The 44,352-nt window shown below is 64.3% G+C and carries 14 protein-coding genes; 9 read left to right on the top strand and 5 right to left on the bottom strand.

Going from position 1 to position 44,352, the window contains the following annotated elements; translation table 11 throughout:
- The first annotated feature begins 90 nt into the window (after nucleotides 1-90).
- Both VFZ66_24330 and VFZ66_24325 read left to right on the top strand, forming a co-directional pair.
- On the top strand, nucleotides 91-1,320 hold the full coding sequence (locus VFZ66_24330) for a thioesterase domain-containing protein (GenBank protein HEX6292337.1): 1,230 nt from the start codon (nucleotides 91-93) through the stop codon (nucleotides 1,318-1,320).
- A 305-nt stretch (nucleotides 1,321-1,625) separates the two neighbouring features.
- Nucleotides 1,626-2,945, top strand: a complete 1,320-nt coding sequence (locus tag VFZ66_24325) for a hypothetical protein (protein HEX6292336.1) — start codon at nucleotides 1,626-1,628, stop codon at nucleotides 2,943-2,945.
- A 91-nt stretch (nucleotides 2,946-3,036) separates the two neighbouring features.
- Here VFZ66_24325 and VFZ66_24320 read toward each other — a convergent pair whose 3' ends face one another.
- The 5 genes from VFZ66_24320 to VFZ66_24300 form a co-directional block, all read right to left on the bottom strand.
- A complete protein-coding gene (locus VFZ66_24320; protein HEX6292335.1) occupies nucleotides 3,037-4,125 on the bottom strand; it encodes a hypothetical protein in 1,089 nt (362 codons plus the stop codon).
- Nucleotides 4,126-4,156: 31 nt separating this feature from the next.
- The gene (locus VFZ66_24315) at nucleotides 4,157-4,993 is read right to left on the bottom strand and encodes a carbohydrate ABC transporter permease (protein HEX6292334.1); all 837 of its coding nucleotides are present in this window, start codon (nucleotides 4,991-4,993) and stop codon (nucleotides 4,157-4,159) included.
- Between the two features lie 65 nt (nucleotides 4,994-5,058).
- The gene (locus VFZ66_24310) at nucleotides 5,059-6,051 is read right to left on the bottom strand and encodes a sugar ABC transporter permease (protein HEX6292333.1); all 993 of its coding nucleotides are present in this window, start codon (nucleotides 6,049-6,051) and stop codon (nucleotides 5,059-5,061) included.
- A gap of 95 nt (nucleotides 6,052-6,146) precedes the next feature.
- Nucleotides 6,147-7,496, bottom strand: a complete 1,350-nt coding sequence (locus VFZ66_24305; protein ID HEX6292332.1) for a sugar ABC transporter substrate-binding protein — start codon at nucleotides 7,494-7,496, stop codon at nucleotides 6,147-6,149.
- A 36-nt stretch (nucleotides 7,497-7,532) separates the two neighbouring features.
- Nucleotides 7,533-8,615: a LacI family DNA-binding transcriptional regulator gene (locus tag VFZ66_24300; protein HEX6292331.1), complete on the bottom strand. Its 1,083-nt coding sequence runs from the start codon at nucleotides 8,613-8,615 to the stop codon at nucleotides 7,533-7,535.
- Nucleotides 8,616-9,329: 714 nt separating this feature from the next.
- Between VFZ66_24300 and VFZ66_24295 the strand changes: the two genes are divergently transcribed.
- The 7 genes from VFZ66_24295 to VFZ66_24265 form a co-directional block, all read left to right on the top strand.
- Complete coding sequence (locus tag VFZ66_24295; protein ID HEX6292330.1) at nucleotides 9,330-12,023, top strand: condensation domain-containing protein; 2,694 nt, start codon at nucleotides 9,330-9,332, stop codon at nucleotides 12,021-12,023.
- Nucleotides 12,020-23,215 carry an amino acid adenylation domain-containing protein gene (locus VFZ66_24290; protein HEX6292329.1) on the top strand — a complete coding sequence of 3,732 codons (11,196 nt, stop codon included), beginning with the start codon at nucleotides 12,020-12,022 and terminating at the stop codon, nucleotides 23,213-23,215. The genes VFZ66_24295 and VFZ66_24290 overlap by 4 nt, the downstream gene beginning before the upstream one ends.
- Nucleotides 23,216-23,248: 33 nt before the next feature.
- Nucleotides 23,249-29,266, top strand: coding sequence for an amino acid adenylation domain-containing protein (locus VFZ66_24285; GenBank protein ID HEX6292328.1), 6,018 nt, complete (start codon nucleotides 23,249-23,251; stop codon nucleotides 29,264-29,266).
- Nucleotides 29,267-29,352: 86 nt separating this feature from the next.
- The gene (locus VFZ66_24280; protein HEX6292327.1) at nucleotides 29,353-32,766 is read left to right on the top strand and encodes an amino acid adenylation domain-containing protein; all 3,414 of its coding nucleotides are present in this window, start codon (nucleotides 29,353-29,355) and stop codon (nucleotides 32,764-32,766) included.
- Between the two features lie 93 nt (nucleotides 32,767-32,859).
- Complete coding sequence (locus tag VFZ66_24275; GenBank protein ID HEX6292326.1) at nucleotides 32,860-33,909, top strand: TauD/TfdA family dioxygenase; 1,050 nt, start codon at nucleotides 32,860-32,862, stop codon at nucleotides 33,907-33,909.
- Between the two features lie 18 nt (nucleotides 33,910-33,927).
- Nucleotides 33,928-38,028 (top strand): amino acid adenylation domain-containing protein, encoded by a 4,101-nt coding sequence (locus tag VFZ66_24270; protein HEX6292325.1) that lies wholly within the window; start codon nucleotides 33,928-33,930, stop codon nucleotides 38,026-38,028.
- On the top strand, nucleotides 38,025-44,352 hold a 6,328-nt coding region (locus VFZ66_24265), incomplete at its 3' end, for an amino acid adenylation domain-containing protein (protein ID HEX6292324.1). The genes VFZ66_24270 and VFZ66_24265, both read left to right, overlap by 4 nt.

Genomic DNA, 44,352 nt, shown 5'->3' with positions numbered 1-44,352 from the left:
AGAACAACAGAACAACGGAACAAAAAAGCGGACCACGAGAGCAAGCAAACACGGTGCTCCCCCGCTCCTATGCAATGGGAGCGGGGGCGGGTGCCCTCTGGGTGTGGTGAGGGCCTCCACTCCGAACTCCGTGCATTCCTGGGGCAGCGCCTGCCCGACTACATGGTGCCGAGCGCGTTTGTACTGCTGGATGCGTGGCCGCTCACGCCCAACGGCAAGCTCGATCACACCGCGCTGCCGCAGCCACATGCTTCGGATGGCGCGCGGGAGCCTCTGGTCGCTCCTCGTGATCACGCAGAGCGCTGGCTGGCGCAGATCTGGGCCGATCTGCTGCATACGCCCGTCGTCGACATCCACGCGAACTTCTTCGCACTCGGCGGCCACTCGCTGCTCGCCGTGCGGATGATGGCCCAGATTCAGCAGCGCCTTGGCTGGTCGCCGCCGCTCACAACGTTGCTGCAAGCCCCCACGATCGCGCAACTTGCCGCCCACCTGCGCCAGCAGCGCGTGGCGGATACGTGGTCGCCGCTGGTGGCGCTCCAGGCGCAGGGCCGTCGGCGTCCGCTCTTTCTGATCCATCCGATCGGCGGGACCGTGCTCTGCTACGCGGATCTGGCGCGGCAGATGGGGCCGGATCAGCCGGTCTATGGCCTTCAGGCACGCGGCGTCGAGCACGGCCAAACGCCACATCGCTCGGTGGCGGCGCTGGCTGAAGAGTATCTCGCCGCGATCCGCAGCGTGCAGCCCGGCGGCCCATACCGACTCGGCGGCTGGTCGTTTGGCGGCGTGGTGGCGTTTGCAATCGCCAGCCAGTTCCAGCGGCAGGGCGAGACGATCGAGCTGCTCGCGCTGATCGACAGCGCGCCGCCCATGCCTGAGGTGCCGCTCCCCGATGATACGGCGATGCTGCATGCGTTCCTTCAGGATCTCGGCGGTATGCTCGGCACATCGCTGGGGATCACGGTGACGGATCTCGCGCCGCTCGCGGCGGATGAGCGGCTGGCGTATGTGCTGGCACAGGCGCAGCGGCAGGAGGCGCTGCTGCCCGGCATGGATCTCGATCGGCTCAAGCGGCTCGCTGCGGTCTTCTCCGCCAACCTGTCCATGCTGGCGGCCTACCCGGCAGCGCCCGCGCCCCTGCCGGTGGCGCTGCTGGTGGCGGAGGTCACGGCGCAGCGCCGGGATCTGGCGGGCGCGTGGCGCGCGCTCGCGACCGTGGTGCAGGATCGGGTGGTGCCCGGAACGCACTACACGCTGCTGCGGTCGCCCCATGTGCAGGCGGTTGCAGACTGGCTCGGCACGCTGCTTGTCGCGGCCTAGCTCATCCCGTGAGGCGCGCGGGCGCTTGTGATCGAGGAGTTCCAGCGGTTGGGCTGTCGCGTCGAAGGTGGGGAGCGGCCCATCGGCAGCGATGCCAACCACCATGATCGAATCATCTATTGGGGAGAATCACGATGTTGCACCTACGATACTCACCGACGAGGACTTTGCTGACATCTCGGACACGGATGGTTGCGATAACAGCGCTCGTTGTACTCATGTCGAGCGTCCTTGGGACGGATTTTGGAGCACGTCACGCGGAGGCCCAGGCCTGGAGTCTGACGACCGCGCAGCGCCAGGCGTACTTGCAGTACTACGCGCCGGTGATCCTCAAGCGCGGCGATGAAAATGACGGCAAAGCGGGCCGCGACTGGCTGACCAACTTTGACTTTGATCAGGACGGCGATTTTTCCAATAATCGCGTGAATTGGCGCACCATCAATCAGTATGTCGCCGCATCAGGCAGCGGATCAGGCAGCTACAGCCACTGGCGCATTCGTCCGACGCTCTACACCAGCCTGATCGAATACATGAACGGCGGCAGCAAATCGCTGGTGCTGCTCTATCACGTCTACAACGCTGCCGATAAGGACGGCAGCGAGATCCACGACTGGGAACGAGTGGAAATCGTGGTGCATGGGATCAGCGGCACGCCCGGTGGTGGCGGCGAGTATGTGAATCATGTCACGGTCACGCTCCACAAGGAACACCACATGCGCCGCTCCTACGATTCGGCCCTGAATTTTATGCAGACGGCGACCGGCAAGCATGTGCTGCTGTGGCAGGCCGACGAAAGCAATGTCGATGATTGGTCGCAGCCACATGCTCATGAGATCCGCTTTGTCACCAATCCTTATAGCTGGATTGCCAGCCAGGTGAATACCGCTACCGCCCAGGCGGAGGTGAACATTACCAATAAGGATGACAAGCGGAATGTCCATTACGTATTCGTGCCGGAAGGATCGGCGGCGGCGGTCAGCACTTGGGGCGCGCGATCCTTGAGCTACTCCAACGCCAGCACGCTTGCCAGCCGTGTCGATAATGGCAACACCGTGCGCTGGTATCAGGTAAAACGCCTGACCTATGAGCTTCAGGATCTCGCCGATATTTTCCCGACCCACTGGCAGAACAATCCCTGGTACATTCATTGGCTGTCGAGCGATCTGGAAGACGTGTACCTGGAAAGCCCAATTCTGAATGAGGCGGGACAGGCTGAAGTCAGCACGGGGCTGCAACGCTTTTACACCAAATCGCGGGACATCGGTAAGTCTGACCTGACCGATGGGCGCGAGGGCGTGCTTGATAAAGACTGGCTCTACGGGGCCTACTCAGCCGAGCTTAACCCGGAATTTCCTTCGGGATCGGACGACTTCAAAGGGTATGAGGGGCAGGGTCTTGACAGCTACGGACGCAGCCGAGGGGCGGCCAGCGGCTACTACAACTCCCATAACGCCTTCTGGTGGCAACACGATTTCTTCGTGCATTCAGGCGTCATTAATGATGCTGACACACGCGAAGAGGGCATGTGGCTCTCCAGTGCCTGGTATACCGCAGCCAACGGCGGCTTCGATGGGCGCTGGGTACAGCTCTTCGACGATCGGCCCGGCTATGAGCCTGCCCCGTGATTGTTCGGTCGGTCGATCAGCCGGTGAGATGTCAGCGCCTACGGGAGCGCCGCTGGCTGGTGCATACGTTGAGCGCGTGCCGTGGTAGATGCTACGCCTGCGGCAGCGCCGCGGGCACATGCAGCCTGGCAACACCAATCCGCGCGTCGGCCATGCCATAGAACACATCGATCTGACCGTTTGCGCGCAGGTCAACTGCTGTTGGAAAGACAACGTTATCGACGACGCCGCGCTGCTCTTCGGCAGTGTCGGGCGCGAGGATCGGAGTCGATGAGCGGTAGCGTACGTTGCGCGGATCGTCGCGATCGAGAACCAGCACGCCGGCGGTATACCGCACGCGCGGCTGGTGATCAACGCCAGCCATCATCTGGCCGTCCACCCCGTGAATGATGGTGATCCAACCAAGGGGCGTGAGCACCGGCGGTGTGCCGCCGCCAATCTTGAGCGATTCCCAGGCGTACCTCGGTGTTGCAAGGAGCTGGTGATCGTGCCAGAAACACAGATTGCGCGGATCGGTCTGCACGACGTCGAGCGGCACGTATGAGATCCACATCGACGGGCGAGTTTCCGCGATGCCGGACGGCTGTACATGAAAGCCACCCTCGCGCCACCAGTTGACGTTGTAGTCCGGGCGATGAATCATGGCGAGCGCGGGCCGACCCTGGGGATCGTGCACGGGATCGGGGAAAAGGTATGCGTCCTTGTTGACATAAAGATCGAAGTCGGTGCGGTACTCCGCCGCGTGCGCGAACTTCGCCAGTCCAAGCCGCTGCCAGGCATAGGCATCCTTGGAGATAGCCAGCGCCACGCGCGGGCCGAGCGGCCCGTACGCTGCATATGCCATGACGTAGGAGTCGATCGCCGGAACGAACGTAACGCGCGGATCTTCGACGCCCGCCGTGTGTGCATTCCGCTCGTAGCCGGTTTCGGGCTCCAGCGCATAGCCCTGCCGCTCGACGCCGACCGGCGTTCCGTCCGCGTCGCACACGACGCGGGCGATGCCGATTCGGGAGTAGTTGCCAGCCGCGACGATGCGCGGAAACAGGAGCAGGTCGCCGTTTCGATCGCGACAGCAGCCGGGGTTAAGCACGCCCAGCGCCTCATCGGGGTTGGAAGGATCGCCTTCCATGATCATACCCAGGCGCTCCATCTGGAACGGCGGATTGGTCGTCTCGCTCACCAGTGTACTCCTTGATACGGCTTTCAAACACCTAGCCTTTGACCGCGCCAACGGTGATGCCCTCGATAAAATATTTCTGGGCGCGCACATACAGCAGCACGATCGGGATCGTCATCAGCACCGTCATCGCCATCATCATGTTCCATTTGGGCGCTTCGCCGCCGCCGGAGAGCGCCGAGTTGAACTGGTACAGGCCAAGCGGCAGGCCGAATTTTTCGGGCGTGCTCAGATAGATCAACTGGCTAAAGAAATTATTCCAGTTGCCGTTGAAGCTCAGCACCGCGACCGCCAGCAGGGCAGGCTTGACCAGCGGCAGCATCACCTGGAAGAAGGTCTGCATCAGATTCGCGCCGTCGATAGTCGCCGCATCCTCGATCTCACGAGGGATCGTGAGAAAGAACTGACGCAGCAGGAAGATGTACGACGGCCCCCAGGCGAAGAGTGCGCCGACCGTGAGCGGCGAAAACGTGTCGTAGCGATCGAGCACGCGCGCCCAGATGATGAACGACGGAATCAGCGTAATCACGCCCGGCAGCATCATCGTGCCCAGCATGATGCCGAAGAGGATGGTGCGGCCCGGAAAGTTGAACCGTGCAAAGCCGTAGGCTACAAGCGAGCAAGTCAGGATCTCGCCGAACATCGCCAGCATGGTGATAAAGATGCTGTTGGCGAAGTAGCGTGCCAGCGGGACAAGCTGCCAGACCTCGACGTAGTTCTGCCAGCGTATCGGCTCTGGGATAATCTGCGGCGGCAGCAGAAACAAGGCGCTGCTCGTCTTGAGCGATGTCGCGATCATCCAGTAGAGCGGGATCACCACGAACAACAGTCCGATGAGCAGCCCGACATAGGTCAGGATCGTTCCAACCATGTTTCGCCGCGCTCTCGCCTGGGCTGGCCGACTCTCAGCTCGTGGAGCGGTTGTTACAGCCATGATTAGCCTCGCTTCTCGCCTTCATAGAACACCCACAGCGCGGAGGTACGAAAGACAATCGCGGTGAGAACGGCGATGATCAGCAGCATGAGCCAGCTCAGCGCGGAGGCATAGCCCATCAGCGAGCGGGTGCCGAAGGCATATTGGTACACGAGCACGCCGAGAAAGGTGCCGGACTCGCGCGGCAACCGGACAAACAGCCCAACATCCAGAATTTTAACGGCGGCGATCACGCCCAGCACCAGCGTGTAGAACAGGGACGGGCTGACCATCGGCAGCGTGACGTTCCAGAACTTGGCCCACGCGCCCGCGCCGTCGATGTCTGCGGCCTCGTACAGATGCTTGGGAATGTTCTTGAGCCCGGCAAGCAAGATCACCGTATTGGCCCCGAACGCGCCCCAGATGCTCATGATCAGCAGGCCCGGAAGCGCGAAGCGCGGATCGGTAAACCAGCTTGGATTCCCGATGCCGATCAGACGGTAGAGCGGGCTGAAGATCTGATTGAAGAGGCCATTGGTCGAGAGCAGCCAGAGCCAGAGGATAAATGTCGCCACCGACGGGATGACTGCCGGGAGGTAGAACATAGTGCGCCAGAAGCCGATGCCTTTGACGTCCCGCGCCAGAAGCATGGCAATCGCCAGCGAGAGCGCCAGGCCAAACGGCAGACTCAGCACGCCATAGAGCATTGTGAGCCGAAGCGACGGCCAGAAGAACGACGACGGCTGAAGCAGACGGCGGTAGTTGTCGAGGCCGACCCACTCCGGCGTTTGCAGGCCGTTGAAATCGGTGAAGCTGTAATAGAGCGATGCGCCGATCGGATACAGCGTCCAGAGCAAGAATCCGAGCAGCCACGGCATAATCAGCGCGACGCCCGCCGCCGTCTCCTTCTTCGCTCCGAGCCGTGGCAGCAGATAGTAGACGGCGAACATCACCGCGACGATGCCGATTCCCGCAAGAAGATAGTCGACCAGGGTCCGTATGTAGAGTTGCGTCATCGCATGCTCCTTCTCTGGTTGAACCACTGCGGTGCTCGCCGACCCGCGCTCCTCGCAAGAGCGCGGGTCGCGGCATACGCTTCTGAAGGTGACTCTTACGGACCCTGAAGGACCGCTTCCAGCGCCTCACGAGCGGGTTTGGCGAGGTCAGCCGCCGCTCCCTTATCGTGGAACAGCGGATCTTTGAACTGCTCCCAGAAGACGGTATCCCACTCCGACTGTGCCGGGACGATCCTGAACGAGCGCATATCCTTAGCCGCCTCGACGATCACGTCAGCCGAGGCTTCTTTGAGCGGCACGCTGGCAACGATCGTCTCTTTGTTGGCGAGCGACTTGCGCGGCGCGACGATCTTCCAGTGGTGAATCCCCTCGGTCAAGGCGATCAGCGCATCGCAGGCGGCCTGTTTATTTGCCGTACCTGCGTTCACGACCGTCGAGGCGGTCCAAGCGAAGGTGGTCCGGCTCTTAGGACCTTTTGGCACGAGCGCGGCCTTCAGCTCGGCGAACTTCGCGTCCTTGGTATGGGCGTAGTCTAGGTCGTCCGCCGCGCCGCCGAAGAACATGGCGACCTTGCCGTTCTTGGCAAGCTCGCCAAAGCCCTGCTCTTTGATCACATTTTCGGGTGCGGCATACGTGGGATTAAAGATAATATCGCCGTAGAACTCCGCGCCCTGGATGGCTTCCGGCGAGTCGATCGGCGATTGCATCAGATCCTCGCTCACGACCTCGCCACCCGCCTGCCAGATGAACATCTGGATCGGCGGCCAGTCATTGAACGCCGTGCCGTAGATGCCCTGATCCGGCTTGGTCAGCTTCTCGGCGGCGCTCTTGAAGTCGTCCCAGGTCCAGTCGGCGGTCGGCTCCGCGACGCCAGCATCCTGAAAGAGCTTCGGGTTGTAGTACAGGATCACCGGCTGCGAGATCCAGGGCAGGCCGTAGGTCTTGCCTTTGAACTGCGCGGTCTGGAGCACCTCCGGGAAATAGTCGTCGAGCTTCGCCGCAGGCCGGTCGCTGCCGTTGAGGCAGTCGGTCACGTCCATCAGCGCGCCGCGATCGACGTAGCCGGCGATATACTCCTGCGATAGCCAGATCAGGTCGGCGGCCTGACCACCGGCGATCGTGGTCTGGAGCTTGGTGTAGTAGTCGGCTGGCTGTGGCTCCTGCACGATCTCGAAACTCGTAGCCTCCGCGTTGACCTTTGCAAGAATGGCGTCCAGCTCTTTGGCCTCTTCGACGCCTGCCCAGGTGGACAGGCGCAGTTTGACTTTCTCGCCAGCAGCGGGCGCTGACGCGGCGGGCGAGCCGGTACTGGGGGAAGACTCAGTCGTCGTCGGTGCCTGGGTACCTGCCGTTCCGGCGGTCGTCCCATCAGATCCACCACATGCGGACAGGATGCCTAGCAGGAGCGTAAGGAGCGTCAACCATGACAATGTTCGTCGCATCATACAGATCCTTCTCGATTGAACGGTTGTTGCACCATCTTATCTTCGGCTCTGGCTGCGCGCGGCGTTAGACCTCCTTTCTGCCGACACGTCGCAGCCGCAGGATCGGCGAATTACCAGCGTGGTCGCAACCAGCGTGCGCTGCTGCGGACCATCCCGATCCTCAATCCGCTCGAATAAGCGCCGCGCGGCGATCTGGCCGAGGCGCTGCTTGGGGATGTGAACGGTCGTCAGCGGCACATGGAATCGTTCGGCGGACTCGACATCGTCAAAGCCGGTCACGACGAGAGCGTCAGGAACGCTCAATCCAGCCTCGCGCGCAGCGTCGATCGCCCCCATCGCCATGGCATCGTTGATCGCGAGCACTGCAGTGGGTTGCGCGCTGAGCGCCGCGCGCATAAGCTCGTGCCCTGTCTGATAGGTTGTCGTCGCCGCATGCAGGATCGCGAGCGGTGTCACCTGCTGCTCGCTCAGCGCTTTGATGAAACCGGCGCAGCGCTCACGGTTAGTGATCCAGCTCTCAGGACCGGAGAGGATCACGATTCGGCGATGACCGTGGCTGAGGATATGCTCGGCGATACCATAGGCACCACCCTGGTCGTCGCCAAGCACGACGTCGATCGACGCGCCGACGATCGCGTTATCCACCAGCACGAGCGGCGTGCCCTGGGTGTGGATGGCAAGAATGAAGCGCGGTGGGATAAATGGACCAGCCAGAACGAGGCCGTCAACGCGCTTGCCATGAACAACGCTCCATTGCCTTGGTCGCGCTACCTGATCGTCTTCCAGCGCGGTAAGCAGCAGGTGGAACTTCCGCTGTCGAACCTCCTGCTCGACACCAAGCAGGATGCGGCTGTAAAACGGGTCGTCGGCAAGCAGGCTCGGCTGGTGATAAACCGTAAAGCCAATGTTTTCGGCGCGGGTCGAGGCCAGAGCACGAGCCGATCCGTGCGGTACGAAGTTGAGTCGCTCGACTTCCGCCAGGATCCGTGATCGTGTGGTATCGCTGAGTCCCGGCTGCCCGTTTAGCGCACGTGAAACCGAGGATGCCGAAACATTCAGGCGTTTTGCAATCTCGGTTAACGATGGCATAGCGAAAACCTTACGAAAGCGCTTTCTCATATCATACGCTAGAAATGGTGGGATAGCAATCGGAAAAAGAGCATGGGCCCGCCCCGATTGTTCGAGAAGCCATGCAGCGCGATTGATGCAACGCCTCCGAGGAAGTTGTACCGATAATCAATATTCCTCAAACAATGCCCCGATCATAATAATGATGAACGGCCTCCCCTGCCGCTCCACGATGAGTTGACGGCACTGGCCGCGAGGTAGCGGCAGGAGGTCGCATTTCAAGTAATCGAGTTCCAGGCGAGAAAATGCCGCGTCCGCTAGCTGACCCGGAAACCAGCCGCAGCGGAGCATTTGAAATCCACCACAGTTAGCAGGTCGCTGCCCGTGAGAAACCGCTTCGCGCCAGAGGGTGCGCGCTTCGAGGGTATGTAATAGTATAATACCAATATTACATATACTTCTCCTTCGTGCTCAAGATGACATAATCACATTCTTTTATCGGATCTCTTTAAAGCGGACGATATATTCAGGCTGGCACAGGGAGGAGGATCGCCTTGGTGTGATGGCTCCGATCGATTCCTCCTGGTTGCGCCGGGAGCAAGAATCTGCTACGATCACCTCCGGCCTCGATCAGCCTGTTATCTGGTTCGGCCTCACACATGTCAAATCCACCTCTATGGTTGACACGTTCATTCAGGCATTCCGTCCACTCCGGCAGCCCATGCCCGATCACGACAACGAACAACAGCGGAAAGAATGAGGACTATGACGGTAGCAACGTTCCTGGACGACCTGAGGCACAAGGGTGTTCAGCTTTGGGCAGACGGTGATCGCTTGCGCTATCGTGCGCCCCAGGGCGTCCTGACGGCGGAGTTGCTCACGGCGCTGGCTGAGCACAAGGCGGCCATTCTGACGCTGCTGCGTGATGGCAATGATGCGCCACAGCATGGCGCGCTGCCGCAGATCGAGCCAGATCCAGGCACACGCTACGAACCCTTTCCGCTCACCGACATCCAGCAGGCCTACTGGATCGGTCGCATGGGCAGCCTTGAGCTTGGCAACGTCGCCACGCATGTGTATCTCGAACTTGACGGCGGCGCGCTCGACCTTGATCGCTTCCGCGATGCGTGGCAGCGGCTGATCGACCGTCACGATATGCTGCGGGCGATTGTGCGCGAGGACGGTCTGCAACAGATCCTGCCGCACGTTCCGCCCTACGCATTGCACGTGGCCGACGTACGCCCGCTCCCATCTGACGCCAGAGCAGCGCATCTGGAGGCCATACGCCAGGAATTATCCCATCAAGTGCTGCCCGCCGATACCTGGCCGCTGTTCGATCTCCGCGCGACGATCCTCGACGATGAGCAGGTCCGGCTGCATATCAGCCTCGACATGCTGATCCTCGACGCCTGGAGCTTGCGGCTGCTGGTGCGCGAGCTTGCGGCGCTCTATCATCAGCCGGAGCGGCAGCTTCCACCGCTGGCGCTCTCATTCCGCGATTACGTGCTCGCCGAGCGCACACTGCGTGACACCAGCGCCTATCGGCGTGCGCAGGACTATTGGTGGGAGCGCCTGCCGACGCTGCCGCCCGCGCCGGAGCTGCCACTGGTGCGGCAGCCCGAAAGCCTGCGACACCCACGGTTCGTCCGCCGCAGCGGCAGGCTGGAGCGCGACACCTGGCAGCGGCTCAAGCAGCAGGCAACGCAGCACGGCCTCACGCCTTCGGCGCTGCTGGCCGCCGCATTTGCCGAGATCCTGACGACATGGAGTACAAGCTCGCGGTTTACGATCAACCTGACGCTCTTCAACCGGCTCCCGCTGCACCCGCAGGTTCATGACATCGTCGGAGACTTTACCGCGACGACTCTGCTGATGGTCGATAATGCGGCGGGCGACACCTTCGCGGCGCGGGCCGAGCGTGTGCAGACGCAGCTCTGGTCCGATCTGGAGCACAGCCAGATCAGCGGCGTGCGTGTGCTGCGTGAGCTTGCCAGGATTCAGGGCGAGGGAGCCAGAGCGGTGATGCCGGTGGTCTTTACCAGTACCTTGATCAATCAGCGCGTCTCTCAGGAGGACCAGCCCACCCTCGGATGGCAGCTTGTTCACAGCATCAGCCAGACACCCCAGGTCTGGCTCGATCATCAGGTTTCGGAGCAGGCCGGAGCGCTGGTCTTCAACTGGGACGCCGTGGACGATCTGTTTCCTGGTGGCATGCTCGACGATATGTTTGGCGCGTATTGTCAGCTTCTCCAGCGCTTGGCCGAGAGCAAAGCGAGCTGGCAATCCCCGCTGAGCCAGGTCGACCTGGCACGCTACGATGGGATCATCCAACGACACGAGCACGCAGACTCGCCTGCGCTCCGAGCGCCGGATGACGAAGCGCTTCGGGGCGCGGACACGCCATCGCGCGCGCTGGTCCGAGAGATCAGCGGCCTCGTCGCCGATATTCTTGATCTTTCGGATGTCGATCCCAGGGCCAATCTGCTTGATCTCGGCGCGAACTCGGTCGAGATCATCAGGATTGCAAACCGCATGGAGCGTGAGCTTGGATTCCGCCCCAAGCTTGAGGACTTCTACCGCTCGCCGACGGTGGTCGGGCTGGCGCGCGCCTACGAGCACCAGCGCCATCGCAGCCAGCCGCCGAGCGCTTCGGCGCGGACAGAGAGTGAGCTGGACCGACGCATCGGCGCGATCCCGCTGCTGGTCGATCCCGTAGACCGCGAGGTGTTCAAGCAGCGCCAGCCGGGGCTGCGTCCCGACGATCAGGACAAGCCCCGCATCCCGCTGGATCGCGGTGATGTGGAGGCTGCCCTGAGCGCCTATACGCAGCGCCACAGCCATCGGCACTTTGTGCAGCAGCCGATCCCGTGGGAGGCGTTTCGGACGCTGCTTGGCTGCCTCCGGCAGGTGACGCTCGACGAACATCCGAAGTACCTGTATCCTTCTGCGGGTGGCCTCTACCCAATCCAAACGTATCTTCATGTTCGACCACAACGGGTTGAGGGCTTGACGGGCGGAATCTATTATTATCATCCCGTCGGCCACTGGCTCACGCTGCTCACGCCCGATGTCGATCTCGACCGGACGATCCACGATCCATTTGTTAACGGCCCCGTGTTTGACGAAGCAGCCTTCTCGATCTTTCTGATCGCGCAGCTCAGTGCCATCGCGCCGATGTATGGCAACCAGAGCTGGCACTACGCCACGCTCGAAGCAGGATACATAGGTCAGTTGTTGATGATGTCAGCGCCTCACAGTCGGATCGGACTCTGTCCGATCGGCAGCCTGGATTTTGATCGAATCCGCCATCTCTTTGCCCTGGATCAGACCCATGTGCTGGTACATTCGCTGCTTGGCGGCGGCATCGATCCCGATTGCGGCGTGTCGCGATCGTCGGCGCAAGAGGTCGCGTATGGCATGGCACCGGCAGCAGACGACCGCGAGGAGATCGAGCTATGAGCGCGGATGCCTTGCTGTCGTACCTGCGCGGGCTCGGCGTAGAATTTTGGACCGATGGCGACCGACTCCGCTGCAACGCTCCCAAGGGCGTCCTGACGCCAGCGCTCAGGACGGAACTCGCCGAGCACAAAGCGGCGCTGATCGCGCTGCTGCGCGCGGAAGACTCCGGCGCTCCTCCGCTCCGCCCGATCCCCCGCGATCAGGCATTGCCGCTCTCGTTCGCACAACAGCGGCTGTGGTTCCTGCACCAGCTGGAGCCTGACAGCCCGTTTTATAACATCCATGTGACGGTGCGATTCACGGGCGCGCTCGACATCGGCGCGCTCGAGCAGGCGATCGGCGAGATTCTGCGACGCCACGAGACGTTACGCACGACCTTCACGCAGCGCGCGTCTGCCGATGAGCGGCCCGTCCAGGTTATCCACCCTCCCCAGCCGATCGACCTGACGCCTGAAGATCTGCGGGAGCTTCCGGCACCGGCACGGGACGCCGAGGCGCTCCGCCGGGCCGAGCAGGCAGCGCGTCAGCCGTTCGACCTCGTACGCGGCCCGCTGCTGCGGCTGCGGCTGCTGCACCTGGACGACGCGGGCTTCATGCTGCTGGTGACGATGCACCATATCATCTCCGATGGCTGGTCGATGGGCATCTTTATTCGCGAGCTCGCGGCGCTCTACCCGGCGTTTGCGGCGCGGCAGCCGCACCCAGAGGGTACCCGGCTCCCAGATCTCCCGATCCAATATGGGGATTTTGCCGTCTGGCAGCGCGCGTGGCTTGCGCTAGGGACACCCGGCGCGATCCTCGATCGGCAGATGGCCTACTGGAAGCAGCAGCTTGGTGGAGCGCTCCCGGTGCTCGATCTGCCCACCGATCGTCCGCGCCCGCCAGCCCAGTCGTTTCGCGGCCTGACCCAACGATTCGAGCTGTCTGCCCCGCTGACCGAGGCCCTGCGGAGCTTCAGCCGCCGGGAGGGCGTGACGCTGTTTATGACGCTGCTGACGGCGTTTCAGATCGTGCTGGCGCGCTACAGCCGCCAGGATGATGTGGTGGTGGGCACGCCGATTTCGGGCCGCAACCGGGCAGAGATCGAGCCGCTGATCGGGTTTTTCGTCAACACGCTGGTGCTTCGCGCCGACCTCCGGGGCAATCCTTCGTTGCGCGAGGCCCTGGGGCGCGTCCGCGCGATGGTGCTGGCCGCCTATGCGCATCAGGATCTGCCCTTTGAGATCCTGGTGGACGAGCTTCAGCCCGAACGCGATCTGAGCCGCAACCCGCTCTTCCAGGCGCTTTTCGTCCTCCAGAACATGCCGCTGCCCACGCTTGAGCTGCCCGGCGTGACCCTGGAGAGCATCCCGGTCGACAGCGGCACGGCCAAGTTTGATCTCTCGCTGGCGATCCGCGAAGGGCCGCAGACATTGATCGGCCTGCTCGAATACGCGACCGACCTCTTCGACGCCGCGACGATCGACCGCCTGATCGGCCATTTTCAAGGGCTGCTGCACGCGATCGTCGCCGATGGCGATCAGCCGATCATGCGCTTGCCGTTGCTCGCGGAGGCCGAGCGGCAGCAGATGCTTGTGGCATGGAACGCCACGGCGGTGGACTACCCGCCGGATGTTTGCCTGCATCATCTGGTGGAGGCCCAGGCGCGACGCACGCCCGATGCCATCGCCGTGATGTTCGAGGATGCGGCGCTGACGTATGCCGCGTTGAACGCCCGCGCTAACCAGCTTGCACATCATCTGCAAGCGCTGGGCGTGGGCGGGTGCTCTCAGGGCGAGACATTGGTCGGGATCTGCGTCGAGCGCTCGCTGGATCTGGTCGTCGGGCTGCTGGCGATCCTGAAAGCGGGCGGCGCGTATGTGCCGCTCGATCCCGACTATCCCGCCGAGCGCCTGCGGTTCATGCTCGAAGATACAGACGCTCCCGTGCTGGTGATCCAGCAGCATCTCGCCGAGCGGCTGCCAGCGTCGGGTGTGCGGCTGGTCTGCATCGACGCCGACGGGCCGACGATCGCCGCGCAGCCCAGCACCGCGTCGCAGCCGCTCGTCACCGCCGACAACCTGGCGTATGTGATCTACACATCGGGATCGACCGGCCAGCCCAAGGGCGCGATGAACACGCACCGGGCGATCGTCAACCGGCTGCTCTGGATGCAGGACACCTATGGGCTGACGGCGGCGGATCGCGTGCTGCAAAAAACACCGTTCAGCTTCGATGTCTCGGTCTGGGAGTTCTTCTGGCCGCTGCTCACCGGAGCGCGCCTGGTCGTGGCAAAGCCGGGCGGCCATCAGGACCCGACCTACCTCGTCGAGCTCATCGCCCGCGAGCGAATCACCACGCTGCATTTTGTGCCCTCGATGCTCCAGGCGTTTCTCGACACCGCCGACCTGCGGGGCTGCCGCTCGCTGCGCCGGGTGATCTGTAGCGGCGAGGCCCTGCCGCTGGCCGTGCAGCAGCGCTGCTTCGCGCGCCTGGACGCCGAGCTGCACAACCTGTACGGTCCCACCGAGGCCGCCGTCGACGTGACCTTCTGGCCGTGTCAGCGCGAGAGCGCGCTGCACACCGTGCCGATCGGGCGTCCGGTCGCCAACACGCAGATCTATCTGCTGGATCGGTATGGTCAGCCGGTGCCGATCGGCGTGCCGGGCGAGCTGCATATCGGCGGCGTGCAGCTTGCGCGCGGCTACCTGGGCCGCCCCGATCTGACGGCGGAGCGGTTCGTGCCCGATCCGTTCAGCCAGACCGGGTACCCTCAGGGTGGCGCGCGGCTCTACAAAACCGGCGATCTCGCCCGCTTCCTGCCCGACGGCGCGATTGAGTACCTCGGACGGCTCGACCATCAGGTGAAGGTGCGCGGCTTTCGCATCGAGCTGGGCGAGATCGAGGCGGCGCTGCTTCAGCATCCCGCCGTGCGCGAGGCGATCGTCGTGGCGCGCGAGGATAGCGGACATACGCGGCTCGTCGCGTACGTTGTAGAACAAAGAACCGTGCGCCCGCCGGGCGCACAAAGAACAAAGGAACAAGCGGAGAATCAAGAACCCGAAACTCCAAACTCCAAACTCCGCACCTACCTCAAAGAGCGCTTACCCGATTACATGGTGCCGAGCGCGTTCGTCTTTCTAGATGCGCTGCCGCTCACGCCCAACGGCAAGGTCGATCGCCGCGCGCTGCCAGCGCCCGATACGGCTCGTCCGCTGCTGGAGCAGCCGTTTGTCGCGCCTGAGACGCAGATTGAGATTACGCTTGCGCGGATCTGGGCGGATGTCCTTCAGGTGGAGCAGGTAGGCGTGCATGATAGCTTCTTCGCGCTCGGCGGCGACTCGATCTTGATCATGCAGGTGATTGCCCGCGCGCAGCAGGCCGGTTTGCGTCTCAAGCCGCGCCAGATGTTTCAACATCAGACCATCGCCGCGCTAGCAGCCGTCGTCGCCACAACCACGCCCGTGGCTGCCGATCAAGCGTTGGTCATGGGTCCGCTCCCGCTGACGCCGATCCAGCAGTGGTTCTTCGAGCGCGAGCTTGTCGATCCACATCACTGGAACCAGGCCATCCTCGTCGCCGTCCGGCAGCCGCTCGACCATACGCTGCTGGCACAGGCGGTAGAGTATCTGCTGGCGCACCACGATGCGCTACGGCTGCGCTTCACGCGGACGCCGACAGGCTGGACGGCGGCTATCGCGGAGCGGGAGCGACAGCCGGTTGTGACGCGGATCGATCTGACAGCGCTCCCGCCGACCGAGCAGACGGCCATGCGCGACGAAGTGATCGCCGAGCTGCACGCCAGCCTGGATCTGAGCGACGGGCCGCTGCTCAGGGTTGCGCATCTCACGCAGGCCACGGCGCAGCCCGACCGATTGCTGTTTGTGATTCATCATCTTGCGGTCGACGCCGTCTCATGGCCGATCCTGCTTGAAGACCTGGAAACCGCCTACAATCAGCTTCAGCAGGGCACCGCCGTGGCCTTGCCGCCCAAGACAACATCGTTCACATATTGGGCCGAGCGGCTCGTCGCCTACGCGCAGACGGCAGCGGCACAGGCGGAGCTGGCCTACTGGCTCGCGCCGACACGCCGCGCCGTGGCCCCCTTACCGGTCGATCATGCCAGCGGCGCGAATACCGTGGCGTCGCGCGGGATCGTGGAGCTGCGCCTGAGCGCCGCAGCGACCGATGCGCTGCTGCACGCGGTGCCGCACGTGTATCATGCCCAGATCACCGATCTGCTGCTAACGGCGCTGGTCCAGACCTTCGCGCAGTGGACCGGGCAGCCCGATCTGCTTGTGGATCTGGAGGCGCACGGTCGGGAAGATCTCTTTGACGATGTGGAGCTTTCACGCACCGTCGGCTGGTTCACGGCGCTCTTCCCGATGCTGCTCGATCTTGGAGCAGCCAGCGATCCGGGAGCGGCCCTCAAAGCGATCAAAGAGCAGCTCCGCAGGGTGCCGAGCCGCGGGCTTGGCTATGGCGTGCTGCGCTATCTCAGCACGGCAGAGCACCGCGCGCACCTGGCCGCGCTGCCCCAGGCGCAGGTAATGCTCAACTACCTGGGCCAGTTCGATCGCATGAGCGCGACACAGCTCTTTAGCCCGGCACCTGAGCCGAGCGGCCCGGCCCATAGCCCGCGCGGGCAGCGCGCCTATCTGATCGAGATCAATAGCTTTGTCGCCAGCGGGCAGCTCCAGCTCCACTGGATCTACAGCGATGCCGTGCATGCGCGCGCCACGATCGAGCGGCTGGCCCGGCAGTATCTCACGGCGCTGGAAGTATTGATCGCGTACTGCCTGTCAGCCCCGGCAGCGGGCTACACGCCCTCCGATTTTCCGAAAGCCGCCTTGAGCCAGCAGACGCTTGATCTACTGGTCGAACGCATCGAGCGCGGGCAGGAGCAGGCGGGAATACAGCCCCAGCGGATCACAGACATCTATCGGCTTTCGCCGTTGCAGCAAGGCATCCTGTTCCATACGGTGTCCGCTCCAGCCACAGGCGCGTACTTTGAGCAATTCGTCTGGTCGCTCCACGGCGATCTCGATCTTGCGGCGTTCACCCAGGCCTGGCAGCAGCTTGTCGACCGCCACCCGATCTTGCGGACCGCGTTCCACTGGCAGGAGTTGGAGCAGCCGGTGCAGGTGGTGCTGCGCGAAGCCGTCATGCCGATCGAGCACGAGAGCTGGCGCAGCCTGCCCGCCCGCGTGGCGGAGACGCACCTTGAGGCGCTGCTCAGAGCCGATCGTGAGCGGGGCTTCGACCTCGCTCAGCCGCCGCTGATGCGTCTGACCCTGGCGCAGACCGCTACCAACACGTGGTACTGCGTCTGGAGCTATCATCACCTGCTGCTGGATGGCTGGTCGATGTTCGTGCTGCTCAAAGAGCTGTTCCAGATCTACGAGGCCCATCAGCAGAGCCAGCCGCTCCGGCTTCCGCCCGCCCGCCCGTACGGCGATTATATTGCCTGGCTGGATCGGCAGGACCGGCGCGCGGCTGAGGCTGCCTGGCGCGACGTGCTCAAAGGCTTTACCGCGCCGACGCCCTTGCTCCGGGCCGCGCCTGCCGACGATCGCGGCGCGGCGTGCTATCGCGAGCGATACCTCCGATTCTCCACACACACCACTGATCGCCTGCACGCGGTAGCGCGACAGGAGAGCCTGACGCTGAACACGATCGTTCAGGGGGCCTGGGCGCTGCTGCTGAATCGCTACAGCGGCGCCGACGATCTGGTCTTTGGCGTGATTGTTTCGGGACGGCCCACGGACGTTACCGATTTCGAGTCGATGGTCGGGCTGTTTATCAACACGCTGCCGCTGCGCACACAGATCGATCCGGCAGAGACGCTCGTGGCCTGGCTTCAGCAGATCCAGCAGCGGCAATTCGACGCGCGGCAGTACGAGTACAGCTCGCTGGTGCAGATCCAGGGCTGGAGCGAGATACCGCGTGGCCTGCCGCTGTTCGAGAGCATGATTGCCTTCGAGAACTATCCGGTGGATCGCAGGCTCCACGAGCTGAGCAACACGCTGGATATTCAGCTCGTGCGCTCCGTGCAGCGCACCAACTACCCGCTGACGGTGATGGTCATTCCGTCGTCGGAGCTGACGGTGCGGATGCTCTACGATGCGCAGCGCTTCGACGAGCCGGTGATCGATCGGATGATGGAGTACCTGCACGCGCTGCTGGAGGGTATCGCCGCCAATCCGCGACAGCGCATCGCGGCGCTGCCGCTGTTGAGCGAAACCGACCGGCGGATGCTCGCGGACTGGAACGCGACGGAGGTCGAGTACGCCGAGGACGCCTGTATTCACCAGCTTTTCGAGGCGCAGGTCGCGCGCACGCCCGATGCCCTGGCGATTGTCTCCGGCGACCGCAAACTCAGCTATCGTGAGCTGGATCGCCAGGCCGATCTCCTGGCAGGCTACCTCCGTATGCGCGGCGTGGGACCGGAGGTGCCCGTGGGCGTGTGCGTCGAGCGCTCGGTCGACCAGATGATCGGCCTGCTGGGTATCCTGAAGGCCGGCGGCGCGTATGTGCCAATCGATCCGGCCTATCCCCCCGACCGTATCCGCTTGATGCTGGCGGACGCGCCGGTGCGCGTGCTGCTCACGCACGGGCGGCTGCTCCCGCTGCTCCCCGAACATCCGGCGCGAGTGATCTGCCTCGACGCGGAGTGGTCGGAGATCATCCAGGCGGCGCAGGCGTCTGCCTCCGGCAGCGCTCGTCAGCGGCCCACCGCCGACAATCTGGCCTATGTGATCTATACCTCAGGCTCCACCGGCAAGCCCAAGGGCGTCATGCTGCCACATCGAGGACTGTGTAACCTTATCCCGTTCTCGATCCAGATGTTTGGCATCCGTCCAGGTGATCGGATCGCGCAACTGATCGCGTATAGCTTCGACGGCTCGATCTGGGAATGTTTGATCTCGCTGCTGGCCGGTGCGACGATGTATATCGGAAGCCAGGAGCACCTGCTGCCCGGACCAACCTTACAGGGCTGGCTGCACGATCACGCCATTAGCGCGACGGTCATGGTTCCGTCGATGCTGGGCGGGCTTGATCCCCAGGCATTACCGGCGCTCCGCACGCTGATCTGCGGCGGCGAGGCGATCTCGCATACGATGGTCGCGCGCTGGTCGGCTGGGCGGCGCTTCTTCAACTCCTACGGTCCAACCGAGGCGACGGTCAATGTGACGGTCTGGGAAAGCGATCCGACCTACCAGGACGCGCCGCCGATCGGACGGCCCAACGCGAACACGCGCGTCTATCTGCTGGACCGCCATCTGCTGCCGGTGCCGATCGGCGTGGTCGGCGAGCTATACGTCGGCGGCGTGCAGCTTGCGCGCGGCTACCTGGGCCGTCCCGATCTCACGGCGGAGCGCTTCGTGCCCGATCCCTTCGCCGACCAACCAGGCGGGCGGCTGTACCGCACAGGCGACCTCGCCTGCTACCTGCCCGACGGGAATATCGAGTTCCTGGGCCGCATCGATCATCAGGTCAAGGTGCGCGGCTATCGCATCGAGCTGGGCGAGATCGAGGCGGCGCTGATCGAATATCCGGCGGTGCAGGATGCCGTCGTGGTGGTGCGCGAAGATGCACCGGGCGAGAGGCGGCTGGTAGCGTACGTCGTAGAACAAAGAACAACAGAACAACGGAACAAAGAAGCGGAATCGGATGACCCCTGTTCTTTGTTTGCCCAGAGGGCACCCGTTCTTTGTTCGCCCCAGGAACTGCGCCAGCATGTCGGCGCGCGCCTGCCCGCCTACATGGTGCCGAGCGTCTTCGTCCTCCTCGACGCGCTGCCGCTGCTGCCGAACGGCAAGCTTGACCGCAAGGCGCTGCCGGTGCCAGAAGCTCAGCGACCGAACGGCACCGTCGCGTATGTCGCGCCGCGCACCGCCATCGAGCGCCAGATCGCGCAGATCTGGAAGGACGTGCTGGAACTTGACGACGTGGGCATCCACGACAATTTCTTCGATCTTGGCGGCCATTCGCTGCGGATGATGCAGGTTCACGGCAAGCTCTGCGCGCTGCTGAAGCGCGACATTCCGATGATGGAGCTGTTCCGCTACCCGACGATCACTGCGCTGACGAGCTATGTGAGCGCCGTGCTGGGCGATTCGGCGGCGGAGCAGGCTGAGCGCCAGCCCGCGCCGCGCCCGGCACCCGCTGCCGGCACCGAGATTGCGATCATCGGCATGAGCGGACGCTTTCCCGGCGCGAAGCATATCGAGACGTTCTGGCACAATCTGCAAGCAGGCACAGAGTCGATCACCTTCTTCGACGACGATGCGCTGCTGGCGGCGGGTGTCGATCCGGCGCGACTTGCCGATCCGCAGTATGTCAAGGCCGGGGCGATCCTCGACGGCATCGAGCTGTTCGACGCCGCCTTCTTTGGCTATAGCCCGCGCGAGGCCACGGTGATGGACCCGCAGCAGCGCTTTTTTCTGGAATGTACCTGGGAAGCGCTGGAGCACGCCGGATACAACCCTGAGGCCAGCCCAGGCCGGATCGGGGTCTACGCGGGCGTTGGCACCAACAGCTACCTGCTCAACAACCTGTATCCGAACCGCTCGCTGCTGGAGAACGTCGGCGCGTTCCAGATGATGATCTTAAACGAAAAAGATCATCTGACGACACGAGTCGCGTATAAGCTCAACCTGCACGGCCCGGCGATCAACCTCCAGACCGCCTGCTCGACCTCACTGGTCGCGGTGATCGTCGCCTGTCAAAACCTTCTGCTGCGCCAGTGTGATATGGCGCTGGCGGGCGGCGTGACGATTAATGTGCCCCACGCGGCGGGCTATCGCTACGTCGAGGGCGGCATTGCGTCGCCCGACGGCCACTGCCGCGCCTTCGACGCGCGGGCGGAAGGCACGGTCGCGGGCAATGGCATCGGCGTGGTGGTCTTGAAACGGCTCTCCGACGCGCTGGCCGACGGCGATGCCATTCAGGCCGTGATCAAAGGCTTCGCCATGAATAACGACGGCTCGCAGAAAGTGGGCTACACCGCGCCCAGCATCGACGGTCAGGCAGCGGTGATCGCCGAGGCGCTGGCGATGGCCGGAGTATCGCCCGAAACGATCTCGTATATCGAGACGCACGGCACCGGCACGCGGCTGGGCGATCCGATCGAGATGGCCGCTTTGACGCGCGTCTTTGAACCTGCCAGCCAGCGGAACAACACCTGCGCGATCGGCTCGGTCAAGACCAACATCGGCCACCTGGATACTGCCGCAGGCGTGACCGGGCTGATCAAGACCGTGCTGGCGCTTCAGCATCGCTGCATCCCGCCGAGCCTGCATTTCGAGCAGCCCAATCCGATGATCGATTTTGCGCGCTCTCCGTTTTATGTCAACACAAGCCGCGCAGAGTGGCACACCAACGGCACGCCACGGCGAGCGGGCGTTAGCTCGTTCGGCATCGGCGGCACCAACGCGCACGTCGTGCTTGAAGAAGCGCCGCCGGTCGCGCCGTCGGGAAGCGGGCGTAAGTGGCAGCTTGTCGCGCTCTCGGCGCGCAGCAGCGCGGCGCTCGAGCGGGCGGCGCTGAAGCTGGCGGCTCACCTGCGCCAGCACCCCGACCTGAATCTTGCGGACGTGGCCTACACCCTGCACGTCGGTCGGCAAGCGTTCGCCTACCGTCAAATCCTGGTCTGCCGCGACAGCGACGATGCGGTCGAGCTGCTAGAATCCCAAGATCCGCGCCAGGTCTTGAATCGCCAGCAGGAGCGCCAGGATCGAGCGGTCGTGTTTCTGTTTCCGGGGCAGGGCGCGCAGTACGTGCAGATGGCGCACGAGCTGTATCACGAGGAAGCCGCATTCCGCGAGCAGGTCGATCGCTGCGCGGAGCTGCTCAGGCCGCACCTGGGCCTCGACCTGCGCACGGTCCTGTATCCCGATGCGGACCACAGAGCCGAGGCAACGCAACAGTTGCATCAGACCTGGCTGACTCAGCCGGTGCTCTTTGTGATCGAGTATGCGCTGGCGCAGCTCTGGATGTCGTGGGGCGTGCAGCCCGTCGCGATGATCGGCCACTCGATCGGCGAGTACGTCGCGGCCTGTCTCGCGGGCGTGTTCAGCCTGGAGGACGCGCTCGCGCTGGTCAGCCTCCGAGGACGGCTGATCCAGTCGCTTCCGGCAGGGGCCATGCTGAGCGTGCCGCTGCCGGAGCAGACCGTGCTGCAATTGCTCGATGCAGAGGATTTCCGGCAGCTCTCGCTCGCGGCGGTCAACGCGCCCGCGCTGTGTGTTGTGGCCGGGCCGCACGCAGGCATCGAGCAGTTGGAGCGCCAGCTGGCCGAGCAAGGGCTGGATTGCCGCCGTCTGCATACGTCGCATGCCTTCCACTCGGCGATGATCGAGCCGATTCTGGAGCCGTTCATCGAGCAGATGAGCCGGATCAGCCTCCATCGGCCCAGGCTGCCCTACCTTTCGAACGTCAGCGGCACCTGGATCACCGCTGAGGACGCGACCGACCCGCGCTACTGGGCGCGGCATCTGCGCGCGCCCGTGCGCTTTGCGACGAGCCTGGAGGTGCTGCTGAGCGAGCCGGATCGCGTGCTGCTTGAGATTGGCCCTGGCCGAATGTTGAGCACGCTGGCCCGGCAGCAGGCGATCCCGAACCTGACGGTCCTCTCGTCGCTGCGGCATCCCCACGACCGCCAGCAGGATCTCGCGTTTCTGCTGCAAACGCTCGGCCAGCTCTGGCTCGCGGGCGTGCCGATCGATTGGACCCGGTTCTACGCCGATCAGCAGCGCAGGCGCGTCCACCTGCCGACCTACCCGTTCGAGCGCCAGCGCTACTGGATCGATCCGCCGAGCCGCGCGGCGCGCAGCCAGGAGCAGCTACTCACGCCCAACAGCGCTCTGAGCGATGGAGCGCCGCCGAGCGAAGCGCTGCACGGTCGTCCAGCGCTTGCCACGGCCTATGTCGCGCCGCGCAACGCGATCGAGCACAAGATCGCCGCGATCTGGCAAGATCTGCTCGGTATCGCGTCGGTCGGCATCCACGACAACTTCTTTGACCTCGGCGGTCACTCGCTGATGGCGACGCTGCTGGTGTCGCGGCTGCGCGAGGTCTTCCCGGTCGATGTGCCCGTGCGTGAGCTGTTCGAGGCAGGCACGGTTGCAGGCGTAGCAGAGATCATTGAAGCCAGACTGATCGAAAAATTGAACGATCTTTCCGAGGATGAAGCCCGTCTGTTGATCTAACCATCCGTCTTAAGCACAATGAAAGCGCATACGATGTCGAGCATAGAAGAGCCGTCAGATCAGCCCGAACTCTCGCCCGCCAAACGAGCGCTGCTGGAGAAATGGAAGCGCGGCGAGTTCGCGCGCAGCCACGAGGCAGACGCGATTCCTCTGCGCTCGCAGCAGAGCGACGTGCCCCTCTCACTCGCCCAGCAGCGCCTCTGGTTTCTCGATCAGCTCGTGCCCGACAGCCCGGCTTATAACATCTCGTTTGCGGTACGCCTCGACGGCCAGCTCGATCCGGCTGCCCTTGAGCGCAGCCTCCATGAGATTGTGCGCCGCCACGAGGTGCTGCGGACCACGTTTGCGCAAAATGCGGACGGGCAGCCGGTCCAGGTGATCGCTCCGGCCCTCAGCTACCCGCTGCCGGTCGAGGATCTGGTTGGCTGTCCGGTGCCTCCTCCGCCAGATCTGATCCAGGATCTCGTCAATCAGATCGCGCAGCGGCCCTTCGATCTTGGGCAAGGCCCGCTCTTCCGCGCAAAGCTGCTGCGGCTGAGCGATCGGATGCATCTGTTTGCGCTCTCGATGCACCACATCATCTCCGATACGTGGTCGATGGGCGTGTTCGTGCGCGAGCTGGCCGATCTGTACAACGCTTATGCCCAGGGCGCAAGCAGCCCGGTGGGCACCCCGCTGCCGATCCAGTACGCCGACTTCGCGGCCTGGCAGCGGCAATCGCTTCAGCAAGCGGTGCTTGAGCGACAGCTCGCCTACTGGCGCGCAGCGCTGGCTGATAGCCCGACGGTGCTCGACCTGCCGACCGATCATCCTCGTCCGCCGATTCAAACCTTTCACGGCGCGATGCGCTCGTTTGTCGTGCCCGCCGATGTGACCGAGGCGCTGCGGCAGGTGAGCCGCCAGGAAGAGGCGACGCTGTTTATGACGCTGCTGGCCGCCTTCCAGACGCTGCTCTACCGCTACAGCGGCCAGGACGATATTCTGGTTGGCTCGCCGATCGCGGGCCGCACCCGACCGGAAACCGAGCGGCTGATCGGCTTTTTCGTCAATACGCTCGTGCTGCGCGGCGATCTCTCAGGGCAGCCCGCGTTCCGCGAGCTGCTGCGGCGCGTGCGCGAGACAACGCTGGGCGCATACGCCAACCAGGATCTACCCTTCGAGCAGATGGTCGATCTGCTCCAGCCGGAGCGCGACATGAGTCGCAACCCGCTGTTTCAGGTGATGTTCGTGCTCCAGAACACGCCGATGCCCGCCTTGCAGCTTCCCACGCTGAGCATGAGCATGGTGCCCGCCAGCAGCGGCACGGCCAAGTTCGATCTCTGGCTCTCGGTGACGGAGGCCGACGACACGCTGCTGGCGGTGCTTGAGTACAACACCGACCTGTTCGAGGCTGCGACGATCGAGCGGCTGATCGGTCATTTTCAAACCCTGCTGCCTGGCATCGCCGCCGATCCGCGCCTGCCGATCACCCGGCTGCCGCTGCTGAGCGACGCTGAGCGGCAGCAATTGAGCGCCTGGAATCGCACGCGGGTGCCTTATCCGCCGGATCGCACGCTGCACGAGCTGGTCGAAGCGCAGGCCGAGGCAACGCCGGATGCTGCCGCGCTGATCTTTGGCGACACCAGCCTGAGCTACCGCGAGCTGAACCAGCGGGCCAATCAACTGGCGCATCACCTCCGCGCGCTTGGCGTTGGCAACGAGACGCCGGTCGGTGTGTGCGTGGAGCGCTCGCTTGAGCTGGTGATCGCGCTGCTGGCGATCCTCAAAGCGGGCGGCGCGTACGTGCCGCTTGATCCGGGCTATCCCGCCGAGCGGCTCGCGTTTCTGATCAAGGATTCTCAGGTACCCGTGCTATTGACCCAGCAGCACCTTGACGCTCGGCTGCCCGACCATCAGGCGGCTGTGCTGCATGTCGCCGCCGCCGCCGACCAGATCGCACGCTGGCCGACGACCAATCCTGTCGGCACGAGCGATCCCGATCGCCTGGCCTACATCATCTACACGTCGGGATCGACCGGCCAGCCCAAAGGCGCGATGAACAGCCACGGTGCGATCGTCAACCGGCTGCTGTGGATGCAGGACGCCTACCGGCTGACGCCCGCCGATGCGGTGCTGCAAAAAACGCCGTTCAGCTTCGATGTCTCGGTCTGGGAGTTCTTCTGGCCGCTGATCGCGGGCGCGCGTCTGGTGGTCGCCGTGCCCGAAGGCCACAAAGACCCGGCCTATCTCGCGGCGCTGATCGCCGAGCAGCAGATCACGACGCTGCATTTTGTGCCCTCGATGCTCCAGGCGTTTCTCGACGAGCCTGAGATCGCGCGCTGTCGCTCGCTGCGCCGTGTGATCTGTAGCGGCGAGGCGCTCTCGCTTGAGCTACAGCAGCGCTGCTTCGCGGGCCTGGACGCCGAGCTGCATAACCTGTACGGTCCCACCGAGGCCGCCGTCGATGTCACCGCCTGGGCCTGCGAGCGCGACAGCGCCCGGCGTGCGGTCCCGATCGGACGACCGATCGCCAACACGCAGATCTATCTGCTGGATGCGTACCTTGAGCCGGTGCCGGTCGGTATTCCGGGCGAGCTGTACATCGGCGGCGTGCAGCTTGCGCGCGGCTACTGGCAGCGTCCCGACCTGACCGCCGAGCGCTTCATCCCCGATCCGTTCAGTAGTATTCCTGGCGCGCGTCTCTATCGCACCGGCGATCTGGCGCGCTATGCGTCTGACGGCGCGATCGAGTACCTGGGCCGGATCGATCAGCAGGTCAAGCTGCGCGGCTTCCGCATCGAGCTGGGCGAGATCGCGGCCACCCTGCGCCAGCATCCCGCCGTCCGCGAGGCCATCGCCACGGTGCGCGAGGATGCGAACGGCCATCGACGGCTGGCGGTGTATGTCGTGCCGGAGCAGAACCAAGAACGGGCGTCCTCTGGACACGCCAAGAACCAAGATGCCGAGCCGGACGGTTCCAGGTTCCGGGTGCCCTCTGGGCGTCTTGGTTCTATGGTGGCTGAGCAGGTTCAAACCTGGCAGCAGGTCTTCGACACAGCCTATGCCGAAACCAGGCCGGATGCCGATCCGACGTTCAATATCGTTGGCTGGAATAGCAGTTTTACCGGCGAGCCGCTGCCAGCCACGGCGATGCGCGAGTGGGTCGATCAGACGGTCGCGCGGGTTCGCAGCCTCCGACCGCGACGGATACTCGAAATTGGCTGCGGCACCGGATTGCTGCTCCACCGGCTCGCGCCCGACTGTGCGTGCTACATCGGCACGGACATCTCGGCGGTCGCGCTTGAGACGCTCAGCCAGCAGGTTGCGGCCCGTGGGCTGACGCAGGTCGCGCTCCATCAGCGGCCCGCCGACGATCTGGACGGCCTGGCGGACAGCGCTTTCGACGTGGTGATCCTCAACTCGGTCGTACAGTATTTTCCGGGTGTGGAGTACCTTGTCGGGGTGCTGGAAAACGCGGCGCGGGTGGTTGCTCCGGGCGGGCACATCTTTGTCGGCGATGTGCGGAGCCTTCCGCTGCTGGAAGCCTTTCACGCCGCCGTGCAGCTCTTCCAGGCGAACGACGACCTGCCGACCGCGCAGCTCCGGCAGCGGGTGCAGCGCGCGCTGCTTCAGGAGCAAGAGCTGGCGCTCGATCCGGCTTTCTTCACCGCGCTGATGCGCGAGATTCCGCGCATCGGCCATGTCGCGATGCAGCTCAAGCGTGGACACGACCACAACGAGCTGACCAGGTTCCGCTATGATGTGACGTTATCGATCGACACATCGCCGCACGCTACCGCCGAGCAGCCGGGGCGCGACTGGCGGCAGGCGCAGATGACGCTGACGGCGCTGCGCCAGGAGCTACGCGAGCACGCGCCGTTGTCGCTGCGGATCGTCAATGTGCCCGACGCGCGGCTCCGCGACGAGATCCGCGCGCTGCGGCTGCTCGACAGCCCGACGCCGCCAGCAGCGGTCGGCGAGCTACGCGCGGCGCTGGCAGACCGACCGGCGGAGCAGGGCGTTGATCCTGAGGCGTTCTGGGCGCTTGAAGACGAGCTACCCTACACCGTCAGCATCTTCTGGTCTGGAACGGGCACGGATGGCTGCTACGATGTGCTGCTGCGGCACACCGCGCAGCAGGCAGATGTGGCCGTGGCGCTGCCGGATGAAGCGGCCAGCGGGGAGCGCGCGGCGTGGAGCGGCTACGCCAACAATCCGTTGCAGGCCCGGCTGACGCGCCAGTTGACGCCAATTCTGCGCGGCTATCTTCAGGAGCACCTGCCCGACTACATGGTGCCGACGACCTTCGTGCTGCTGGAACGGCTGCCGCTGCTGCCGAACGGCAAGATCGATCGGCAGGCGTTACCGCCGCTGCCGCTGCTGGAGCTAGAGACGGAGAGCGTCGCGCCGCGCACCGCTGTCGAGCATGCGCTGGCCCACATCTGGCGACACGTGCTGAACGTCGAGCGCATCGGCATTCACCACAACTTCTTCGCGCTCGGCGGCGATTCGATCCTCAGCCTTCAGATCATCGCGCGCGCCAAACAGGCTGGCCTTCAGATCACCACCAAGCAGATCTTCCAGCACCAGACGATCGCCGAGCTGGCAGGAGTCGCCGTCCCGCTCACGTCGACCGGAGCGCAGCACGCCGATGGCCCTGCGCTGCCGCAGGCGGAGGGCACCGCGCCCGCCGATGGTCCGCTGATCCGGCTTAGCCAGCAGCAGCTCGACCAGCTTCGCGCGACACGGGGCGAGATCGAGGATCTGTATCCGCTCGCGCCGGTTCAAGAGCATATGCTGCGCCGGTACCTGGCTGCTCCTGAGCCAGGGTTGTATCTGGTCTATGGTATCTTGTTCCTCCAGCCGGTGAACCTCCCGGCATTCCGGCGGGCATGGCAGCAGGTGGTGAATCGCCAGGCGGTGCTGCGTACCTCGTTCGTGTGGGAAGGCGTCGACCAGCCGTTCCAGGTGGTGCATAAACAGGTCCACCTCCCGATCGAGCAGTACGACTGGCGCGGGCTGTCGCCGGATGAGCACCAGGAGCGACTGGCCGCCTACATCGAATCGATCCGCCAGCAGGGCTTCGACCTGACGCAAGCGCCGCATACGCGCATGGCGCTCTTCCAGGTGTCGGAGGAAGCCTATCAGTTTTTCTGGGGCTTTAACTTCATGCTTCAGGATGGCTGGAGCTTTCCGCTGGTGATGAAAGATTTCTTCGACTGTTACGACGCGGCGTGCGCGGGCCGCGAGATGCCGCAATCCGTCCCGCAGCCGTATCGCAGCTATATTGCCCATCTGCACCGGCTCGATCTGACCGAGGCCGAGCGCTTCTGGCGCAAGACGCTGAAAGGATTTCGAGCGCCAACGCCGCTGGCGGCGCGCGCCCCTGGCAATCGGCCCTGCGGCGGCAATGGATTTGTTCAACGGCATGTCAGGCTGTCGGTGGCGACGACCAAGGCGCTTCAAGCGCTGGCCCAGCAGCAGCAGCTCACGCTCAATACGCTGGTTCAGGGAGCCTGGGCCGTGCTGATGGCGCGCTACACCAGCGCGCAGGAGGTGCTCTTCGGCAGCACCGTCGCCGGGCGCTCCGTCGATCTGCCGGGGATCGAGGCGATGATCGGCTCGTTCAACAACTTCCTGCCGACGCGGGTCAGGCTCTCTCCCGACACGCCGCTGCTGACATGGCTCCGCGAGCTTCAGCTCCAGCAGGTCGAGCAGCGCCAGTATGAGTACACGCCGCTGGTCAAGATCAAGGCGTGGAGCGACGTTCCTGCCGATCAAGCCTTGTTCGAGACGTACCTGACCTTCGAGAACTTTCCCGTCGAGGCCGCCATTCTGGAACGAAGCGCCACCTGGATGGAGCATGTCGCGAGTGAAACCCAGACGGAGCATGCGCTCAGGGTGACGGTCTGGCCGTTCCGCTCGCTGTCGATCTACATCTCGTACTACGAGCGCTGCTTCGACGATGCGACCATCAGGCGGATGCTTAAGCATTTTGAGCAGCTCTTGGAAGGCATGGCTGGCAATCCGCATCAGCGATTGGGCGCGTTAGCCAGCCTGATCGAGTTCTGATACCATCCCGACGTTCGGCGATCGAATCGATACAGGCCGTGCTCGGCGCGGCACATGATGATCACCTTGAGATCAGGCATGCAGATATGAACGATCTAGCGACGCGATTGGCTGAGCTGTCTCCCGAACAGCAGACACGTCTGGCGCAGACGATCCGGCAGCAGCCAGGCACGTTTAACGCCTTTCCCGTATCATTTGCCCAGGAGCGCCTCTGGTTTCTCGACCAGCTCGCACCGGGCTTGCCGCTGTACAGCGTGCCGATCGCCGTCCACCTGAGCGGCTCGCTTCAGGTCGCTGCGTTCTCCAGCGGCCTCAACGCGCTGATTCAGCGCCATGAGTCGCTGCGCACGACGTTTCTGGCGATCGACGGCGAGCCGATCCAGGTCGTTGCGCCAACGCTTCAGATCGCGCTGCCAGTCGTCTCGCTGATGCACGTGCTGTCGAGCGAGCAGGCGGCTCAGGTGCAACGGCTGGCCGTCGAGGCAGCGCAGCAGCCATTCGATCTGGCGCAGGGACCGCTGGTGCGCGCGACGTTGTTCCAGATTGCGCCCACGGAGCATGTCTGCCTGCTGCTGCTGCACCACATCATCTGCGATGGCTGGTCGCTGGGCGTGCTCCTGCGCGATCTCGCCGCCTGCTACGACGCAGCCCTGGCTAGCCGCGCTCCGACGCTGCCGGAACTGCCGATCCAGTATGCCGATTATGCCGTCTGGCAGCGCCAGGCGCTCCGCGATGCCGTGCTTGAGCGGCACCTGAGCTACTGGCGGCAGCAGCTAGGCGAGGCTCCAACACTGCTAGAGCTGCCGACCGACTACCCGCGCCCGACGTCGCTGGCGTTTCCCGGAGCGGCACACCGCTTTGAGCTTACGCCGGAGGTGGTCGCAGGACTCCATGCGCTCAGTCGTCAGGCGGGCGTGACGCTCTTTATGACGCTGCTGGCGGCCTTTCAAACGCTCTTGCTGCACTATACCGAGCAGACCGACCTGCTGATCGGCACGCCCATCGCGGGACGGCGGCGGGTCGAGACTGAGGGGCTGATCGGCTGCTTCGTCAATACGCTCGTGCTGCGCGCCGATCTCAGCGGCGATCCAGGCTTTCGTGCCCTGCTCCAGCGGGTGCGCACGACGACGCTTCAGGCGTACGCGCATCAAGATCTGCCGTTCGAGCGTCTGGTAGCCGAGCTTCAGCCGGAGCGCAGCCTGCACTATGCGCCGCTGATCCAGGTGATGTTCGTGCTGCATAACATGCCGCTGCCACCCCTGGAGCTACCTGGACTGACGATGCGCCGCCTGCCGGTGAGCACCGGCGCGGTGCAGTACGATCTCACGCTGAAGCTGGAAGAGGCCGATCACGCGCTGGCAGGCGAGATCGAATATCGCTCCGATCTCTTTACCGTGGAGACGATCAGGCGCATGGCCGGGCATTTTCAGACCGTGCTGAGCGCGCTGCTCGCCGACCCTGACCGGCGGATTGCGGAGGTCGCGCTGCTGACGAAGGCCGAGCGCCAGCAGCTTCTTGTCGATTGGAATGCGACGCAGGCCGCGTTTCCTCAGAGCCGCTGCCTTCACCAGCTTGTCGAGGCGCAGGCTGCGCGCGCACCCGCTGCTATCGCTGTGGTATGTCACGATCAGCGGCTCACGTACCGCGAGCTGAACGAGCGCGCGAATCAGCTCGCGCATCACCTGCGCCGGTTGGGCGTCGGCGGGCGCCCTCAGGGCGAGGTGCCGGTGGGCGTCTACCTCCATCGCTCGCCCGATCTGATCGTGGCGCTGCTGGGCATTCTTAAGGCGGGCGGCGCGTACGTGCCGCTTGATCCGGTGTATCCCGCCGAGCGCATTCGATTCATGCTTGAGGATGCCGGAATGCCGGTGCTGCTCACAGAAGAGCGGCTATCAGGCGGGATCGCCGTGCAGGGCGTTCAGATCGTTCGCGTCGATGCCGACTGGGAGCGGATCGCCCAGGAGCGCGCCGACGATCTCTCCGGCGATGTCACGCCTGAGAACCTGGCGTATGTCATCTATACCTCCGGCTCGACCGGACGGCCCAAGGGTGTGAGCTGTCATCACGCGGGAGTCGTCAACCTCTTGAGCGATTTCACGGGCCGACAGCCGATCATGGCGGGCGATGCCTGTAGCTGCTGGACCAGCGTCAGCTTCGATGTGTCGGTCTATGAGATCTGGTCCGCGCTGATCGCTGGCGGCGCGCTGCATCTCGTGCCCGACGATGTGCGCGCCGATGGACCGGCGTTTCTCGCCTGGCTGGCGACGCATCGTATCCGGAGCGCGTACGTGCCGCCGTTTCTCGTGCAGGATCTTGCGAGTCGGCTCGACCAGACGGCAGCGTCCTTCGCGCTGCATCGGCTGCTGGTGGGCGTTGAGCCGATCCCGGAGCGGCTGCTCGCGGCGATCAGCCACCGGCTGCCTGAGCTGCGCATCATCAACGGGTATGGCCCGACCGAAGCGACGATCTGCGCGACGCTCTATGATGTGCCGCCCGGCAGCACCCGCGCCGGTTTTACACCGATCGGTCGTCCCGTGCAGAACAGCGAGATCTACCTGCTGAATCGCCACCTGCAACCTGTGCCCGTTGGGATGATCGGCGAGGTGTATATCGGCGGGGTTGGGCTGGCCTATGGCTATCTCAACCAGCCCGCCCTGACCGCCGAGCGGTTCATCCCGCATCCCTTCGGCCAGCCAGGACGCCGACTCTACCGAACGGGGGATCGTGCCCGCTATCTGCCGGATGGCAACATCGAATTTCTGGGCCGCAGCGACCACCAGATCAAGCTGCGTGGTTTCCGGGTCGAGCCGGGCGAGATCGAGGCGGCGCTGCGCCAGCACGAGGCGGTGCGCGATGTCGTCGTCATGGTTCGTGAGGATCGCCCTGGTGATAAACGGCTGGTAGCGTACGTCGTAGAACAAAGAGCGGGCGCCATGCTGGTGCCCTTTGAGCATGGGCGCACAAGCGAGCAAACGGACAACCGAGAACCTGGAACTCCGACCTCAGAACTGCGCACCTATCTCAAAGATCGCCTGCCCGACTACATGGTGCCGAGCGCGTTCGTCTTCCTCGATGCCCTACCGCTTGCGCCCAGCGGCAAAGTAGACCGGCGCGCGCTGCCCATGCCGGAGGCGACACGGGACGCCACACAGACGTTTGTCGCGCCGCGCACGTCGGTCGAGATCGACATAGCAGGCATCTGGTCCGAGGTCCTCAGCGTCGCGCAGATCGGCATCCACGACAACTTTTTTGACCTGGGCGGTCACTCATTGCTGGCGACACAGGCCATAGCCCGGCTACGCGCTCGGTTTCAGGTGGAGCTTCCCGTGCGCGCGCTCTTTGAAGCGCCGACGATCGCCGAGCTTGCGGTCGCGATCGTTCAACGGCAGGCGGCGCAGCTTGACCAGGCCGTGCTCGCGCAGATGTTAGCGGAGCTAAACGAGCTTTCGCCCGATGCCGTGCGGGCGCTGCTGAGCGGCGACGCCCCAGGCGACGTATGATCGATAGCGAGAACTAAGAAGAAATCAAAGCTCGAAACTTGAAACTTGAAACTTGAAACTCGAAACTCGGAACATGGTCAGAAGGAGATCGCGATGAGTCAGCCACCTAAGAAACCGGATATTAAGACCTTGGGCGTGCTCAAGCGCCAGACCGTAACGGTGTCAGAGCACCACCTGATCAGGACGAGTCACCTCTGGACCGGCGAGACGCTTCCGCTGGTGATCGAGCCTGCCGTGGATGGGCTTGACCTGCGCGCCTGGGTGGCGAGTAACCGAGGATTTATCGAAAGCCAGCTTTTGAAATTCGGCGGCATCCTGTTTCGGAATTTCCAGATTCGGACGGAGACGGAGTTCGAGCAGTTGATCACCGCCGCCTCTGGCACGCCGCTGGCGTACAACGACCGCGCCACGCCCCGCAGCCAGATCACCAGTCATATTTTCACGTCAACCGATTATCCAGCCGATCAGCAGATCGAGCTGCATAACGAAAGCTCCTACGCGCATACCTGGCCGCTCAAGATCTTCTTCTTCAGCCAGATCGTCGCGGCAGAGGGCGGCGCAACGCCCATCGCCGACTCGCGCCAGATCGTTGCGCGGATCGATCCGGCGATTCGGCAGCGCTTCATCGAGAAGCAGGTCATGTATGTCCGAAACTTCGGCCAGGAGTTCGGCTTGCCCTGGCAGACCGTGTTTAACACGACCGATCGCGCGACGATGGAAGCGTTTTGTCGCAGCGCCGATATTGCGGTTGAGTGGAAAGACGAGCAGCGTCTCAGAACGCGCCAGATTCGCCCGGCGGTTGCCAGACATCCAAGCACCGGCGACATGGTCTGGTTCAACCAGGCAACGGCGTTTCATGTTTCGACGCTGGCAGCGGCCACCCGCGATCTGCTGCTCGGCGAGTACGCGCCGGACGAGCTGCCGAAGAACGTGTTTTATGGCGATGGGACGCCGATTGAAGATGACGTGCTCGATCATATTCGCGCGATCTACCGGCAGGCAACCGTCGCCTTTCCGTGGCAGCCGGGGGATCTTCTGATGCTCGACAATATGCTGGTGGCGCATGGTCGCGCTCCATTCGTCGGGCCGCGCAAAGTTCTCGTAGGCATGGCCGAGCCGTGCAGTTGGCAGGCGGTCGCCTAGCGCTGTGGAGCCACAAACGTGCAGATACTAGAAGGATTGCGACTCTCGCCGCAGCAGCAGCATCTCTGGCTGCTGCACCAGATCGACGGGAGCGGGCCGTATCGCTGCCAGTGCGCGGTGCTGATCGAGGGGCAGCTCGATCTGCCGACGCTTCAGGCTGCGCTGCGCGACGTGGTTCGCCAGCACGAGATCATGCAGACCACGCTGCGCCGGCTTGTCGGCATGAGCCTGCCGCTTCAGGTCGTGACGCCCGCCGACATCCAGCCCCTTGAAACGCACGACCTGTCGCGCTCCGATCCGCGCGAGCAAGCGCTGCGCCTGGCTGCCCTGTCCGATGCGCTGAAGCAGGAGCCGTTCGACCTTGAGCACGGGCCGCTGCTCCACGCCGCGCTCGCGGCGCTCGCGCCACGCCGACATATGCTGCTGATCGGCGCGTCTGCGCTCTGCACGGATGCGATCGGGCTGGATCGGCTGGTTGAGCAGCTTGGCCGCCGCTATGACGCGCATCGAGGAAACCAGCAGCCAGCGGACGAGCCGATCCAGTACCTCGATCTGATCGAGTGGCAGCATGAGCTGCTGGAGTCGGAGGATGCCGCAGCCAGCCGCGACTACTGGCGGGCGCAGCAGGACGCCGCGCCGCTGAGCGTGACGCTGCCGTTCGAGCAGCCGCCGCCGGACCCGCAGGTATTGACCCCGCAGGCAGTGCCGCTGACGATCGATCCCGACCTGGCAGAGCGGCTCGCGGCGCTGGCGCAGCGCTATCAGGCGCGCCTCGCCGATTGCCTGCTGGCCTGCTGGCAAATCCTGCTGTGGCGACTCACCGGCGAATCGGCGATGCGCGTCACGGTCGCGGTCGACGGTCGCTCCTACGAAGGGCTGGAGGACGTGGTCGGCGTCTTCGCCAGGTATCTGCCGATCCGCTGCGATCTGACGCCCGGCAGCCAGCTTAGCGAGCTGATGGCGCAGGCGGCGCAGGCGTGCGACGAGGCGCGCGATCGACAGGAATATTGGAGCTGGAAACACCTCGTGCCAGCCGACGACGCGGCCCAGTGGTCGTCGTTCTGGCCGATCGCGTTCGACTATCACGAGCAGGCAGGCGGCTATCGCGGCGCGGATGTGACGTTTTCTGTCGATCAGCGCTATGCCTGTCTCGACCGCTTCAAGCTCAAGCTGAGCTGCACGCGCCGCGCCGATGCGCTGCACGCCGAGATCCACTACGCGACGCATATCATCGACGCGCTGGATGCGCAGCGCCTGGCAGAATCGTTCCAGGCCCTGCTGCTGAGCGTGACCCGCGATCCAGCAGCGCCGATCAGCGCGCTGAACATCATCGGCAGCCGCGAGCGTCAGCAGCTTCTTGCCGCGCTCGATGCGACCCGCACGCCCTACCCGGAGCATCTGACCGTTCATCAGCTTTTTGAGCAGCAGGTCGCGCGCACGCCCGATCACCCGGCGGTGGTCTTTGCGGATCGCCATCTGACGTATGCCGAGCTGAATACGCGGGCCAATCAACTGGCGCGCTATCTCCTGCGTCTCGGCCTCGCAGCGCGTGAGGCGCTGGTCGGCATCTGCGTCGAGCGCTCGTTTGATATGCTGGTGGCGCTGCTGGCGGTACACAAGGCCGGAGCCGCGTACGTGCCGCTCGACCCCGACTACCCGCGCGAGCGGCTGGCCTTCTTGCTCGACGACACGGGCATCGGCGTGCTGCTGACACAGGAGCATCTCGTGTCGCTGATGCCGCCGAACGCGCCGCGCCTGGTCTGCCTCGACGTGGGGTGGCCGAGCATCGCGCAGGAAGCCGCCGACAACCCGCAGCGCGACGTGCAGCCTGGCGATCTCGCCTACGTGATGTACACCTCCGGCTCGACCGGGCAGCCCAAGGGCGTGATGATCGAGCACCGCAGCCTGGTCAATTATCTGTGCTGGGTCAATCGTTCATTATTCGCCACGCACGTGCCGTGGCTCCCGCTGGTGACAAAGCTGACCTTCGATGCCAGCCTGAAACAGGTGCTAGCCCCGCTGCTCCGTGGCGGCACGACCTGGGTGCTGCCCGCAGATAGCGCCATGCACCCGCCCGCGCTGGCGCAGGCGCTTGCCACGCGAGACACCGTCGCGCTGAACTGCGTGCCCTCGCTCTGGTCGGCGATCCTCGATGTGATCGAAGCGGATCGCACGATCCTGCATCATGCCCGACTGACCGATGTCTTCGTCGGCGGCGAGCAGCTACGTCCCGATCTCGTCAGGCGCAGCTTTGATCTGCTGCCGCAGCTTCGGCTGTGGAACCTGTACGGCCCGACCGAGACAACGGCTAACGCCAGCGCCGCGCTGATCGCCGACGCCAGCGCCGTGACGATCGGCCAGCCGATCGCCAACATGCAGATCTATGTCCTCGATCCGCGCCTGCAACCGCAGCCGATCGGCGTGCCGGGCGAGCTGTATATCGGCGGGGCGGGTGTGGCGCGGGGCTATCTCAACCGGCCCGACGGGACCGCCGAGGTTTTTCTCCCCGATCCGTTCGGCGGGTGCTATGCCCAAAGGGCACCCGGCGTGTCGGGCGCGCGGCTCTACAAGACCGGCGACCTCGCGCGCGTTCGCTCGGACGGCGCGATCGAGTTTCTGGGCCGCAGCGATCAGCAGGTCAAGCTGCGCGGCTACCGCATCGAGCTGGGCGAGATCGAGGCCGCGCTGATGCAGCATCCCGGCGTCGAGCAGGCCGTGGTCGTCCATCGCGCAGACGCCGCAGGGCACCAGCGGCTGATCGCCTACGCGGTACCGCGCCAGCGCTACCGGCCAACCATCGAGGGCCGCCCGCGCTATCCGCTGCCCAATGGCCTGGCGATTGTGCAGCAGAACAAGAACGAGACGGAGTATCTCTACCACGAGATCTTCGAGAAGCAGAGCTATCTTCAGCACGGCATCACGCTGCGCGACGGCGCGTGCGTCTTCGATGTCGGCGCGAATATCGGCCTGTTTACGCTCCTGGTGAGCCAGCAGTACCAGGACGTGCAGATCTATGCCTTCGAGCCGATCGGTCCGATCTTTCAGGCGCTCCGCATCAACGCCGAGCTGTACGCGGCCAACGTCCGATCGTTTCAGATTGGCTTGTCCGCGACGGAGACGACGGCGGACTTCACTTTCTATCCGCGCTACTCGATGATGTCGGGCCTGGCAGCCTACGCCAATCCCGACGACGAGGTTGAGGTCGTCAAGCAGTATTTGCTCAACGAGCAGCAGAGCGGAGCCACGACGACGCTGCTCGATCATGCCGAGGAGCTGCTGGAAGGACGCTTCAGCGGCCAGATCGCGACGTGTCGGCTGCGCCGTCTCTCGGACGTGATCCGTGAGCAGGCGGTCGAGCGGATCGATCTGCTCAAGATCGATGTGCAGCGCGCCGAGCTGGATGTGCTGCATGGCATCGACGCGGAAGACTGGCCCAGGATCGCGCAGATCGTGATGGAGGTCCACGACGCTCCCGGCCAGCCATCCGAAGGGCGTCTTGCCGAGGTGACAGGCATGCTGGAGCGTGTTGGCTACACGGTGGTCGTCGAGCAGGATGAGCTGCTCAAGCACACCGATCGCTACACGCTCTACGCCGTACGGGAGCAGCCCCGCCAGCCGATGCCCGCGCGATCATCGGTGGAGCGCGCATATCCGGCACCGCTACATAGCAGCGACCTGCGCCAGTTCTTGAACCGGCGGCTGCCGGAGTACATGGTGCCGACCACGTTTGTGCTGCTGGAGTCGCTGCCGCTGACGCCCAACGGCAAGCTCGACCGCCGCGCGCTGCCGGAGCCGGAGCAGGCGCGCGCCAACCTCGAAGCGTTGTATGTCGCGCCGCGTACGGCGCTCGAAGAGCAGATCGTTGCGATCTGGGCCGAGGTCTTCAAGCGCGAGACAATCGGCGTCTACGATAATTTCTTCGACCTCGGCGGGCATTCCTTGCTGGTGACGCAGGTTGTGGCCCGGCTGCGCGCCGCATTCGATGTCCAGCTTCCATTGCGCAGCATCTTTGAAGCGCCCACCATCGCTGGCCTCGCCGCAATGATCGCCCGGCGGCAGGGCCAGAGCGACGCTATCGCGCCCACCACAGCAGTTGAGTCAGAAACGAGAGACGCATGAACGATCTCCTAGCACAAATCGCCGATCTTTCTCCTGAAAAACGCCAGCTCCTACTGCAACGGATGCAGCAGAAACAAGGAACGGTGCCGCAGCAGCAGATCCTTCCTCAGCCGCGCCACGGCAACATCGTTCCCGTCTCCTACAGCCAGCAGCAGCTCTGGCTGCTCGATCAGATCGAGCCGGGCAATCCCGCATTTCATATCGCCGCGAGCGTCTATCTGCGCGGAAAGCTCGACCGTCGCGCGCTTGAATGGAGCATCAATCAGATCATCCGGCGGCATGAAAGCCTGCGGACCACCTTCGACGGCGCGCGCGAGGATCGAACACCGGCCCAGGTGATTGCGGCGGAGCTGTCGGTGCCGCTGTCGGCGATCGATCTTCAGGTGTTTCCCAGGGGTGAGCGTCACGCGCTCGCCCGACGCATGAGCGACGAAGACGCCGCGCGTCCGTTCGACCTGCGGCGCGGCCCACTGGTGCGCGCGACGCTCTTCTGCGTCGATCCGCACGAGCATCTTTTAGCGCTCACGATGCATCATATCATCGCGGATGGCTGGTCGCTGGGCATCTTTATTCGTGAGCTAACGCTGCTCTACCCGGCGGCGATTGCGGGCGCGGAAGATGCAGCCACGAGCGGCATCGCGCTGCCGGATCTTCCGATCCAATACGCCGACTATGCCCTCTGGCAGCGCGCATCGATCGCGGGCGCTCACCTGGACGAGCAGCTTCGCTACTGGACGCGCCAGCTCGCGGACGCCCCGCCGATCCTTGAGCTGCCGACCGACCACCCGCGCCCGCCGATGCAGACCTTTCGCGGCGCGCGTCAGTCGTCGCTCTTGCCGCCAGCGCTTACGACAGCGCTAACGGCGCTCAGCCAGCGCGAAGGCGCGACGCTGTTCATGACGCTGCTGGCGGCCTTCCAGATCTTGCTGGCGCGCTACACCGGCCAGGATGATATTGTGGTCGGCTCGCCGATTGCGGGGCGCAACCGAGTGGAAACCGAGCGCGTGATTGGCTGCTTTGTCAATACGCTCGTGCTGCGGACCAACCTTTCGGGCAGCCCCGGCTTCCGCGAGGTCGTGCAGCGCGTCCGCAACGTGTGTCTTGAGGCTTACGCGCACCAGGAGCTTCCCTTTGAGAAATTGCTGGAACACCTGCAACCGGATCGGGCGCTGAGCCACACGCCGCTGTTCCAGGTCTTCTTCAATATGCTCAACTTGCCCGACAGCGTGATCGAGCTGCCGGGGCTGACCGTCGAGACGGTGGCATCCGACGAGCTTGGCGCGAAGTTTGATCTGACGCTCTATGTGCAGGAGCAGGCCGGTGGAATCGCTCTGAATCTGGTCTATAACGCCGAGCTGTTCGGCCCGGCGCGCATGGCTGCGCTCCTGCAACAGTTCGAGCAACTCCTGACGCACGCCGTCGAGCAGCCCGACACGCCGATCGCCGCGTTTTCGCTGGTGACGCCTGGCATGCGGCGGGTGCTGCCCGACCCGACCATCCCACTCGATCCCACCTGGGAGGGCGCGGTCCACACGTTGTTTGCCGAGCACGCGCGGCGCGTGGGAGCGGCTCTGGCCGTCGTCGATCGCGAGACGACCTGGACGTACGACGCGCTTGATCGGCGCAGTAATCAGCTTGCGAACGCGCTCCTGGCGCGTGGAATGCAGCGCGGCGATGTCGTCGCGATCTACGCCCACCGCAGCGCGGCGCTGGTCTGGGCGCTGCTGGGCGTGCTCAAAGCGGGCGCGGCCTTTACCATGCTTGATCCCGCGTACCCCCCCGCGCGGCTGGTCGACTACCTGCGCGTGGCACAGCCCAGGGCGCTGATTCAGCTTGAGGCGGCGGGCGAGCTGCCGGAGGCGCTGGCGGCGTTCGTCTCGACGCTGGGCTGCTGGACGTTGACGCTGCCTGAGCGGGCGGAGATGGCTCACGCGCTGCTGGCATGCTCGGAGGACGATCCGGCGGTCGTCGTCGGGCCGGATGACATCGCCTGTATTGGCTTCACCTCCGGCTCGACCGGCCTGCCCAAAGGGATTCTTGGTCGGCACGGCCCGCTGACGCACTTTCTGCCGTGGCAGCGGCAGGCGTTCGGCCTCAATGCGGAGGATCGTTTTTGCCTGCTCTCGGGCCTGGCGCTCGATCTGCTCCAGCGCGAGATCTTCACGCCGCTGTGCATCGGCGCTGCCGTGTACATTCCCGACTCGTCGGATATTGCCACGCCCGGACAGCTTGCCCGCTGGATGCAGCAGCACGCGATCAGCCTGATCTATGTCACACCGGCGATGGCGCAACTGCTGACCGAGCGACCGCAGGGGTTGGGTGCCGCGCAGCCCACGTTGAGCGCGCTGCGCTATGCGTTCATCGGCGGCGATATGCTGACCAGGCAGGACATCGCGCGGCTGCGCGCCATCGCGCCCACGGCGACTGTGATCAACTCCTATGGCGCGACGGAAACACAGCGCGCGGTTGCCTGGTACGTCGTGCCCGGCGAAGAGCGTCCGGAGGCGCTGCGCGAGCGCTCAAAAGAGACGCTCCCGGTCGGTCAGGGCATTCCCGACGTGCAACTGCTGATCGTGAACCAGGCAGGCAGCCTGGCCGCGATCGGCGAGGTCGGCGAGATCCATTTTCGCAGCCCGCATCTCGCCAAAGGCTACCTCGGCAACGATGCGCTGACGCAGGAGCGGTTTATCGCCAATCCGTTCACCGGACAAGCCGACGATCGCTTGTACAAAACCGGCGATCTCGGTCGCTACCTGCCCGATGGGACGATTGAGCTGCTGGGCCGCGCCGACCATCAGGTGAAGATTCGCGGCTTTCGGATCGAGCTGGGCGAGATCGAGGCCGTGCTCAGCCAGCATCCAGCGGTCGATGACCGGGTGGTGCTGGCGCGTGAGGATCTACGTGGTGAAAAACGGCTTGTCGCGTATGTTGTACCACGCAAAGAACCGGGTGCCCTCTGGGCGCACAAAGAAGCAGATTCAGAAGAATCGTGTTCTTTGTTCTCGGTTCTTGATTCTGCCGCCTTGCGGCAGCATGTCGGCGCGCGCCTGCCCGCCTACATGGTGCCGAGCGCGTTCGTGCTGCTCGACGCGCTGCCGGTGACACCCAACGGCAAGCTCGATCGCAAAGCGCTGCCCGTGCCCGACTGGTCCCGATCGGACCTGGCGGACTCGTTTATCGCACCGCGCACGCCGCTTGAGGCCGAGGTTGCCGCGATCTGGGCCGACGTGCTGAAACTGGATCGAGTCGGCATCCATGATAACTTCTTCACGCTGGGCGGTCACTCGCTGCTGGCGGTGCAGTTGGTCGCGCGGCTCCGCGATCGATTCGGGGTCGAGCTGCCCTTGCGCAGCCTGTTCGAGATGCCGACCGTGGCCGAGCTTGCCGCTGCTATCGCGCAGCGCACGGCTGAGCATCAGGCCGCTGCCCCAGCCACGAGCCAGATACCGGCGATCCAGCCGGATCGCGCGCGGCGCTACGAGCCGTTTCCGCTCACCGACATTCAGCAGGCGTACTGGATCGGGCGGAGCGCGGCGATGGAACTGGGCAACATCGCCACCCACATCTACCTCGAAGTCGAGAGCGACGCGCTGGATCTGGCACGTCTGGCCCACGCCTGGCGGCGGCTGATCGAGCGCCACGACATGCTGCGGGCGATCGTGCTGCCGGATGGTCGGCAGCAGATTCTGGAGCAGGTGCCGCCTTATGAGATCGAGATGCTGGACCTCCGCCCGCACGAGGCGTCGGTACGGGCGGCGCAGCTTGACGCCGTGCGCCAGCAGATGTCGCATGCCGTGCTCCGGCCCGACCGCTGGCCCTTGTTCGAGATTTGCGCCTCGCAGATCGACGATACGCAGATCCGGCTGCATATCAGCATCGATATGCTCATCGCCGATGCCTGGAGCCTGCGGCTGCTGATCGGCGAGCTGGCACAGCTCTATCGTGATCCGCAGCGCGTGTTTGCGCCGCTTGAGCTGTCCTTTCGCGACTATGTGCTGGCCGAGCGCGTGCTCCATGACTCCGAGCAGTACCGGACGGCCCAGGAGTACTGGCGCAGGCGCTTGCCGCTGCTGCCGCCGCCGCCGGAGCTGCCGCTCGCAAAACAGCCTGGCACGATCGCGCAGCCTCGATTTGTGCGGCGGAGCAGCCGGCTGGAGCCCGATCGCTGGCAGCGGATCAAGGATCGCGCGACGCGGGCGGGCCTGACAGCTTCGGCGGTGCTGCTCGGCGCGTTCGCCGATATGCTGGCGACGTGGAGCAAAACGCCGCGCTTTACGATCAATCTGACGCTGTTTCATCGTCTGCCGCTTCATCCGCAGGTCAACGACCTCGTCGGCGACTTTACCTCGGTCACGCTGCTGGGCATCGATCACGGCAGCGCGCTGCCCTTCGAGGAACGGACGCGGCAGATTCAGCAGCAGCTCTGGGACGATCTCGAACATCGCGCTGTCAGCGGCGTCGCGGTGCTGCGTGAGCGCGCCCATAGCCAGGGCGACGTGCTGAGCACGGCGATGCCGGTGGTCTTTACCAGCACCCTGAACCTGATGCAGCCAGCCCAGGAAGCGTCGCAGGTACAGACCTTCGGCAATGTCGTCTATAGCAGCGGCCAAACGTCGCAGGTCTGGCTCGATCATCAGGTGACGGAAGATCGCGGCGCGCTGGTTTTCAACTGGGACTCCGTGGACGAGCTGTTCCCCGCCGATCTGATACAGGAGATGTTCGACGCCTACTGTGGTCTGCTGCACCAGCTTGTGGACGACGAGGCGCGCTGGCAGGCGACCGCCCGGCAGCTTGTGCCGCCTGCGCAGCTTGCACAGCGCGCGGCGATCAACATGACCGACGCGCCCGTGAGCGACGCGCTGCTGCACACCCTGTTCGTCGAGCAGGTTCATTTGCGACCCGATCAGCCCGCGGTGATCGCTCCAGGTCGGACGCTGAGCTACCAGGAGCTTGACCGCCGCGCGCAGCAGATCGGCCAGCAGCTCCGCGCGCACGATGTGCGGCCCAACACGCTCGTCGCGGTGGTGATGGAGAAAGGCTGGGAGCAGGTCGTGGCGGTGCTGGGCGTGCTTCAGGCGGGCGCGGCCTACCTGCCGATCGATCCGAGCCTGCCCCAGGAGCGGCTCTGGCATCTGCTCGATCACGGCCAGGCCGCGATCGTGCTGACGCAATCCTGGATCGAGCAACGGCTGACTTGGCCGCCGAACCTCCAGCGCATCCCGGTCGATCGGCAGCCGCCTGCGTCGCCGGACTTCGTGCCATCGCCAGCGGCGCAGCAGCCCGACGATCTGGCCTATGTGATCTATACCTCCGGCTCGACCGGGCTGCCCAAGGGCGTGATGATCGATCATCGCGGCGCGGTCAATACGATCCTCGACATCAACCGGCGCTTCCAGGTGAATGCCCGTGATCGCGTGCTGGCGCTCTCATCGCTGAGCTTTGATCTATCGGTCTATGACATCTTCGGCACGCTGGCGGCAGGCGCGACGATCGTCATGCCCGACGCGCGATCGGCCCTCGATCCGAGCCATTGGGCAGAGGTGGCCGTGCGCGAGCACGTGACAATCTGGAATTCGGTTCCGGCCCTGATGGAGCTGCTGGTCGAGTACGTCGCCGAGCGGCCTGCCCTGCTGCCCCACGACCTGCGGCTGGCGCTGCTGAGCGGCGATTGGATTCCGGTGTCCTTGCCCGAACAGATCAAAACCTTGCTCGGCGGCACGCAGGTGATCAGCCTGGGCGGCGCGACCGAGGCATCGATCTGGTCGATCGGCTATCCCATCGAGCAGGTCGATCCGGCCTGGAAGAGCATCCCCTATGGCCGTCCGCTGGCAAATCAGCAGTTTCATGTGCTCGACGAGCAGCTTGAGCCGTGTCCGACCTGGGTGCCCGGACAGCTCTATATCGGCGGGATCGGGCTGGCGCAGGGCTACTGGCGTGACCCGGAGAAAACAGCGGCCCGCTTCATCACGCATCCGCTGAGCGGCGATGGGCTGTACTGGACCGGCGATCTGGGACGCTACCTGCCTGACGGCACGATCGAGTTTTTAGGCCGCGAGGATTTCCAGGTCAAGATCCAGGGCTACCGGATCGAGCTTGGCGAGATCGAGGCCGCGCTGCTGGAATATCCGGGCGTGCGGTCGGCGGTGGTCACGGCTACGGGCGAGCGGCACGGGAATAAGCGGCTGGTCGCGTATGTCGTGGTAGAACAAGGGAACAAACGGACAGGTGAGGGCCTCACCGCAAGCATCCGCGCCCACCTCAAAGATCGATTGCCCACCTACATGGTGCCGAGCGCCGTGGTCGTGCTGGATGCGCTGCCGCTCA

This window comes from Herpetosiphonaceae bacterium, from assembly GCA_036374795.1.
GTDB lineage: Bacteria > Chloroflexota > Chloroflexia > Chloroflexales > Kallotenuaceae > LB3-1.
Note: the sequence above shows the minus strand (reverse complement) of the source record. Positions and strands in the feature narration are given on the sequence as shown.

What these genes read in the sequence shown, in the direction of transcription:
- VFZ66_24300 (HEX6292331.1), bottom strand. Translation starts at nt 8,615, where the DNA reads ATGAGAAAGCGCTTTCGTAAGGTTTTCGCTATGCCATCGTTAACCGAG.
- VFZ66_24315 (HEX6292334.1), bottom strand. Translation starts at nt 4,993, where the DNA reads ATGGTTGGAACGATCCTGACCTATGTCGGGCTGCTCATCGGACTGTTG.
- VFZ66_24310 (HEX6292333.1), bottom strand. Translation starts at nt 6,051, where the DNA reads ATGACGCAACTCTACATACGGACCCTGGTCGACTATCTTCTTGCGGGA.
- VFZ66_24280 (HEX6292327.1), top strand. Translation starts at nt 29,353, where the DNA reads ATGAACGATCTAGCGACGCGATTGGCTGAGCTGTCTCCCGAACAGCAG.
- VFZ66_24305 (HEX6292332.1), bottom strand. Translation starts at nt 7,496, where the DNA reads ATGATGCGACGAACATTGTCATGGTTGACGCTCCTTACGCTCCTGCTA.
- VFZ66_24275 (HEX6292326.1), top strand. Translation starts at nt 32,860, where the DNA reads ATGAGTCAGCCACCTAAGAAACCGGATATTAAGACCTTGGGCGTGCTC.
- VFZ66_24285 (HEX6292328.1), top strand. Translation starts at nt 23,249, where the DNA reads ATGTCGAGCATAGAAGAGCCGTCAGATCAGCCCGAACTCTCGCCCGCC.
- VFZ66_24290 (HEX6292329.1), top strand. Translation starts at nt 12,020, where the DNA reads ATGAGCGCGGATGCCTTGCTGTCGTACCTGCGCGGGCTCGGCGTAGAA.
- VFZ66_24295 (HEX6292330.1), top strand. Translation starts at nt 9,330, where the DNA reads ATGACGGTAGCAACGTTCCTGGACGACCTGAGGCACAAGGGTGTTCAG.